This window comes from Klebsiella sp. CSG-1 (assembly GCF_056521145.1).
This window is the reverse complement of record NZ_JBWNLD010000002.1, coordinates 631905-689575: the sequence shown is the minus strand read 5'-3', so window position 1 is coordinate 689575 and position 57671 is coordinate 631905. Positions and strand designations below refer to the sequence as shown.

Sequence of the window (57671 nt, the reverse complement as noted above, 5' to 3'; positions counted from 1 at the left end):
CTCAGGGATAAACCGTTGAAAGTACTGGCATGTACGATCATCGCAGGATACAGCGGGCAAGCGTTCACTGCGGATAACGGGCAGGATAGCACAAAAGAACAGACGATAGTGGTTACCGCCGATGCCGGTGCACAGGGGCAGGATGACGAGAGCAACATCGTTGCGCACAGCGCGACGGCGGGCAGTAAATCCAGCCAGTTGATTAGCCGGACGTCGCAAAGTATTGCCGTCATCACCCAGGCGCAAATTGAGGCGCAGGCGGCAAAGACGATTCCGGAAGCACTACGCTACGTCTCCGGCGTCGCCTCGGAAAACGCCGGACCGGATACCCGTTTCGACACCATTATCGTGCGTGGATTCGAAGCCGACGAATATCTCGACGGCCTGCGTCTGCCGCGTGAAGCCTGGTGGAGCCGCCCGGCGTGGGATCCGTTCCTGCTCTCGCGTATAGAGGTAGTCAAAGGGCCGGCATCGGTGCTCTACGGGCAGGCCAATCCGGGTGGGATCGTCAATATGGTGAGCAAAACCCCGCAGGCTGACGCCGGCGGTCAGGTTTATGTCACCGCGGGCAATAACAACCTGTTTGGCACCGGTTTCGACATTACCGGCCCGCTGAACGCCGACAAAACGCTACTGGGCCGCGTCGCAGGGACCTTTTTCGATACGCAAACCCAGGTCGATCACACCCGCTACCAGCACTATGATATTGCCCCTTCGCTGACCTGGCAGCCGAACGAGCGAACCAGCCTGACCCTCCTTGCACAGCTGCGCAAAGACCCGGACAGCGGCTTCTATAACCAGATGCCGCTCTCAGGCACCCTGACCCATAACCCTAACGGGCAGATCTCCACCAGCTTCTACGGCGGACAGCCCGGTTTTGATAAGTACGAGCGTGAACAGGGCAGTATTGGCTATCAGTTCCGCCATGACTTTAACGATACGGTCATCTTCCGTCAGAACCTGCGCTATATCAGCAGTACAGGTAACTATCTGATGGTTTATCCGTGGGGCGAGCACGCCGACGCGCCGTTGATAGACCGCTATTCGATGAACCTGAAAGAGACCATGTCCAACTTTGCGGTGGACAACCAGGCGGAGTTTCACCTGCAAAGTGGCCCGATCGCTCACGTTCTGCTGGCGGGAATCGACCGGATGCACACTTCGGTACGCAGCCAGGCCGGCTACGGCGATGCCAGCCCGATCAACTATCTCGATCCGGACTACAGCACCCCGGTTGAAAAACCGGCCTTCACCAGCAATACCCACTCAACTCTGGATCAAACCGGGTTCTATTTACAGGATCAGCTGGAGTGGAATAACTGGATCGTCAATCTCGCCGGGCGGTACGATGCGGCGAAAACGAAAAGCACCGATCTGCTTACCGATAGCCGCAGCGAACGTAACGATTACGCCACCACCGGCCGCGCCGGGCTGCTCTACCACTTCGACAACGGACTGGCGCCGTACATCAGCTATTCGACGTCGTTCGTGCCGAGCAGCAATACCGATTTCTACGGCCACGCCTTTAAGCCCACCGAAGGTAAACAGTCGGAGATTGGTCTGAAGTACGATCCGGTTGGCCTCGATGCGCTGTTTACCCTTGCGCTGTTTAACCTGCGTGAAACCAACGTCGCCACTCCGGACCCGGATCATGCCAACTTCAGCGTGCAAACCGGTGAGATCCGTTCTCGCGGCGTCGAACTGGACGGCAAAATCAACCTCACCCCGGCCTGGTCGGTACTGGCATCCTGGGCCTTCACCGACCCGAAAGTCACCAGCGCTAACGACGGCACGGAAGGCAAACATCCGGTGGGGATTTCCCGTCACAGCGCCAAGCTGTGGACCCAGTATGCGCTGAGCGGCCCGCTCGACGGTTTCTCGCTGGGCGGCGGCGTGCGTTATATCGGCAGCAGCTATGCCACCAGCGATAACAGCCTGAAAGTCCCGGCGGCGACGGTGTACGACGCGCGAATTGGCTACCAGTGGCGTGAATGGGGCGTGGCGCTTAACGCCGCCAACCTGACGGATAAAACCTATCTCGCCTCGTGTCAGGATAACGGCTGCGAATATGCGATGAAACGCCAGCTGATTGCCACCGTGAACTACAAGTGGTAGCCATGCTGTCACGACGCAGGTTGCTCACTGCTGCCCTGCTGGCCCCCGCTCTGTCGTGGGCCAGCAGTTCGCCTGTGCCACAGCGGCTGGCGGTACTGGACTGGGGGCTGACCGAAATGATCCTCGCTCTCGGCATTACGCCAGCGGGGGTTTCGGCGCCGGACTGGTATCGCAAACTGATCTCCGTTCCGACTCTGCCGGCAACGGTGCAGGATTTAGGCCTGTTGTTTCAACCTAATCTGGAAACGCTCTATGCGTTGAAACCGGACACAATTGTGATCACTCCCCAACACGCCCTGTTAAAACCGGCTCTGGCGCAGGTGGCCCCCCTCGTGACGCTGCCCGCCCACGGCCTCAGCGCCTTTATTAGCGCCACGCAACAGCTGGGTATCGTACTTAAACGTGAACCCCAGGCGGCCGCGCTGATCGCCGGTCTGTCCCAGCGCATTATCCGTGCCCGCGGCTATGCGCAGAAACTGCTTCAGCCGGTCTTGTTCGCTTCCCCGGTGGATGCGTTACACCTGCGGTTGTATACCGCCGGTAGTCTGCCGGGCGATGTACTGGCGGCCTGCGGGATGCGCAACGCCTGGCGTGCAAGCGGCGGCGCCGAAGGCAACGTCCTGGTGGAGCTCACCCGTATCGCCACCCTCGATGCCCGACCGATCCTGCTGGTCGCGGCGGATCAGCGTGAGGCGGTAGCGCACTGGCAGCAAAGCCGGCTGTGGCGAAGCCTGCCGCTGACCTCACGCTATCCACTCGCGCTGATTGAGCAGCCCATCAGCAACGCCGGCGCACTGATCACCGCCGGGCGTTTTGCCGATATTTTCAGCCAGCTGATGGCGGGGTGGCGCGATGCATGAGCCCTTTTCCCGTCATCTCTCCTGGGGCGTTATCGGCATGCTGTGGCTGGCTTCTCTGCTGCTGGCGGTCGGCGATGTGCGGCATCAGGGCGGGTTTGCCGCGCTGTTCGATGCCCACAACGTACAGCCGACGGCGATTATCCTGCACAGCATGTGGCTTCCACGACAGGGGATGGCCATCGTAGGCGGCGCGACGCTCGGGCTGTGCGGCTGGCTGATGCAACGCGCGCTGCGCAACCCGCTGGCGGAGCCGATCACCCTCGGGATGACTTCCGGCGCAACCCTGGCGATGGGCCTGGCGTCGCTGTGGCTACCGGCGCTGACCGGCGGAATGCGGATGGGGATGATTATCGGCGGCGAGCTGGTCGCACTGCTGCTGGTTCTGCTTCTGAGCTGGCGCCAGCGCCTCTCTCCGCTGGTGATGATTCAGGCGGGAATGATGATTAACCTGTGGTGCGGTGCGCTGACCATGCTGATCGCCATTATCAACGACCGTTTCCTGCTGACCGTGCTGATGTGGGGCGGCGGTTCGCTGGCGCAGGAGGACAGCCATCTGCTGCTGGCGCTGCTGCCGTGGCTGGCGCTGTGCGTCGGGCTACTGATGCTGCTATTTCGCCCGCTGGAACTGCTGCAGCTCCCGGAAACAATGGTGAATAGTCTTGGCGCTTCACCGCTGCGGATTCGTGCCGCCGCGGTGCTGCTGGCGCTGGTGATGAGCGCGCTTATCATCAATGCCGTCGGCGTCATCGGCTTCATTGGTCTTGCCGCACCGCATCTCGCCCGTTTTGGCGGCGCGCGCACCTCGCGCCAACTGGTGTTGCATAGCGCCCTGACCGGCTCAGGCCTGCTGTGGTTTACCGACCTTTGCGTTTCACGTGTTTCCCTGTTTAACGGCCAGCTGCTGCCGGTGGGGATGTTAACCGCTCTGACCGGCGGACCGCTGCTGATCCTGCTGGCACGCTTCGCCCGTCAGCAGAGTCTGGATACCGCCCCGCCGCCGCAGATGTCGTCCCACACCAGCCGTTGGATTCCTTGGGCGGCAGTGCTCGCCCTCGCGGTATCCGTGGCTATCTCGCTGTTTTTCGGCCACGGTCTGACCCACTGGCACTGGGCGCATTCGGCTGAGCTGGCTCATCTGCTGCCTTTACGGCTGCCGCGTCTGCTGGCGGCCATTAGCGCCGGCGCGTTGCTGGCTGGCGCGGGGGTACTGATGCAGCGGGTTAGCGGCAATCCGCTCGCCAGTCCTGAAGTGCTGGGTATCGGCGGCGGCGCGGCGATGGGGGTGACCGTGTATATTTTGCTGTTTCCCACCCACGGCAGCACTTTTTTGCTGTTCAGCAGCCTCTGCGGCGCGCTTATCAGCCTGCTGCTGACGATGTGGAACAGCCGCCGCAGCGCCTTTAATCCGCAGCGGGTGTTACTCAATGGCGTCGCCCTCAATGCCCTGTGCCAGGCGGCGGTGAGCATGGTCATGCTCAATAACCTTGCTGCCAGCTCGGTGCTGCTGCCGCTGATGACCGGCAGTACCTATTACATCAGCGCCCCTCTGGCGCAGTGGCTGTTTATTGCCACCCTGATTTTGCTGACCCTGACGTCGCTGTTCCGCCGCTGGCTGGTGCTGCTGCCGCTCGGCGGGGTTGCCGGTTCTCTGGGGCTTTCCCTGCCCCGCGCCCGTTTCGGGGTACTGACGCTGGCGGCGCTGATGACCGGGCTCGCCACGCTGCTGGTTGGCCCGGTGTCGTTTATTGGCCTGCTCGGGCCGCATCTGGCGCGTAAAACCGGTGTCAAAGGCGCGCTGGCGCAGCTCTACACCGCCGCGCTGCTCTCCGCCTGCATTATGACCCTCGCCGACTGGCTGGGACGCAACGCGCTCTATCCGCGCCAGCTTCCGGTCGGACTGGTGGCCTCGCTTATTGGCGTCCCGCTGCTGGTCTGGCCGTTGATTCGCGCAAAGGGCCAGCGTGGGGCTGAATAACAGATAAAAAGCCATGAAAAAAAGGAATGCCGCATGTCGGTTTTGTTGATTTTATTTCGTATGGTCGGCGGCTGGCTGCTGCTGGCGGTTGTCGCCGGGTTAATCAGCGGGTTTAGCAATGCGTCGCTGCTGGCTATGATTAACCACAGTCTGACGCTGCCGCAGGAGAAAAGCGCTCTCGCTCCGGGAATACAGTTTGCGCTGCTGGCGTTGCTGATGCTGGCGACCCGGATTGTCTCGCAGACCACGTTTATGTTTCTCGGGCAGAAAGTAAAGGCGCACCTGCGCGGCGAGCTCACCCGCCACGTCAGCGAGACCCGCTGGCTGTCGCTGGAACGTGCCGGGATGGCGAAAACGGTGTCAGTGCTGACTCAGGATCTCGACACCCTGGTGGTATTTTTTGTCAGCCTGCCAAACCTGTTTATCTACGGCGCGGTCATTATCGGCTGCCTGATTTACCTCGCCACCCTCTCCGCCAGCGTTCTCGCACTGGCGCTGGTGGCGATAGCCCTCGGCACTCTGGGCTATCGCGCCGCCCACGGCCGGGCGATCGGCCTGCTGCGCCGGTCGCGACAGCGGGAAGACACCTTGATTCAACAGTGCAAAAAACTGTTCGACGGCGGACGCGAATACCGGCTTAATGCCGCTCGCCGCCAGCGATTTGTGTATGGCGAGCTGGCGGACAACATTGAAGCCGTCCGCCGGGAACGGACCCGCGGGTATGTCCTCTACGGGCTGGCCACCAGCTGGGGAAGTATTCTGTTTTTTGCCTTTATCGGCCTGGTGCTGTTCGGCCTGCGGGACTCCCTGACGCTGGATCCGGCAGCCATCACCGGCTACGTCATGATCTTTCTCTACATGATTGTGCCGGTCGAAGGCGTGCTGTCATCGCTGCCAACGATTGCCAGCGCCCGGGTGGCGCTCCAGCGGGTGCAGCACCTGCGTGACCATCTGCCCCCGGAACAGCCGCAGCGCCCGCTGCCTGCGGTGCCCTTCCGCTCCCTGACGCTGCAAGAGGTTCGCTATCAGTACCAGGGAGAAGATGGCGAACGCTTTACCCTCGGGCCGCTGAATCTGCAGTTTACGCCCGGGGAACTGGTGTTTGTGGTCGGCGGTAACGGCAGCGGCAAAACCACGCTCGCCAATCTGCTGGTCGGCCTTTATCCTCCGGATAGCGGGGCCATTTTACTGAACGGCAGCAAGATTGCCGCCGACCAGCAGGCAGGCTATCGCCAGCTGTTCTCTGTGGTTTTCAGCGATTTTTTTCTTTTTGACGACGTGGCGTTTATCCATGAGCGGACGCCCGCGCAGGTGGCGCATTTGCTGCATCTGCTAAAGCTCAGTCATAAAGTACGTTTCCAGAACGGCCGTTTTTCGACGACCGCCCTCTCGCAGGGACAGCGCAAGCGGCTGGCGCTACTGCAGGCCTGGCTGGAGGCGCGCCCGTTGTATCTGTTTGATGAGTGGGCCGCCGATCAGGACCCGGAGTTTAAGGCCGTGTTTTACCTGGAGCTGTTGCCAATGCTCAAAGCCGAAGGCCGGACCATCGTCGCGATCACCCACGACGACCGCTACTTTTACCTGGCGGATCGGATTATCAAGCTGGAGTTTGGGCAGGTTGTGTAGTCCGCGCGTGCTCCGCGCAGGGGCGCGATTTCGCGGAGATATCTTTACCCGTCGGTAAGGTTATCTCCGCCGGCACCTATTCGTGAATCTTCCATTTTTGTTTGAGGATATTTTTATCCTGACTGTCCAGCCAGTGGTTCACCTTCTCCAGCAGCGGCTGATTATCTTTGTTCATCATATAGACTTTAAAACTGGCGGTGCCCGGGAAGGGTTTATCCGTCGCGACGCAGAAGACACCGGGCTCTTTGTTTTCGTAATAGACGCCTTCAATCAGGTCGGTGACCATCATATCGGCGGTTTTCTGGCGTAACGCCTCGAGGTTATCGACGTTATTTTTGACTCTGATAATCTGCGCATGTTTGAGATGAGCATCGACGTAGCTCTGATTGGTGCCGCCCGGGTTAACAATCACTTTCACATTGGGGCGGTCAATTTTTTCCAGGCTACCGAGCGCCGGGGCGGCCATGCAGTTCGCCAGGGCGATTTTGCCGTTGGCCACCACCGGATGGCTGAGGGCGAAATCTTTTGCCCGTTCCGGGGTTTCAGTGACACCGCCCATCGCAATATCAAACTTATCGGCCTTCAGATCGCTGGAAAGCGTCGGCCAGCTGGTCAGCACAAAGGTGACCTTAAGCCCCAGCTTCTGCCCCAGATCCTTTGCCATATCCACGTCGTAACCGCGCAGTTCGCCCGCTTCGTTGTGGAACGCCAGCGGAGCATAGTCGCCCGGCACGCCCACTTTCAACTCGCCGCTTTGTTGAATCGCCTGCAGATCCCGCGCCTGGCTACCGCAGGCAATACTCGCGAGTACGAAGGTCAGACAGACCTTTAAGTTCATACCATCATCCTTATCAATACGTGGGTTTTGTGAAGGTTTTGCGCGATTCCGCCGCGCTTTATGCCCGGCCAGTTTGTTGCACAGATTACAGCATTGTTAATCGTATGTTTTATTTTTGTGATGCACAACCAGGAAACGTTGCACTTTCTTTGTGCATATTCTGGCGAAAATATACGCTCTTTGTTCGCCTGCCTCGCGCATTTTCCCAGTGATACCGCAAAAAACGGTTTTCCGGAACAGATGGCATGCATCGTGCTTTGTTAGTTGAGTAACACAATGCGGGTTCATGAGAGAGAAATCTCATTGAGAGGCGGGTATGAACGATAACTCCAGGCTGTTTCGTACGATCGAGTCGATATTTAGCCAGCTGACGCCAAGTGAAAAACGCATCGGCAGCTGGCTACTGAGCCATCGGGAACATATTCCCTATGAAACGGCCGATAGCATTGCGCTGGCGACCGGCACCAGCGGGATCACCGTCGGCCGCTGCCTGCGTAAGCTCGGCTATCGTAACCTCGACGACGTCAAAAACGGTCTGAAAGATCATACCCCGGCGCCCTATAAACACTGGGGCGTCATCGACCGCCTCGACTCCTGGGCGCAGCAGCAAACCCAGCCCGATCGCGCCAGCCTGTCGCTGCAGATGGAGCTGGATGCGATCCGCTATGTTTATCAGCTGGCGCAGGAAGAGACCTTCGCCCGAGTCAGCACGCGGATCGCCCAGGCCGATACGGTGATTGTGCTCGGGATCCAGTCCACGCGAGGCATCGCCAACAGCTTTTTTAGCCATCTCGAATACCTGCGCCCGCGCGTGACCTATGCCGACGGCAGCTCCGGTAGCTGGCTGGAGTCGTTGAACTCCGAATACGAACATCCTTACATCATCCTGACGGATACCCGCGCCTACTCCAGCACCGCCCGCCAGTTCTGTCGGGTTGCCGCCGAGCGGCGCATTGCCACCGCGCTGGTCACCGATATCTGGTGTCCGTGGGCCCGCGACTATCCGGTCGATCTGCTGCAGGTCAAAACCGATACCGGTCATTTTTGGGATTCCCTCGCCCCAATCAGCTGTCTTTTCAACCTGCTGCTCTCCGCGGTCGTCGAGCAACTCGGCCCGACGCTATCGCGCCGGCTGGCCGAAAACCGGGCGCTGCAGCAGGAATTTGGTCAATTTGAACGTGAATAAGCGCCTGCTCGTCAGGCTCCAGGACAGGAAACAACAGATGAATCAGCAAGTCACTCTGGTCGATATCCGCGCGCGCTTTCCGGCGCTGGCTATCGATCTCAAGTACGCCAGCGCCGATAACATTACCGGCCAGCCCATCTATGCCGAAGCCCGCTGCCTGCTGCACCCGGATGCGGCGGCGGCGTTGGAGAGATCCCTGCGCATCGCACAGCTGGCGGGCCTGAATCTGCAGGTTCTCGATGCCTATCGTCCGCAGCAGGCGCAGCAGTTGCTGTGGAACGCCTGTCCGAACCAGGACTACGTGGTGCCGATTGCGCTGGGTTCGAACCACAGCCGCGGTACCGCTATTGATGTGACGTTAATCGACGAAAACGGCCATCCGCTGGATATGGGCACCGCCTTCGATGAGATGGACGATCTCTCTCACCCTTATCACCCGGCAGTTCCCCAGGCCGCCCAACGTAACCGCCTGCTATTGAACGCCATTATGTTTGGCGGAGGCTTTAAGGGTATTTCCACGGAATGGTGGCACTTCGAATTACCGGATGCGGCCGGTTATCCGCTCCTTGACGATGTTTTCGCCTGCCTGTCCCCCGCTCACACTGACGGAGTCATTCCATGAATATGAGTCGCACCTCTTTTACCGGTTTTCGCCCGCTGCTGTTGGCCGTTGCGCTGGCAGCGGCTATCGCCCCGGCTTATGCTGCCGTGCCCAAAGATATGCTGGTGATCGGTAAAGCCGCCGATCCGCAGACGCTCGACCCGGCCGTCACTATTGATAATAACGACTGGACGGTCACCTACCCGGCCTACCAGCGGCTGGTCAAATACAAAACCCAGGACGGGAAAGGCTCAACGGACGTCGAGGGCGACCTCGCCGAAAGCTGGCAGGTCTCTGATGACGGTAAAACCTGGACCTTTTCACTGCACAAAAACATGCAGTTTGACGACGGCACGCCGGTCACCGCCGAAGCGGTAAAACTCTCTTTCGAACGCCTGATGCGCATTAAGCAAGGTCCTTCGGAAGCCTTCCCGAGCGGGCTGAAAATTGAGGCCGTGGATCCCGCCACGGTGCGCTTCATCCTGCCGGACTCGTTCGCTCCGTTCCTCCACACCCTGGCCAATGATGGCGCGTCGATCGTCAACCCGGCGGTCCTGAAGGCCAACGCCGCCGATGACGCCCGCGCCTGGCTGGCGGAACACACCGCCGGCTCGGGAGCCTATATGCTGCAGCGCTGGCAGAAAGGCCAGCAGCTGGTGCTGGTGCCCAACCCGCACTTCAGCGGCACGAAGCCGACCTTTAAACGGGTGACGGTGAAAATTATTGGTGAAAGCGCCGCCCGCCGTCTGCAGCTGACCAAGGGCGATCTGGATATTGCCGATGCGCTGCCGGTCGACCAGTTTGCGGCCCTGAAGAAGCAGGATAGCGTGGCGGTGTATGACTATCCGGCGCTGCGCGTGACCTACCTGTATCTCAACAACAGCAAAGCGCCGATGAATCAGGTCGATTTACGCCGCGCCGTCTCCTGGGCCACCGATTATCAAGGGATGGTCAGCGGCATTCTCGGCGGCAACGGCAAACAGATGCGCGGCCCAATCCCCGACGGTATGTGGGGCTTTGACCCGAGCGCGATGCAGTATTCCCTTGATATGGATAAAGCCAAAGCCGCGCTGGCCAACGTCGCCGATAAGCCAAAAACCCTGTCGTTCCTCTACTCCGATAACGACCCGAACTGGGAGCCCATCGCGCTCTCCACCCAGGCAAATCTGCAAACCCTCGGCATCCAGGTGAAGCTGGAAAAACTGGCTAACGCCACCATGCGCGAGCGCATTGGTAAAGGGGATTACGATATCGCTATCGGCAACTGGAGCCCGGATTTCGCCGACCCCTATATGTTCATGAACTACTGGTTCGAGTCAGATAAGAAAGGGCTGCCGGGCAACCGTTCGTTCTATGCCAACCCGCAGGTTGACGCGCTGCTCAAACAGGCCGTCGCCACTACCGACCAGACAGAACGCACCCGGGATTATCAGGCGGCGCAGAAAACCGTTATCGATGAGGCCGCCTACGTCTATCTGTTCCAGAAGAACTATCAGGTGGCGATGAACAAAGAGGTCAAGGGTTTCGTCTTTAACCCGATGCTCGAGCAGATTTTCAATATTGCCGATATGCACAAATAGCGCAGCTTAACCTTGTCATGCCGGGCCGTAGCGGGCCCGGCAGAGGGCGTCATCATGAGTTTCTGGGGTTTAATTCGACAACGCAGTTGGGGGCTGGTCCTCGTCGTCGCCGGCGTCTGCGTGATCACCTTTATTATTTCGCACCTCATTCCCGGCGATCCGGCGCGCCTGCTGGCAGGCGATCGCGCGAGCGACGAAATCGTCCGCCATATCCGCCAGCAGCTGGGGCTGGATTTACCGTTATGGCAGCAGTTTTTCCATTATGTTAACGCCCTGCTGCACGGCGATCTGGGGACCTCCATCCGCACCGGTCGCCCGGTGCTGGAAGATTTAAAGACCTTTTTCCCGGCCACGCTCGAACTGGCTTTCTGCGCCCTGTTTATCGCGCTGGTGGTCGGCATTCCGCTGGGGGTGCTTTCGGCGGTGTATCGCAACCGCTGGACCGATCACCTGGTTCGCCTGATGGCGCTGACCGGAATCTCTACCCCGGCGTTCTGGCTGGGGCTGGGAGTGATTGTCCTGTTTTACGGCAAACTGAACTGGCTGCCCGGCAGCGGGCGCCTTGACGACTGGTTTGACCCGCCAACCCGCGTGACCGGCTTTTATCTGATCGATTCGCTGCTGGAAGGCAACATCGATGTGTTCTTTAACGCGCTGCAGCATCTGATTCTGCCTGCAACCACGCTGGCCTTTGTCCACCTGGGGATTGTCGCCCGGCAAATTCGCTCCGCGATGCTGGAGCAGCTGAGTGAAGATTACATCCGCACTGCGCTGGCCAGCGGCCTGCCTAAATGGACCATCGTGATGCGCTATGCGCTGCCTAACGCGCTGATTCCCTCAGTTACGGTGCTGGGGCTGGCGCTGGGCGATCTGCTGTACGGCGCGGTGCTGACCGAAACCGTTTTTGCCTGGCCCGGGATGGGCGCCTACGTGGTCTCCTCTATTCAGGCGCTCGATTTCCCGGCGGTGATGGGTTTTGCCGTGGTGGTGTCCTTTGCTTACGTGCTGGTCAATCTGCTCGTCGACCTGCTCTATTTATGGATAGACCCGCGCATGGGTCGGGGAGAAAACTAAGTGATGATGACCCAGGAACGCCCCGGCGCTATCGAAAAAACCCGCCGCAACACCGCGTGGAAGCGCCGTCTGTGGCTGGTACGCAAAAGCCCGCTGACGCTGATCGGTGGCGCCATTATGTTGATCATGCTGTTTCTGATGATCTTCTCACCGTGGCTGGTACCGCACGATCCCAATGCTATCGATCTCACCGCCCGTCTGCAGGCGCCCTCGCTGTCCCACTGGTTCGGTACCGACGAGGTCGGTCGCGATCTGTTCAGCCGGGTGCTGATCGGCAGCCAGCAATCGATCGCCGCCGGTCTGGCGGTGGTGCTGATCGCCGGGATCAGCGGCTCGCTGCTGGGCTGCCTTTCCGGCGTGCTCGGCGGACGCAGCGATGCGCTGATCATGCGGCTGATGGATATCATGCTGTCGATCCCTTCGCTGGTGCTGACGATGGCGCTGGCCGCCGCGTTAGGCCCAAGCTTATTCAACGCCATGCTGGCGATCGCCATTGTGCGCATTCCGTTTTATGTCCGTCTGGCGCGCGGACAAACGCTGGTGGTGCGCCAGCACAGCTTCGTCGAAGCTTCGGTGACCTTCGGCGCCTCCCGCTGGCACCTGATCAGCTGGCATATTTTACGCAACGCCCTGCCGCCGCTGGTGGTGCAGGCATCGCTGGATATCGGCAGCGCCATTCTGATGGCGGCGACGCTAGGCTTTATCGGCCTCGGCGCGCAGCAGCCCACCGCCGAGTGGGGGGCGATGGTGGCAAACGGGCGCAACTACGTCCTCGATCAGTGGTGGTACTGCGCCTTCCCGGGGGCGGCGATCCTGATCACCGCCGTCGGGTTTAATCTGTTTGGGGATGGGATCCAGGATTTACTGGATCCGAAGTCCGGAGGACGCAACGCATGAGTAATCGGGTTCTGACAATCGACAACGTCCGTTTGAGCTTCCCTGTCTATCAGGGGGAAGTACATGTCCTGAACGCGGTCTCGATGCATATCGACCGCGGCGAAATAGTTGGCGTGGTGGGTGAATCGGGCTCCGGCAAATCCGTCACCGCCATGCTGGCGATGCGTCTGCTGCCGCCGGCAAGCTATCAGATTCACAGCGGCCAGGTGACTCTGCTGGGCAACGATATTCTGCAAGCATCGGAAAAAGAGATGCGCGATATCCGCGGCCGCCGGGTGGCGATGATTTTTCAGGAGCCGATGACCGCGCTGAATCCCACGCGGCGGATCGGCAAGCAGATGGTCGACGTTATTCGTCAGCATCGTCCCCTCTCTGCCCGCGAGGCGCGCGCCAGGGCGGTCGCGCTGCTGGCGGATATGCAGATCGCCGATCCGCAGCGGGTGATGGAACGTTACCCCTTCGAACTCTCCGGCGGGATGCGCCAGCGGGTAATGATCGCCATCGCCTTTTCCTGCGAGCCCGACCTGCTGATTGCCGATGAACCGACCACCGCGCTGGACGTGACCGTTCAACGCCAGGTGCTGCGCCTGCTAAAACAGAAAGCGCTGGCCACGGGCACCGCGGTGCTGTTTATCAGCCACGATATGGCGGTGGTTTCACAGGTCTGCGATCGGCTATACGTCATGTATGCCGGCGCGGTGATTGAAAGCGGTTTAACTCAGCAGGTGCTGCATCATCCTCTGCATCCCTACTCCGTTGGCCTGCTCGACAGCGCCCCGGATAACGGCGAGCCGCGTTCGCTGCTGCGCTCGATTCCTGGCACGGTGCCGAATCTGGCGCGATTACCGGGCGGCTGCGCCTTTCGCGAACGCTGCTTTGCCGCCGGCGAGGGCTGCGGCATCACGCCGATGCTCCGCCCGATAGAACAGACCGGGCAGCAGGCGGCCTGCTGGTACCCACAACGGGAGAAAACGCATGTCTGAGAGGCTGCTGCAACTGAACGATGTTCATCTTAACTTCCCGGCGCGCAAGAACTGGCGCGGCAAAGTCGTCGAACGGGTATATGCGCTAAACGGGCTGGATATCACGGCGTATCGCGGTGAAACCTTAGGTATCGTCGGCGAATCCGGCTGCGGAAAAAGTACCCTCGCCAGGCTGCTGATGGGCATGCTTAAGCCTTCTCACGGCCAGTTTGAGCGCGCGACGGCGTCCGGCAGCGGGCGTATGCAGATGGTGTTTCAGGACCCGCTCTCCTCACTGGATCCACGGCTGCCGGTCTGGCGCACCATCACCGAGCCGGTGTGGATCCAATCGCGCCCCAGTGAAAAGGCCCGACGTCTTCTGGCAGAGCAGCTGGCGTTGCAGGTAGGTATCCGCCCGGAGTATCTCGACCGCTTACCGCACGAGTTTTCCGGCGGCCAGCGTCAGCGCATTGCCATTGCCCGCGCGCTGTCGGCAAAGCCGGATATTATGGTGCTGGATGAGCCGACCTCGGCGCTGGATATTTCGGTACAGGCGCAGATCCTCAACCTGCTGGTCGAGCTGCAAAAACAGCAGAACCTGACCTATATCCTCATTTCGCATAACGTTTCCGTAGTGCGCCATATGAGCGATCGCGTCGCCGTGATGTATCTCGGGCAAATCGTCGAGATGGGCGAGGCGCGTCAGGTCCTCGATAACCCGGCCCATCCCTATACCCGGCTATTGATGGACTCGGTGCCGCGTATCGGCTCGGCGCTGGGCGACGCGCCGCGCAACACGGAATTACCCGGCAATCGCCATCTGCCCGAGGGCTGCTACTTCCGCGATCGCTGTCCGTTCGCCGGCGCGGGCTGCGAGAAACCGCAGCCGCTGCGCCCGTCTGGTAACGGGACCGCCACCCGCTGCTGGAAAGCGGAAACTATTGCCAGTCGCGGCGCAAACTAAGGGCGCTTAGTTATATTCGAGCGCAAAGGTCGCCAGGCTATTCGCCCGTCCGGGGGTTACCGCATCTCCCGTCTGCACATACTGGGCGGTAAAATTGATACTCTCGGCAGCGGCGGCGCTGCTGGCGGTAACATGTTTCAGCACCGGTAGATTACTGGAGACATTCATTTTCACACCGGTTCCCGCGGGCGGCGCCGGGGCCGGATTGTTATCATAGCTCAGTTTTATCCCCACCCCGCTGGCAGCGCCGTCAACCTGGGCCAGCGCTAAGGAATCGCTGATGCTGGGGTCGGCGGTGACGCCAAAAAAACCAATCCGGATATCGGTCGGCGTGCTGCAATATACCGGAATGCTAAAGGTCTGCGCCGCGCCGGCGGTGCTGGTTTTGCCTTTGAACTCCGCTTTATTCACCGTGCCCAGATTGACGCCGATAGACGCGCGGGTCACCTGACAACTGCCGCTGGCGCCAATATCAACGTTGAGGGCAGCGAGATCGATACTGACCGGCGCGCTAGCCACGTGGGAGGCGTTGCTGGCGTCCTGTTTTTCAATATATAAATTTCCCACCTGCGGCTGCCCCGGGACGCTGGCGTGATTGCCGCTGACCAGCGCAACATCGCCGGTTTTATAAAAGATGATATATGCTTTCACCACCACCTCCCGCTGGGCCAGCAGCGTCGACTGCTGCGAACTCTCGCAAACCGTTACGGATTCACTTCCGGCAGGCGCATCGCTGCCGTCAATATAGTGAATCGGGCCGCCGCCGCACTGAAAACCCAACGAATAGCCCATGCCGCTAAGCGCGGAGGCATACACATGCTGGCCGTTAATCACCCGTGGCGCACCGGTGGTGGCGCGCTGTTGATACACGATGCGTTTCCAGCCCGCGGTCGGCAGCTGTAGATCGCAGACGAAGTGAATACCGCCGCCGTTATCGGCCATCGCGTTGGTCATCTGCGTATCGGCGCGTAGCGTCGGCAGATAGCGAATATTCGGCACGTTAATCGTCATCTGCCCGACGCTGCCGCCGCAGCTCTCGGCCCAACCGTGTTGGCTATACATCCCCGCGATCAGCAGGAACACAAACTGTAATAAGCGAAAGCCACGATGCATCGCTCTTTCTCCTCGGTTTACGAACACAGGCCAGCGACGGTTTTCACCGTGTTCTGCTGTTGTTGATCGGCAATGTGGAAATGTAGCGAGCATTGCCGCGCGATATTGTTTTGCAGCCAGCTCACCTCAAGCACGCCCTCCTGAGGGATGCCGCTGAGATACGCCTGTCCGCCATCGGCCACCATTCCCTGCGGCGCGACGCCCATATCGTCCTCCTGCTGACGCAGCTGTACGCTGGCGCCGAACGGGACCGCCCCGTCGCGATTACGCAGCGTAAACAACACCCGGTTGCCGATATGGGTCTGGTAATTCGCCAGTACCACCGCGCCGCCGCCAGGGATGACGGTTTGACCTTGTAGATCCACGTCGGTGTCATTGCTCATTGATTCGGTATCCAGCGTGATGGTGTTTTTGCGGTATACCGTTAAGGTCGGTACCACGGCATAGCCGCGCCCGTCGGTATGCACGTTAGTACCGTCCTCAATCGCCACATCCGCCGCGCCTGGAGCACGGACGATGGCGAAACTGTCGCCGACGGGTTGCCCCAGCGTGACGCCATGCGGGTGCGCCACTACGGAGCCCGAAGCTCCCCAGGTCAGCTGGTTGCTGGCGCTATCATGGCGATAACCCAGCTGGGCGCTGCCATATCCGCCGTGATAATCCAGCGCAGCGCTGCTGTTACTCCCCTGCCCGGCGTTAGCATGGCCCTGCTGCAGCGAGTAATCGAGATCGCCGCGTCCAGGCACCGCGCCGTACAGCGAAACCTGCTGCGATGAGTGGCCGTTATTATCGGAGGTGGTGCTGTAGCCGACCGAGCTCTCGTCCAGCCAGCCGCCCAGCGGGATGTTGAGGTTAAATGACCACGAGCGATCGGCTTTTTCCCGGTCGGAGGATTGGGTGTAGTAATAGCCTACCCCCCACGACACGCCTTTCCAGGCGCTATAGAACCCGAGATGTACCGTTTCATCATTGCTGTTGCTGTGCCAGTACGTTTGTGAATAAGCGGAAATCGCCAGGCTACTGACGGCGCCAAAGGACTGCGCGACAGAGATCTCTTCGCGTTGACGCTTGTTGTCCAGTCGCTCGCTCTGGCTTTCCAGGGCGTTAGCCTCGCTGAAGCCATAATAGCTGCCGGAGGAGTAGCGATAGCTGGCGAGGCTGAACGAGGTCCCCGTCGAGGCAAAATCCTTTTGATACTGGACGCGCAATGAATGTCCGGCGTAGTGTCGATCAGAGGGGGTCGCAGTATTGGCCCAGGTCACATCGCTCCCCAACGACCCCAGCTCGCCAAAACCACGGCCAATTCCCAACGCCCAGGCCTGATAATCCTGCGCCAGCTGAGTACCGCCATACAGAGTGAACTCCGCAGGCAAACCATAAAATAGCGTCCCCTGAACAAACTGCGGCGATCTGACCTGATGCTGACTCGAATGATAACGCCCTGCGCTGAGGCTAAATTTGCTTCGCCCTTCGCGGAGCATAAAAGGGACCGTGGAGTATGGTTGGGTAAAAGAGCGTACCGACCCATCGCTCTCTTTAACCTGGACCTCAAGATCGCCGCTCTGCGCCGTAGGGTAGAGATCGTTGATCGCAAACGCCCCCGGAGAGACAAAGGTTTCGTAGATAACATAGCCGTGTTGCGAAACCGTCACTTTGGCGTTGCTGTGCGCCATGCCGCGAATCACCGGGGCAAAACCGCGCTGGCTGTCAGGCAGCATTTCATCATCGGACATCAGCTGCACGCCGCGAAACTGCACGCTATCGAAGACCTCGCCGCTGGTGAAGGTGTCACCAATCCGCAGCAGGCTTTTGACCGATTTCACATCGCGCTGTAGCCAGGTGCTTTGCGAATGCCAGCGGTAATGCTGGTCATACTGCATGGATGAAATATTACGCAAACGCCACGGCCCCAGGTTGGCCCCGTTGCGTAAATTCAGGTAGCTGGAGCGGCTTTGCGTTTCAGACTGGCGAGTCTGTGAGCCGGTCAGATTGTAGTTCACAAATGCCGCCGGGATCCCATCATCCCAGCGCGCCGGATCGACGTAGCCACGGCTTTGCACATTCATCGCCGCCTGCGGAATACTTAAGTTCAGGCGCTGTGTAGCAAAATCGAAACGGCTGCTGGCATCCGGAATAAACTGTTCAATCCGGGTAAACGTTTCGCCCTCATGCAGCCGGGTCAAGGTGGAAAAAGCGCTAACGTTGACCCCATATTCCGCCAGCTTCGCAGAGGTCAACTCCGGCTGCAGGACCCCACGATCGTCGACGAATACGATCGGCCCCTCGGCAACCTGCTGGTTGTTAACCCAGATAGTCACCGGATAGGTTCCCGGCTGCTGTCCGCCCGATTTGGCAAAATAATGCAAATCCGCCATCTTTTGCTGTGGGTTAGCAAACTCTAAGGCCGCAGGATCGAAGTAATCGTCTGCCCACGCCGTAGCGCTCTGGCAGAGAAAAAACAGCAGCGTCGGAAGCGCCGCCGCGCCTAAGGCGCCCCGGATGGGGACAGCCATGACGGAATAGTCATGAAGGAAAACGGGGGCCTTTTTGTTCACAATATCCTGACCGACGAGGGAAAAAATAGAAACAATTACTGCTGCGTATAATCTGTGATGCCGCCAAAATCATTGATGGCGCGCCATTTCACCGTCCCCGAGCCGTTAACCGGCCACTCTTTACGGGTCAAAGGTCCGATCATTCCCGGTTCATCAATATCGTGCCCACCCACCGAGAGGGTAAAAAAGGAGACAAAGTATGGCGTCGGGTTCTGCGCCACCAGCCGGTTGCCAACAATCTTAAACGTTAACATCTGCCAGGCTTTCTCCGGATCGCCCGCCAGACCATGTGGCCGATAGAAAATTTTAAATTTAGATTTAATATTGACCTGTAATTTATTCGCATCGCCTTTTTGCGTCGGGGAGATACTTTTCACATTCAGCCAAAAGACGGATTCACGGTCATGAGGCAAGTCGGCGCCGATGAAATTAATTCGCAATACGTTTTCTTGCTCTGGGTCGAGGCGAAATAGCGGCGGCGTTACAATAAAAGGCACCTTGCTTTTATCATTTTCCGCATAGTTCTCTATCCATGACTGCACTAAATAAGGCGAATGGACATCGGCATTGGTGACAGAAATTGAGGCCTCGCGCTTCCCTTCCTGATAAATAACACGGGTCCCTCCCATGACAATACCGGCCTGTACCGTTGTGGATAACAGTAAAAAGGCAGCAGCCGCCGCCGCGATAATATGTTTCATAATTGCAACCATCAGCTAAGGTCTGAAATACAACTAAAGGAGAATGAGTTCTCAATAATAATGAGCAGGTGCTCCTGCTCATTTATTTCTTAGTTGTAAACCATATTGAAGTTTGCCGTGCCGTTTGCCGAACCGGCGGATACCGCACTGGTAGAGATATAATCAGCAAAGAACTCCAGATCCGCCGTCCCACTGTTGCTGCCGCTGGTCCCGGCGATCACCGCCTGATCCTTTGACTCTGTGCCGAGGTTAATTGGCGTTGCTTTATCATCTTCATACAGTTTAATCGCCACCCCCTGCGCCCCGCCATTTACCGCCAGCAGATTACTGTTATTGCTATCGCGGGTGCCATCAAACAATACCGACACTTTAGTCACGGTGGCAGGGCAATCTTTCACTTTAATATGGAAAGCGGTTTTGGTGGTTTCAGAACCGGCGCCCGTAAAGTAGCTGCTCGCCCATTTCCCCAGATCGACAATCTGGTTGGCGCTGGTGCTATCGATATTACAGGAAGTATCGGTAATCGAACCGGAGAATTCGATCTGGCCACCGGTGCTTTGCGTACCGGCGCTGGCGCCCGGATTGACGGTTAATGTAGAATGGGCAGGTTGTGAAGGCATTGCTACGACAACGCCGGATACCAGAATACCGACTACAGTTGCCATAATACGAAGTTGGGTTTTCATTATTTATCTCATCTCAAACATATATTTATGACAGATTAATCACAGGGTCATAATGAGCCTGAAGCAATCTGCTGACGCTCCTCCTTGTTAATGATATTGGCGTTCCATCCGCAGGATATTAAACGCATAGCAGGAAATTCCGTCTGATTGCTTACGCGCATCGGCGACAAGGCTTCATCAGGCGGGAATTTATTCGCGGCATTTAATATTAAAACAAATACTATTCTTAGAATAAATCAAACGCAATGATTTATTTTGTTAATGAAATAATGTTTTACTTTACATGTCGAGTGGATTGCACAAATATTAAGAAAGTTATTAATTATAAAAACAAAGAAAAGCAACCCATCAATAACAACCTTCAACAAAACAACATGCCATTTGACAAAATTAACAAAAAAACATCATTTCATGCCGGATTATCCGCTGTGCTGGCGTCCACGGACTCAGCAAAAAACTAAGAATTTTCCTAATAAGTTTTATTTTCTTTTTGTCACCCCCGAAATAATAATAACACTAACCAATGAAGGATATCATGTTTCCGGCAAAATGATTTTCAAATGAAAGTTATTATTGAATAAATTTCATGTTCGTCGAAATAACAACTGTCCGGGTGCCTGAGGTTTCCTCTTTTTTTTTATTAAAAAAGTAAAGTTCAAAAATCAACCAATCGTCAATCAGCGATAAAAAAACCGCAACCTCAGCATAAGGTCGCGGTTTTTGTCAGACCGATAAAGTCAGATAATGAGACGCCCGGTTAAAACAGGCCGAGCGGCGCAGTTCCGTAACTTACCAGCAGGTTTTTCGTCTGTTGATAGGCATCAAGGGCCATTTTATGGGTTTCGCGGCCAACGCCCGACTGTTTATAGCCGCCAAACGCGGCATGGGCCGGGTAGACGTGATAACAGTTGGTCCAGACGCGACCGGCTTTAATCCCACGCCCCATTCGGTACGCCAGATTGCTGTCGCGGGTCCAGACGCCGGCGCCGAGCCCAAACTGAGTCTGGTTGGCTATTTCCAGTGCTTCTGCCTCATCTTTAAAGGTGGTGACGCCGATGACCGGGCCAAAAATCTCTTCCTGGAAGCTGCGCATATCATTGCGCCCCTTAATCAGGGTTGGCTGAATGTAGTAACCATTATCCAGTTCAGCCGCGATACTGGCGCGCTCTCCGCCGGTCAGGATCTGCCCCCCCTCTTCGCGGGCAATCTTAATATACGACAGGATCTTATCGAACTGCTGGCGTGACGCCTGCGCCCCGATCATGGTGTCGGTGTCAAAGGGATCGCCGCGCCGAATCTGGGCCACTTTCGCCATCACCCGCGCCATAAACGGCTCGTAGATCGATTCATGGATCAGAGCACGCGATGGACAGGTACACACTTCGCCCTGGTTGAAGAAGCCCAGCACCAGCCCCTCTACCGCCTTCTCGATAAACTCTTCTTCTCCGTCCATCACATCGGCAAAATAGATATTTGGCGACTTGCCGCCCAGCTCAACGGTTGCGGGAATAATATTCTCCGCCGCACAGGCCAGAATATGCCGTCCGACGGGCGTTGAGCCGGTAAAGGCGATTTTGGCAATACGTTTGCTGGTTGCCAGCGCTTCACCGGCCTCTTTACCGAAGCCCTGCACCACGTTGAGGACGCCTGCCGGGAAGAGGTCGCCAATAATTTCCAGCAGCAGCGTGATACTCAGCGGCGTCTGCTCTGCCGGCTTGAGCACCACGCAGTTCCCCGCCGCCAGCGCCGGCGCCAGCTTCCACGCCGCCATCAACAGCGGAAAGTTCCACGGAATAATTTGCCCGACCACGCCCAGCGGTTCATGGAAGTGATAGGCCACGGTGGTTTCATCAATTTCCGCCGTGCTTCCCTCCTGGGCGCGCAGACAGCCGGCAAAATAGCGGAAGTGATCGACCGCCAACGGCAGATCGGCATTCAGCGTTTCGCGCACCGGTTTACCATTGTCCCAGCTTTCAGCAATCGCCAGATATTCCAGGTTCTCCTGAATCCGGTCGGCGACCTGGAGCAGCAGGTTGGAACGATGCTGTACCGATGTTTTCCCCCACGCTTCCGCGGCACGGTGCGCGGCATCAAGAGCAAAGTCGATATCTTTGGCATCGGAGCGGGGAAATTGTGCAATGTCACTCCCGTCCACGGGGGAGGTATTCATAAAGTATTCGCCGCCGAGTGGTTCGACAAATTGACCGTCAATATAGTTACCGTAGGCGGACTTGAATGAAACTAAGGCGCCCGGGGTGCCAGGATGTGCATAACGCATTGCAATCTCCTTCTGTAGGGTTGAGGCGCAGCGGGGTATTGGTTTTTTGCTGTTGCCTGCTGCACAGAAGCTTATGCAGAGGTTATGCCAGATTTATTGACGGAATAAATATACAAATAATTCAATATCTTAATACGTAATCCTGTATCGCATGGGAACGTAATTTTGCTTATGTGTCGCAAATCGCAACACATGAGAAACCATAAAGCTACAATATTGCAACATTAGCTATCCGACCACGAGGTGCTCCGTGCAAGGCAATTCGTTTACCCTCGATCCCGAGGTAAAAACCAGCCCGTTGCTCAGCGATTCCTGGTTTCGTAGCCAGCAGTACGGCCTGGATCCCGCGACGGATGATTTCCCGCGCCTGGGTTCCGGCGAACTGGCGGATGCGCTGGCCAGCCATGCCCGGTTACAGCAGTTGACCCAGCCGGTGGTGAACACCCTGTCGCGTAAAGTGAGCGATCTCCAGTCGGTAGTGATCCTCTCTGACGCCAGCGGTCTGGTGCTGCAAACCTTCGGCAACCTGCACGCGATGCAGAAAGCGCAAAGCTTCGCGCTGGCTCCGGGAAATCTGTGGAGCGAGAGCGGGCGCGGTACCAACGCCATTGGTACCGCGCTGGCCATTGACGACAGCTGCGAAATCGACGGCCGCCAGCACTTCCTCACCCGCAATCAGGATCTCTATTGCGCCGCGATGCCGGTTCAGAGTCCGGATGGAAAAATTGCCGGGGTGCTGGATATTTCCGGCCCGGCCCACTTCCCCCACCCCCACACGCTGGCGTGGGTAAAAGAGGCCGCGAAGCAGATTGAATATCTGTGGGTAAAACAGAGTCTCCATCCGCAGCAGTGGCTGATGAGCCTGTACCCTCAACCCCACAAACTCGACAGCGTTGAAGAGCTGCTGCTGGTCTTTTCCGATAACGTGCTGACCGCCGGAAACCGCCTGGCGATGCGCGATCTGGGTCTGGATCCCGGACAACTCGGCCATATCACCTTTCAGCAGCTGTTTCCTCAGCTGACGCAAACGGCGGTAAATGTTCCGCTGCCGCTAACTCTGCAGCGACAAACCTATTACTACCGTTTGCGCGCGCCGACCCGCACCCACGTTGCGGTACCAGCGCCGGCCCCGGCGCCGACGCTGCCGGCCATTGAGCTGCCTTTCGCCAGTCAGCGTGAAGGAGAGAAGATGGTGCGTCTGCTGAATGCCGGCATTGCCCTGTGTATTGAGGGCGAAACAGGATGTGGCAAAGAGTTTGTCAGCCGCACGCTTCATCAGCACAGCCGCTGGCGTGACGGTAAATTCGTGGCGATCAACTGCGCGGCGATACCCGAATCGCTGATTGAATCGGAGCTGTTTGGCTATCAGCCTGGCGCCTTTACCGGCGCCAGTAAGAATGGCTATATCGGTAAAATTCGCGAGGCGGACGGCGGCGTGCTATTCCTCGATGAGATTGGCGATATGCCGATGCTGCTTCAAACCCGGCTGCTGCGGGTGCTACAGGAAAAAGAGGTTACGCCGCTCGGCGCCAGCCAGAGCGCCCCGGTCAGCTTTGCGCTTATTTGCGCCACCCACCGTAACCTGATGCAACATGTTGCCGACGGGACGTTTCGCGAGGACCTGCTCTATCGCCTGCGCGAATTCGCCCTCACTATTCCACCGCTGCGGGAGTGGCCCCAACTGCCGACGTTTCTTCAGCAGCTATGGCACACCCTCGGTGCCGAAGCGCGACACGTCCAGCTCTCGCCTGCGCTCCTGACACACCTCTCCACCCTTCCCTGGCCAGGCAACGTGCGCCAGCTACAAAGCCTGATGAAGGTGCTGTTGGCGCTGGCCGACGAAGGAGAACAACTGGAAGTGGAGGATTTACCGGCAGAGTACCAGTCGGCCCCGGCTCCGGCCCCGTCGCGCGGGTTGCAGCAGCACGATGCGCAGCTGATTGCCGACACGCTATCGACGTATAATGGTAATGTCAGTAAAGCGGCGCAGGCTCTGGGCGTCGCGCGCAGCACGCTCTACCGACGCGCCGCGCGGACAAGAAACTAAACGTGAGCTACGGCGTAAAACGGGCCGGCAGCCAGGAAAACATGCGCTGGCTGATGGCTTCGCAAATCCGCACCATTGCCGGCCCAAAGGCCTGCCAGACCCCTTTACTCACCCAGACGGCAACCACCGCTACCGCCGCTGCGCCCACCATATCCAGCGGGAAATGGACCCCGAGGAAAATGCGTGACCACGCCACCGGCAGCGATGCGAGCAGGACAAACAGCCCCAGGCTGCGTAGACGCAGAGAAAGCAACGCAAACGCCGCACTGAACATCACCAGACCGTGATCGCTCGGGAAGCCGTTATCCGCCGGATGACTGATCCAGGTATGGCCCAGCGGCATCATAAACGGCCGGGGGTGGAACCACAGCGAGCCGCACAGATAGCCCAACGCAAGCGCCATCAGAATACTCAGCGTGCAAAACAGCGCCTGCCGGTGCCCCTGGCGACCGCCTAAAAACCACAGACCGAGCAGAATAGCCGGAACGATAAAGATCATTCCGCTTGCGCAGAAGCGGGCCAACGCCAGAAGGGTATCCGACGTCCCCGGCTGAGCATTCAGCGCCAGAAAAGCGCTTTGGTTAACCGTTTCGAGTACGTTCATTGCAAGGGTCCATGCCAGTCATATTACTGTCATTATCGCAACTCTCTCTTAAGTTACGCTTAACCCCGCGGCGAAGAGGTGACTCGTTTTATTGCTGGCCTCCGGTCTGGCGGATCGCCTGCGGCAATCCGGCGAGCAGGTAGCCGATGGTCTGGTGTCCGGCCAGTTCAGGGAGAGTCGCGGGTGCCGGATGCGCCTGTAGTTTGATCTGGTCGCCAGGGCCCGCGAAACCTTCCGCTACACCGAGAGCTGGCCTCAGGGGTTGGTCGAGGGTGTACGCGCGGTGGTGATCAGCTTCCGCGGCGGCATACATTGCGGGCAGGATAGCGATGCCGTCACCCCCTATCTCCGTTCGGTACTGGGTCTGATGGGCATTAGCGAAGTGGCATTTATCTATGCCGAAGGTCTGGGTATCCAGCCTCACGGCCGCGATGCCGGCATTGCCCAGGCCAGAGAACAGCTTATCCGGCTGACACAAGCGGCCTGACCGCGACGGCATTTTCTGCGCTGGCGACGCGGCGTTTTTTATTTTAGACTTATCTAAATTTAGAAAAGACTAAAATAAATGAATACACCAGAACAGCTGCAGTCCAGCGCCGGAGAAGCCGCCGCCCTGTTAAAAGCCATGAGCAATCCGAACCGGCTGATGATTCTGTGCATGCTGTGCGAGACGCCGCGCGCCAGCGCCGGCGAACTGGCACGGGTCACCGGCATGAGCCCTTCGGCCACCTCTCAGCATCTGGCGCGCATGCGCGATGAAGGCCTGATCGGCAGTGAGCGCGAGGCGCAACGTATCCACTACTTCATAATCCACCCTGCGGTTCAGCAAATCATTACCACGCTGAAGACCATTTATTGCCCATAAGGAGCCGTCATGACTATCGTCACTCTTTCTCCTGAAGAGGCCCGGGCGCAAATCGCGCAAGGGGCCAGATTAATCGATATTCGCGATGCCGATGAATACGCTCGCGAGCACATCCCCGATGCCGAGCTGGTGCCGCTGGCGGCCCTGAATAACGGCGCAACGCTGCACACCGCCGCGGACGAAACGGTCATTTTTCATTGTCAGGCGGGATCGCGTACACAAAATAATGCCATTCGTCTGCTGGCTGCGGCGGCTCCGGCCCAGGTGAAACTGCTGGCTGGCGGCATTCAGGCCTGGAAAGCAGCGGGATTGCCCGTCAAAGAGGATAAAACCCAGCCGCTGCCGTTAATGCGCCAGGTGCAAATCGCCGCGGGCGTACTCATTCTGTTGGGCGTGGCGCTGGGCTATAGCGTCAGTAGCGGCTTTTTCCTGCTCAGCGCTTTTGTCGGCGCCGGCTTAACCTTCGCCGGTATCACCGGTTTTTGCGGGATGGCGCGCCTGTTGGCCGTCATGCCCTGGAACCGACGCTGACGCCTGCGCCATCAGGCCTGTTGTATGCGGATATCCAGCTACGCTAAAGTGAAGGCGAACAGCGGCATTTATCCATGCCAGAGGAGATAAACGATGTATTCAGTAGGTGATCTGGTTCAGCCTCGTATGGGCGGACCAAAACTCAAGATTGTGGCCGTCGGTGAAGATCATATTGTCGCCGTGCAGGCCAGTAATGAACAGGGTGAGAAATATACGCTGAAGCCCGCAGACGTCACACCTTATAAAGAAGAAGGTGATTTTGGCGTTTGCTAATACACACGGTGGGATTCCCCACCGTTATTTTTTCGCTATCCGACAACAGCCTTAACTCCTGCCGAATATCATTTTCGCTAACGCTTAAATCAGAAAACTTTCCAGCGTCGCACCGGCCGCAATCGCACGGGCGATCGGCTTCGGCATACGCCCCTGGCCGGTCCAGGTTTTTTGGGCTCCGGAAAAATCGGTAAACCGATATTTTGCCGGACGCGGCTGGCGTTTTTTCGCCTCCTTCGACGGGCCTGCATTCTGCGTGACCAGCTCATCAGGCGTTATGCCGTCGGCAATCATCAGTTCCAGCCAGGTATTAATTTTTTCCTGGTATTCTGCCTGCTGTTGCAGGGCAGACTGCTGCTCTGACCGTTTTTCTTCAGTGACGACCCTGAGTTTTTCCAGCATTTCTTCAAGTACGTCAATGGAGAATTCACGCGACATTGCCCGCAGTGAACGGATATTATTCAACTTCTGTAACATTAAAGACATAAATTATTAAACGTTCCTAAATTGCATATAAGACAATAGCACCGGGTACTTTAATATATGAAGCCATTTATTACCACCTTTAATGATGTTTGATAAATATATTCAGACCACAATCTTAAATTTTTATTTAAAATAACCACAGCGGCTATCCAGTCAATACCCGGAATTAATTCAGCGATAATTTGAATAGGGTAAAAAAGCCACAAAAATATCATCAGTCCGTATATTACCTGCATGGTCAGCAGGTTAGCGGGATATGTCCGATGGATAGAGGATGTCACAACGACCCGCAAGTGAATGAACATGCATGAAAAACGAATACGCACCAACGACATAAAACAGAATCTAATGCTATTTAAAGCGCCTTTGTGGCATAAATTATTCTAAAAGTGACGGAAATCACACTGAAACCTGACTTCAGGCGGTAGTCGGCACAATCGTGGCTTGGTGCGATCCTCATGCCCGCCCGCAAAAAAAACATAAGACATTAATAAATAAACAAAAAATAAAGCATCAGGACAAAAGTAGCGCAGAGAAGACAAAACTACCTTTCGCAGAGTATTTTATCGACAAAAAGCCATTAAATAAAAATTTACAGCTAGTTGTCTCTTTCGATGCAGAGAGATAATCTACGCACATCAAAACAGGCAACCCAAAACGCTGTAGAAGAGCGCATTTTGTGGCGTATCAGACTTCATTTTCGAGGAGCACACCGATGTTCTCTGCGCAGTCCCGCTTGCGTCATGCGGTAGCAGACACCTTTGCGATGGTGGTTTACTGCACCGTTGTGAACATGTTGATCGAAATTTTTCTCTCCGGAATGACCTTTGAGCAGTCGTTATCTTCACGCCTGGTGGCGATTCCGGTGAACATTATTATTGCCGTGCCGTACGGATTTTACCGCGACCGCGCCATGCGCCTGGCACGTCACCTCAGCCCTTCCGCCTGGATGAAGAGTATTGCCGATGTTGTGGCTTATGTGACATTTCAGTCGCCGGTGTATGTTGCTATTTTATTTTCCGTCGGTGCCGACTGGCATCAAATTGCCGCGGCGGTGAGTTCAAATATTGCGGTATCAATGATGATGGGGGCGGTTTACGGCTACTTCCTCGATTACTGCCGCCGACTGTTCCGCGTCAGCGCTTACCAGCAGGCTAAAGCCTGAGTTTCAACACAACCTGCGACTGACCGCTGTCAGTCGCCTGCTCGTCTGTTTCCCCGCTTCACATCCCGGCACAAGTCATCATACGGTTAGTTATGCGACAGGCTCGGCTGCGCTTCGCCATATAATCCCTGCAAAAAACGCTCAAGCGCCATGCGCGAACTGAAGCCGTGTGGAATACCATAATGCTGCTGCGCATCTCCGGCCAAATACAGCGGAAACTGTTCATAATGATCGCAGGTTTTGATATCCGAGGCGGGTTCCGCCAGCGAATTACTGCGCTCTTTTAGCGCCGGATGAATAATTAAAGCGGTCCGCCCCATGCGCGCTTCGCGGTTCACATAAACATAATTATCGCCACGGCGATAGCCGTACGCTTTTTGCGTCACAACATCCATGGTGAAGCCGGCTTTTTCAAGAACACGCGCCACCTCATCGGGTCTTAAATACATACTCATTCCTCTTTATCTTTTACCGCACATTTACCTTACCTTATTCATCTTTGATAGTGCTTTCGGAAAATTCCAGAAATGGCACTGCAAAAGCATAATTCAAAATCTTGTTCTACACTTAATGACTCAATGGAATTAAGGGAGAAATCGATGGCTAACCGTCTGAACCGCAACAATGTCGATGAAAGCGCTGAAGATATTCATAACGATGTCAGCCAATTAGCGGATACGCTGGAAGAAGTGCTGAAATCATGGGGCAGCGATGCGAAAGATGAGGCTGATGCCGCACGGAAAAAAGCCCAGGCGCTGCTGAAAGAGACGCGTGCCCGTCTGAACGGGAACAACCGTGTGCAGCAGGCCGCTCGCGATGCCGCAGGCTGTGCCGATAGCTATGTGCGGGATAAACCGTGGCAGAGCGTCGGGGCCGCTGCCGCAGTTGGACTATTTATTGGCGTATTATTGAATTTACGTCGATAATATAAACGATAAATGAAGATAACAAATACGCGTCTGCCCCTGTGTGCCTCTGGCCCAGGGGCTTTTTGTTGTCTTAGCGCATATTGACGTGAATCGCTACTTTAGGGATGACCTGAATCCTCAGTCAGCGGCTGTATCTATCAGCCGAAAACAGCGCTACTTTGAGTAGACGCACCGCCTCCGTTGCCATCGCCATCGATGTCAGATTGGTAAAGCTCACCAGCAGTCCCCCTTCGCCGCGGCTTTGCATACGCCAGTCGCTCAGCGCCTGTACCGACAGTCCGGCCTGTCGGGCTTTCACAGCCAGCGCCCGATCGTCACCGTTCACCGTAATAACCAGCTGAATTCCCCCCAGCTGAGGGACGACGCTAAACCCCTGCGCCAACAGCGCGGACTCCAGCCACTGACGGCGCTGCGCATAGCAGGTACGCATTTTCTTCAGATGACGCCAGAAATGGCCTTCGTGGATAAAGTCAGCCAGCGTCTGCTGCCACAGCGTCGGTACGCTACAGCTCATCAATTCGGCCTGCTGGCGAAAGGCAGCGACCTGCGGGAGCGGTACCACCAGCCAGGCGGCGCGTAATGCCGGAAACAGCGATTTACTGAAGCTGCTGGCGTAAATCACCCGCTGCGGGGCATCAAGACTTTTCAGCGGCGGCAGCGGCTTCCCGCGATAGCGAAATTCGCTATCGTAATCATCTTCAATAATCCAGGCGTCGTGTCGGGCAGCCCATGCCAGCAGCTGCCTGCGTCGGGACAGCGACAGCGCAACGCCCAGCGGACTCTGGTGCGCGGGAGTCAGAAGCGCGAAATGCGCATCGGGGTAATGGCGTTGCGCCCACGCCACATCCATCCCCTCTTCATCAACGGGAACCGGATCGATAACCCCTCCTTCCCCGGTTATCACCGGTCGAATCAGCGGGAAACCAGGATCCTCCATCCACATATGCTGACCTGGCTGCGCCAGAGTGCGGAGCAGCAGCCGCATGGAAGCAGCATAGTTGCCGGTCACCAGCACCTGTTCGGGCAGGCATTCAATACTGCGGGAAAGACGCAGATAATCGACAATGGCCCGACGCAGGATCATCTCGCCGCACGGATCGCCTGGCGCCAGGTCAAAACGCGTTTGCGTTCGCAGTCGCCGCCCCATCACCCGCGCCCACAGGCCGCGGGGAAAAAGATCCAGCGCCGGCAGCCCCAGCTGAAACGGCTGCGGCGCCGTCGGCGCAATGTCCGTCGGGCGACGCGCCGGTTCCCCCCGCAGCGGACTCAGACGCTCGCTGACAAAGGTGCCCGCCTGCCCTCGTCGCTCCAGCCAGCCCTGGGCCACCAGCTCACCCCAGGCATTCTCCACGGTTGCGCGGGAGACGCCCAGCTCCTGGGCATAAACCCGGCTGGCGGGCAGGCGGCTACCGGGCGCGAGTTCGCCGTGTTCAATCGCAGACTTGAGCTGTCTGGCAATGCGCTGATAGTGGGGGACTTTTTTGATTTCCATTATGGTCTGCTTTTTTCATTAAAATATGGCTATCTTTTGCAGTCCATTATAGTGCTATTTTGCTGCGGTCTTAGAACCCATTCCCCGCGGTTCATCATTGAGGAAAACATCATGAGCACACTCCGTCAGCCCTATAACGAACTGAGTCCGGAAGTCTATAACGCGCTGGTGCAGGCCAAGATTGCGCTGGAAAAAAGTGAGCTGGACGGCGCCCTGCTGGAACTGGTTTACCTGCGGGTATCACAGATTAATGGCTGCGCTTTCTGTCTGGAAATGCACAGTAAAGCGCTGCGTAAATCCGGCGTGGCGCAGACTAAACTGGATGCGCTGGCCGGCTGGCGGGTAAGCGGGCATTTCAGCGCCGCGGAACAGGCGGCGCTGGCCTGGGCGGAATCGGTGACGCATATTGCCAGCACCCATGCAGAAGATGACGTTTACCTGCCGCTGCTGGAACATTTCAGCGCCCGTCAGATCAGCGATTTGACCTTCGCCATCAGCCTGATGAACGCCTTTAACCGCCTTGCCGTCAGCATGCGTCAGTAATTTCAGACCACGCGCCCTCCCCCTCGCCGGATTGGCCGGTGAGGGCATCACTTATCTAAAAACGCTATATATTGCGTGGTTGAACTTTTAGATAACTACATCTAGTATTTCCTGAACAGTTAACCGATAGCGACCGTCGCACTTTTTTGCGCCGTCCTGTTATCTTAAATGGAAATACGAATCATGCGCATTACTATTTACACTAAAAATGACTGCGTCCAGTGCCATGCCACTAAGCGGGCAATGGAAAGCCGCGGATTTGCCTTCGAGATGGTGAATGTCGAGCATCATCCGGACGCCGCTGACATGCTGCGCGAACAGGGCTTTCGTCAGCTGCCGGTCGTGATAGCCGGTGAAACCCGCTGGTCCGGTTTTCGCCCGGATATGATTAACCGTCTGCGCCCCGAACCGGTGGCCAACGCATGAGCCTGATCGTCTACTTCTCCAGCAGTTCCGAAAATACGCATCGGTTCGTCCAGCGTCTGGGGCTGCCCGCGGTGCGCATTCCGCTTAACGAGCGGGAGCGCATCCAGGTAGACGCCCCCTACATTCTCATTGTCCCCAGCTACGGCGGCGGCGGCACCGCTGGCGCGGTGCCCCGGCAGGCGATCCGCTTTTTAAACGACCCGCATAACCGCCAGCGGATACGCGGCGTGATTGCCGCCGGTAACCGTAACTTCGGCGACGCCTACGGCCGGGCCGGCGACGTCATCGCACAAAAGTGCGGCGTACCGTATCTGTATCGCTTTGAGCTGATGGGCACCCCAACCGATGTCGATAACGTGCGTAAAGGAGTAAGCGAATTTTGGCAACGACAACCGCAGAACGTCTAACCACCGGAGCGGCGGATTTCCACGCCCTCAACGCGATGCTGAATTTGTACGACAGCAATGGCCGTATTCCGTTTGAAAAAGACCACCAGGCGGTAGACGCCTTTATGGCGACGCACGTGCTGCCCCATACCGTCTCTTTCACCACGCAGAATGAAAAACTGGAATGGCTGATCGCCGAAGGCTATTACGATGCCAGCGTGCTGGCACGCTACGATCGTCGTTTTGTGCTGGCGCTGTTTGACCACGCGCACGGCGACCCGTTCCGCTTCCGAACCTTTCTCGGCGCCTGGAAATTCTATACCAGCTATACGCTGAAGACCTTTGACGGCAAACGCTACCTTGAGCATTTTGCCGATCGCACCTGTATGGTCGCCCTCACCCTCGCGCAGGGGGATGAAACCCTGGCCCGGCAGTTGACCGATGAGATCCTCAGCGGGCGCTTCCAGCCGGCGACCCCCACCTTCCTCAATGCCGGGAAGCAGCAGCGCGGCGAGCTGGTCTCCTGCTTCCTGTTGCGTATCGAAGACAATATGGAATCGATCGGTCGGGCGGTAAACTCGGCATTACAGCTGTCAAAACGCGGCGGCGGCGTGGCGTTTTTGCTCTCTAATCTGCGTGAAGCCGGCGCCCCGATTAAGCGCATTGAAAATCAATCTTCCGGCGTAGTGCCGGTGATGAAGATGCTCGAGGATGCTTTCTCCTACGCCAATCAGCTTGGTGCGCGCCAGGGGGCCGGGGCGGTCTACCTGCACGCCCATCACCCGGATATTCTGCGTTTTCTGGACACCAAACGGGAAAACGCCGACGAGAAAATTCGCATCAAAACCCTGTCGCTTGGGGTCGTCATCGCGGACATTACCTTCCAGCTGGCAAAAGACGACGCCCAGATGGCGCTGTTCTCACCCTATGACGTCGAGCGCCTGTACGGTAAGCCGTTTGGCGATATCGCCATCAGCGAGATGTATGCGCAACTGGTCGCCGACGAGCGGGTCCGCAAACGCTGGATCCGCGCCCGCGATCTGTTCCAGCGGCTGGCGGAAATTCAGTTCGAATCCGGCTATCCCTACATCATGTTTGAAGATACCGTCAACCGCGCCAACCCGATTGCCGGGCGCATTAACATGAGTAACCTGTGCTCGGAAATTTTGCAGGTCAACACCCCGTCGACCTTTGATGAAAATCTGGATTATGCCAGCGTAGGCCAGGATATCTCCTGCAACCTGGGGTCGCTGAACATTGCTCATACCATGGATTCGCCAGATTTTGCCCGCACGGTCGAGGTGGCGGTGCGCGGCCTGACGGCAGTCTCTGACATGAGCGACATTCGCTCGGTGCCATCGGTGGCGGCGGGCAATGCCGCCTCCCATGCCATCGGTCTTGGCCAGATGAACCTGCACGGCTATCTGGCCCGGGAAGGCATCACCTACGGCAGTCCGGAAGGGCTGGACTTTACCAACTTCTATTTTTATACCGTCACCTGGCACGCGCTGCACACCTCGATGCAGATAGCCCGCGAGCGCGGTGAGCATTTTGCCGGATTTGAACAATCGCGCTATGCCAGCGGCGAATACTTCGAACGCTATTTGCAGGGTGACTGGCAGCCGAAAACGGCAAAAGTCCGCGCGCTCTTCGCCCACGCCGGCATCCGCCTGCCCGACCGCGACATGTGGCTGAAGCTCCGCGCTGACGTCATGCGCTACGGTATCTATAACCGTAATTTGCAGGCCATCCCGCCTACCGGATCTATCTCCTATATCAACCATGCGACCTCGAGCATCCACCCGATTGTCTCAAAGATAGAGATCCGTAAAGAGGGAAAAACCGGGCGGGTTTACTACCCCGCGCCATTTATGACCAATGACAATCTGGCGCTCTATCAGGATGCCTGGGAAATCGGCCCGCAAAAGATTATCGACACCTATGCCGAAGCCACGCGGCACGTCGATCAGGGGCTATCGCTGACGCTCTTTTTCCCCGATACCGCCACCACCCGCGATATCAATAAGGCGCAAATCTACGCGTGGAAGAAGGGCATCAAGACACTGTATTACATCCGTCTGCGCCAGCTGGCGCTGGAAGGTACCGAAATCGAAGGCTGCGTGTCCTGCGCGCTGTAAGGAGAACAGGATGACCCATTTAACGCGTATTCGCGCTATTAACTGGAACAACATTGAGGACGATAAGGATCTGGAGGTCTGGAACCGTCTGACCAGCAACTTCTGGCTGCCGGAGAAAGTACCGCTGTCCAACGACATTCCCGCCTGGCAGACGCTGACGGCAGTGGAACAGCAGCTCACCATTCGCGTGTTCACCGGACTGACGCTGCTCGATACGATTCAGAATACCATCGGCGCGCCGGCGCTGATGGCGGATGCGCTGACCGCGCACGAAGAGGCGGTGCTCTCCAACATCAGCTTTATGGAGGCGGTGCATGCCCGCTCCTACAGCTCAATTTTCTCCACCTTGTGCCAGAGCAAAGATGTCGATGCCGCCTATGCATGGAGCGAAGAGAACGCACCGCTCCAGCACAAAGCCCGGCTGATGCTGGAGTATTATCAGGCGGATAATCCGCTGAAGAAGAAAATCGCCAGCGTGTTTCTCGAATCCTTCCTCTTCTATTCCGGATTCTGGTTGCCGATGTATTTTTCAAGCCGCGGTAAAATGACCAATACCGCCGACCTGATTCGCTTGATTATCCGCGATGAAGCGGTGCACGGGTATTACATCGGCTACAAGTACCAAAAGGGGCTGGAAAACATCGCGGCCGACGAGCGGGAACAGCTGAAGAATTTCGCCCTCGATCTGCTGATGGATTTATACGATAACGAACTGGCCTACACCCGGGATCTGTACGCCGACAGCGGCTGGATTGAGGAGGTGAACGCCTTCCTGTGTTACAACGCCAACAAAGCGCTGATGAACCTGGGCTACGAGGCGCTGTTTCCGGCAGAGATGGCGGCGGTCAACCCGGCGATTCTGGCGGCGCTTTCGCCAAACGCCGATGAAAATCATGACTTTTTCTCCGGCTCCGGTTCCTCGTATGTAATGGGCAAAACGGAAGAAACCGCCGACGACGATTGGGATTTTTAACCTTACTTTCACCAGGAAAATATTGCCCGGTTTCCTGGTGATCTATTTCACATTATTAACTTTTATCACACAAAAAAAACCACATGATATTTCACTGACATTCTGCCGGAATATTAAGCAAGAATCGCGTGGTTCACCAATTATTCTCCTGTCATCTGTAAAAAATATTACCTGCTGATCATCAACGCTCAGCCCTTCTATCATGGGGAATACGCCGCAGTGCCCTCCTCTCATTTCGATGCCAATGGGACATTGAGGGTTGTCACAGAATCTGAGTATGTTAGGGTGTAAAAAGGTAATTATCTCCACCAGGTACTATATTGACATAATACAAATAACAGGAAACTCTCTATTGCATGGCAATTAAATTAGAAATTAAGAATCTCTATAAGATATTTGGCGAGCATCCACAGCGAGCGTTCAAATATATTGAAAAAGGATTTACCAAAGAACAACTACTGGAAAAAACGGGACTTTCGCTTGGCGTAAAAGACGCCAGTCTGACCATTGAAGAAGGCGAGATATTCGTCATCATGGGGCTTTCCGGCTCAGGAAAATCCACCATGGTTCGCCTTCTCAATCGCCTGATTGAACCCACCCGCGGGCAGGTGCTGATAGATGGCGTCGATATCGCCAAAATCTCAGAAGCCGAGCTGCGTGAGGTGCGCAGAAAAAAGATCGCTATGGTATTTCAGTCATTTGCGCTGATGCCGCATATGACCGTGCTCGACAATGCCGCCTTTGGTATGGAGCTGGCGGGTATGTCGACCCAGGAGCGCCAGCAGAAAGCGCTGGAGGCGCTGCGTCAGGTCGGCCTGGAGAATTACGCGCATGCTTACCCGGATGAGCTCTCCGGCGGAATGCGCCAGCGCGTCGGCCTCGCCCGCGCGCTGGCCATCAACCCTGATATCCTATTAATGGACGAAGCCTTCTCCGCCCTTGACCCATTAATTCGTACCGAAATGCAGGATGAGCTGACAAAATTACAGGCGAAACATCAGCGTACCGTGGTCTTTATTTCCCACGATCTTGATGAAGCCATGCGCATTGGCGATCGGATTGCCATCATGCAAAATGGCGAAGTGATTCAGGTTGGTACCCCGGATGAAATACTGAATAATCCCGCCAATGATTATGTCAAAACCTTCTTCCGCGGTGTCGATATTAGCCAGGTGTTCAGCGCTAAAGATATTGCCCGTCGAAGCCCGGTGGGCTTAATTCGTAAAACGCCAGGTTTCGGCCCGCGTTCGGCATTGAAATTATTGCAGGACGAAGACCGCGAATATGGTTATGTGATTGAACGTGGTAATAAGTTTGTCGGTATTGTCTCTATTGATTCACTGAAATCCGCCTTGAGCGAAGGTCAGGGAATTGATGCGGCGTTACTCGCATCCCCGCAGGCGGTAGATGCGCAAACGTCGCTCAGCGACCTGCTCTCCCACGTCGGCCAGGCACCGTGCGCGGTTCCGGTTGTGGATGAAGGGCACCAGTACATCGGCATTATTTCTAAAGGAATGCTGCTGAAGGCTTTAGATCGCGAGGGGGCAAACAATGGCTGATCAATCTAACCCGTGGGATACCGCGCCGGCGGCGGATAGCGCTGCACAATCTGCCGATGCCTGGGGCACTCCGGCATCCGCACCGACCGATGGCGGCGGTGCGGACTGGCTAAACAGCGCGCCGGCGCCGCAGGCGGAACATTTCAACATCATGGATCCGTTTCATAAAACGCTGATCCCGCTCGACAGCTGGGTAACGCACGGTATCGACTGGATCGTGGTGCACTTCCGCCCGCTGTTCCAGGGCATCCGTGTGCCGGTGGACTATATCCTCAGCGCTTTCCAGCAGCTGTTATTAGGCATGCCGGCACCGGTTGCCATTGTGCTGTTTGCCCTTATCGCCTGGCAAATTTCCAGCGTGGGGATGGGCGTGGCAACGCTGATCTCGCTGGTTGCGATCGGCGCCATCGGCGCCTGGTCGCAGGCGATGGTGACCCTGGCACTGGTCCTGACCGCACTGCTGTTCTGTATGCTGATCGGCCTGCCGCTGGGGATCTGGCTGGCGCGTAGCCCACGGGCGGCGAAAATTATCCGTCCGCTGCTGGATGCCATGCAGACAACGCCGGCGTTCGTCTACCTGGTGCCGATTGTCATGCTGTTCGGGATTGGTAACGTTCCAGGCGTGGTGGTGACCATTATCTTCGCCCTGCCGCCTATCGTCCGTTTGACCATCCTCGGGATTAACCAGGTACCCGCGGATCTGATTGAGGCTTCGCGCTCATTCGGCGCCAGCCCGCGTCAGCTGCTCTTTAAAGTGCAGCTCCCGCTGGCGATGCCGACCATCATGGCCGGGGTTAACCAGACGCTGATGCTGGCGCTGTCAATGGTGGTGATCGCCTCGATGATCGCCGTGGGCGGCCTTGGTCAGATGGTCCTGCGCGGGATCGGCCGCCTCGATATGGGGCTGGCGAGCGTCGGCGGCGTCGGGATCGTCATTCTGGCGATTATTCTCGACCGTCTGACCCAGGCCGTTGGCCGCGATTCCCGCAGCCGCGGCAACCGTCGCTGGTACGCAACCGGTCCTCTGGGGCTCATTACCCGCCCTTTCTGTAAATAGACTTCTCATCGCCCGGCGGCACTGCACCTGCCGGGCCCGCAGCTCTCCCTTCTCATTGATAAGGAATAACGATGCGACATAACACGATTATTGCCACAACGTTTGCCACTCTGCTCGCCACCAGCGCTGCCTGGGCAGCCGACCTGCCGGGAAAAGGCATCACCGTCAAACCGATTCAAAGCACCATTACGGAAGAGACCTTCCAGACCCTGCTGGTAAGCCGCGCGCTGGAAAAACTGGGCTACACCGTCGATAAGCCCAGCGAAGTGGACTACAACGTTGGCTATACCTCGCTTGCCTCCGGCGACGCGACCTTCACCGCCGTCAACTGGCAGCCGCTGCACGACGATATGTACGCTGCCGCCGGTGGTGATAAAAGCTTCTATCGCGAAGGCGTTTTTGTTAACGGCGCGGCGCAGGGCTACCTGATCGACAAAAAAACCGCCGAACAGTACCACATCAAATCCATCGATCAGCTGAAAGATCCGAAAATCGCCAAACTGTTTGATACCAACGGCGACGGTAAAGCCGATCTCACTGGCTGTACGCCGGGCTGGGGCTGTGAAGCGGTAATTAATCATCAGATTGATGCTTATGGCCTGAGCAAAACGGTGGTGCACAACCAGGGGAATTATGCGGCGATGATGGCCGATACCATTGCCCGCTTTAAAGAAGGTAAGCCGGTTATCTACTACACCTGGACGCCGTACTGGGTCAGTGACGTGCTGAAGCCGGGCAAAGATGTGGTCTGGCTGCAGGTTCCGTTCTCCTCTCTGCCGGGCGTGCAGAAAAATATCGATACCAAACTGGCGAACGGCGCGAACTATGGCTTCCCGGTCAGCACGATGCACATCGTAGCGAACAAAGCCTGGGCTGAGAAAAACCCGGCGGCGGCAAAACTGTTTAGCATCATGAAGCTGCCGATTGCCGACATTAACGCCGAAAACGCCATGATGCATGAAGGTCACGCCTCAGAAGCGGATATTCAGGGTCACGTTGATGGCTGGATCAAAGCCCACCAGCAGCAGTTTGACGGCTGGGTGAAAGAAGCGCTGGCCGCGCAGAAGTAACCTTCCCTCAGCCCCGGATAGCGACGTGCAGTCCGGGTGCCTGATTGGCCACTCTGTTGCCCCGGCGCCGGCCGGGGCAACTTTCAGCCAGTCCCGTTCTCCCGGCGAGCACCGCTTAACAAGGTGTCAAAGCGCCCCGCTCTCTGCTAAGGTAACCTCACCTGTTCAATCATGTGATATTCACGTGAATTATCAATAAATAACGCGCTATGGAAAAACCTGCCCCTGCCAGTGAGGCCACGCTGTCTGAAGGGATTAAAGACAGTCTGCCGATTGTGATTAGCTACCTTCCCGTAGCCTTCGCCTTTGGCCTGAACGCCACCCGACTCGGCTTCACGCCGCTGGAAGGCCTGTTCTTTTCCTGCATCATCTACGCCGGCGCCAGCCAGTTCGTCATCACCGCGATGCTCGCCGCAGGCAGCTCGCTGTGGGTGGCGGCCCTCACCGTGATGGCGATGGATGTGCGTCACGTTCTGTACGGCCCTTCGCTCCGTAGCCGCATTCATCGCGCGCTGGATAAACGAAAAACCGCGCTCTGGGCTTTTGGTCTGACCGACGAAGTTTTCGCGGCGGCCACCGCCAGGCTGGTTCGCGACAACCGCCGCTGGAGCGAAAACTGGATGCTCGGCATCGCTTTCACCTCCTGGATATCATGGGTGTTCGGCACGCTGATCGGCGCCTACTCCGGTAGCGGCCTGCTGGTCGGTTTTCCGGCGGTGGAGGCCGCGCTGAGCTTTATGCTACCCGCGCTGTTTATGAGCTTCTTACTGGCCTCGTTCCAGCGTAAACAGTCTCTTAGCGTGACGGCCGCCCTGGCGGGTGCGCTGGGCGGCATTATTCTGTTCTCTATTCCAGCGGCCATCCTCGCCGGGATTGTCTGCGGCTGTCTGGCCGCGCTGATTCAGGCCAGCATTCAGGGGATGCCCGATGAACAATAACGTGCTGATTATCGGGATAGTGGTCGGCTGCGTGAACTATCTGTTTCGCTATCTGCCGCTGCGCCTGCGCGCAGGAAACGCGCGCCCGACGCGTCGCGGTCCGCTCAGCGTGCTGCTCGATACCATCGGCATCGCTTCTATCTGCGCCCTGCTGATCGTCTCCAGCGTGCCGGAAATCCTCAGCGATTCCAGACGGCTGCTGCCTACGTTGGTTGGATTCACGGCGCTGGGACTGGCGTTCTGGAAGACGCGCAGCATTATTATGCCCACGCTGCTGAGCGCGTTGGCCTATGGAATAGCATGGAAAATCACCACTTTTTTATACTTTTAAAGTATCAATTTTAGTCAATAATTGATTTGATTTATTTGTCACAATAGTTATTATATCGGCTGTAATTAATGAGGTCATACCCAAATGGATAGTTCGTTTACTCCCATTGAGCAAATGCTCAAGTTCCGCGCCAGCCGTCACGAAGATTTCCCTTTCCAGGAGATTCTGCTCACCCGCCTCTGTATGCACATGCAAGGTAAGCTACTGGAAAACCGCAATAAGATGCTGAAAGCGCAGGGGATTAACGAGACATTGTTTATGGCGCTGATCACCCTGGAGTCTCAGGAAAACCACAGCATTCAGCCCTCCGAGCTGAGCTGCGCGCTGGGATCGTCACGCACCAACGCAACCCGTATTGCCGATGAACTGGAAAAACGCGGCTGGATTGAGCGTCGCGAAAGCGACAACGATCGTCGCTGCCTGCATCTGCAACTCACCGACAAAGGTCATCAGTTTTTACGCGAAGTTTTACCGCCGCAGCACAACTGCCTGCATCAGCTCTGGTCTTCCCTGAGTACCAGCGAGAAAGACCAACTCGAGCACATCACCCGCAAACTGCTTAGCCGCCTTGACCAGATGGAAGAGGATGGCGTACTGGCGGAGTCGCTGCGCTAAGCGCGGGAACTGCTCAAAACTTTTTCTGGATTGACAAGGAAAAACAGACAGGCCAGCAGATCATCTGCTGGCCTGTCTGATAAACAGGTCGGCTCAGCCGATGTGAAATAATAAGATCGTGGAGAATAACATGAGCGCAAATGCGGAGAGCCAAACCCCGCAGCAACCGGACAGCAAGAAGGGCAAACGCAAAGGCGCCCTTCTGCTACTGACATTGCTCTTTATTATTATTGCCGTGGCATACGGAATTTATTGGTTTTTGGTACTGCGTCATTATGAAGAAACCGATGACGCTTACGTGGCAGGGAACCAGGTGCAAATCATGGCGCAGGTGTCCGGCAGCGTGACGAAAGTCTGGGCCGACAACACCGATTTCGTGCAGCAAGGCGATCCGCTGGTCACTCTTGACCAGACCGATGCCCAGCAGGCATTTGAAAAAGCGAAAACCCAACTGGCCGCCAGCGTTCGCCAGACGCGTCAGCAGATGATCAACAGCAAACAGCTGCAGGCGAATATCGACGTCAAGAAAACCGCGCTCTCTCAGGCACAGACCGACCTCAACCGTCGTATCCCGCTGGGCGCCGCCAACCTGATTGGCCGCGAAGAGCTGCAGCACGCTCGCGATACCGTCGCCAGCGCCCAGGCCGAGCTGGATGTCGCTATTCAGCAATTCAACGCCAACCAGGCTATCGTGCTGAATACCCGCCTGGAGCAGCAGCCGGCGGTTCTGCAGGCGGCGACGGATGTCCGTAACGCCTGGCTTGCGCTGCAGCGTACGCAAATCGTCAGCCCGATTAGCGGCTACGTTTCCCGTCGTGCCGTGCAGCCAGGCGCCCAGATTAGCCCGACCACGCCGCTGATGGCGGTGGTGCCGGCCACCAATCTGTGGATCGACGCCAACTTTAAAGAGACCCAGCTGGCGCATATGCGCATCGGCCAGGAAGCGACCGTCATCAGTGATATTTACGGCGATGATGTGAAGTACACCGGCAAGGTCGTCGGGCTGGATATGGGGACCGGCAGCGCGTTCTCACTGCTGCCGGCACAAAATGCCACCGGTAACTGGATCAAAGTGGTCCAGCGTCTGCCGGTACGTATTGAGCTCGATGCCAAACAGCTGGCTGAACATCCGCTGCGTATTGGGCTTTCAACGCTGGTTGAGGTGAACACCACCAACCGCGACGGCGAAATGCTGGCTAACCAGACGCGCAAATCTCCGGTTTATGAAAGCAATGCCCGTGAAATCGCCCTTGAGCCGGTGAACAAACTGATCGACGGTATCATCCAGGCTAACGCGGGATAATTCGGAGTGAGCGTAATGCAACAGCAAAAACCGCTGGAAGGCGCGCAGCTGGTCATCATGACCATTGCGCTGTCGCTTGCGACCTTCATGCAGGTGCTGGACTCCACTATCGCCAACGTGGCCATTCCGACCATTGCCGGGAACCTTGGCTCATCGTTGAGCCAGGGGACCTGGGTTATCACCTCCTTCGGGGTGGCGAATGCCATCTCAATTCCGATCACCGGCTGGCTGGCAAAACGCGTCGGGGAAGTGAAGCTGTTCCTGTGGTCGACGGTGGCGTTCGCCATCGCCTCCTGGGCCTGCGGGATGTCCAACAGCCTGACGATGCTGATTTTCTTCCGCGTGATTCAGGGGATCGTCGCCGGTCCGCTGATCCCGCTGTCGCAAAGTCTGCTGCTCAGCAACTATCCGCCGGCCAAACGCTCTATCGCGCTGGCGCTGTGGTCGATGACGGTGATCGTCGCGCCGATTTGTGGCCCTATTCTCGGCGGCTATATCAGCGACAACTACCACTGGGGCTGGATCTTCTTCATCAACGTGCCGATCGGCATTGCGGTCGTGGTGATGACGCTGCAAACCCTGCGCAGCCGCGAAACCCGTACCGAACAGCGGCGGATTGACGGCGTTGGCCTGGCGCTGTTGGTGATCGGTATCGGCAGCCTGCAGGTGATGCTTGACCGCGGTAAAGAGCTGGACTGGTTCGCCTCCAACGAGATTATCGTGCTGACAATCGTGGCGGTGATCGCCATCAGTTTCCTGATCGTCTGGGAGCTGACCGACGACAACCCCATCGTCGACCTCTCGCTCTTTAAGTCGCGAAACTTCACCATTGGCTGCCTGTGTATCAGCCTCGCCTATATGCTCTACTTCGGCGCTATCGTGCTGCTGCCGCAGCTGCTGCAGGAGGTCTACGGCTATACCGCCACCTGGGCCGGTCTGGCTTCCGCGCCGGTGGGGGTTATTCCGGTGATCCTGTCGCCGATTATCGGTCGCTTTGCCCATAAGCTCGATATGCGCCGGCTGGTGACCTTCAGCTTCATCATGTACGCAGTGTGCTTCTACTGGCGCGCCTGGACCTTCGAGCCTGGCATGGACTTCGGCGCCTCGGCGTGGCCGCAGTTTATCCAGGGCTTTGCGGTGGCCTGCTTCTTTATGCCGCTGACCACCATCACCCTGTCCGGCCTGCCGCCGGAACGGCTGGCGGCGGCATCAAGCCTGTCGAACTTCACCCGTACGCTGGCAGGGTCAATAGGCACCTCGATTACCACCACCATGTGGACTAACCGCGAGGCGCTGCACCATGCGCAGCTCACCGAGTCGGTGACGCCCTATAATCCCAACGCCCAGCAGATGTATGACCAGCTGCAGGGATTAGGGATGACTCAACAGCAGGCGTCCGGCTGGATAGCGCAGCAGATAACTAACCAGGGGCTGATTATCTCCGCCAACGAAATTTTCTGGTTCTCGGCGGCGATATTTATCCTTCTGCTGGGGCTGGTGTGGTTTGCCAGACCGCCGTTTAGCGCCGGGGGCGGCGGCGGCGGCGCGCACTAAGGTTTGACCTGAAGGGATCTGCGGATCCCTTTTTTATTGCCGGTTCTACGCCAACCTTGTCCAGTTCTCGCTAGTTTCTGTCCAGTTTGCTAAAGCAGCCCGCTCTGCGCTTCGGCAGGATAAAGATCCGACACAAGGAGAGAACTATGCTGACAAATCCCGGTGAAAAATATCGCCCCTGGCCGCCCATTTCCCTGCCCGACCGCCGCTGGCCGGACAACCCGATAACCCACGCACCGCGCTGGCTCTCTACCGACCTGCGCGACGGCAATCAGGCGCTAGCCGAACCGATGGACAGCGCACGTAAGCTGCAGTTTTGGGAGCTGCTGCTGGAGTGCGGATTTAAAGAGATTGAAGTCGCCTTCCCCTCGGCATCGCAGACCGACTTCAACTTCGTCCGTCAGCTGATTGAGGAACGGCGCATTCCAGAAGATGTCACCATCCAGGTGCTGACCCAGGCGCGAGAAGATCTTATCCTGCGGACCTTTGAATCGCTGCGCGGCGCCCATTGCGCCACTGTCCATCTGTACAACGCCACCGCTCCGCTGTTCCGCAAGCTGGTTTTCGGGATGGATAAATCACAGGTCATTGAGCTGGCCACCCGCGCCACTCGCTTGATTCGCCAGCAGTGCGAAGAGCAGCCGCAGACCCGCTGGCAGTATGAATACTCCCCGGAAACCTTCTGCTTTACCGAACCGGAATTTGCCCTGGCTATCTGCGAGGCGGTAGCGGATGTCTGGCAGCCCTGCGCACAACGACCGATGATTATCAACCTGCCCGCCACCGTCGAGGTCAGTACCCCGAACGTTTACGCTGACCAGATTGAGTTTTTCTGCCGCCATTTCTCCCGCCGGGCCGATGTCTGCATTAGCGTTCATCCGCATAATGACCGGGGGACCGGCGTTGCCAGCGCGGAGCTGGCGGTGATGGCCGGCGCCGACCGCGTAGAAGGCTGTCTGTTCGGTAACGGCGAGCGTACCGGCAACGTCTGTCTGGTCACCCTGGCCATGAATCTCTACAGCCAGGGGATTACGCCGCGGCTCAGCTTCCCGGAGATGAAACGGGTAGTCGAAGTGGTGGAGAATTGCAATCAGCTGCCGGTTCACCCGCGCCATCCGTGGGCCGGCAGCCTCGCCTACACCGCCTTTTCCGGTTCTCATCAGGATGCCATTAAGAAGGGATTCGATGCCCGTCAGCCCGGCGATCGCTGGGAGATGCCCTACCTGCCCGTCGACCCGCAGGACATCGGCTGTAGCTATGAAGCGGTTATCCGCGTCAACAGCCAGTCCGGTAAGAGCGGCAGCGCCTGGTTAATCGAACAGAATCACGGACTGAAGCTGCCCCGCGCGCTGCAGCAAGATTTCAGCCTGCACGTTCAGCGAGAGACCGATACACATGGCAAAGAGATGACGCAGAATGCCCTCTGGCAGCTGTTCCGTTCCCGTTACGGGCTGGTTGCGCAACCGCCGCTGGCGCTGCTGGAGTATAAAACCGACAGCCGACAGGACGGCCAGCTTGCGTTGCAGGGGACGCTACGGGTCAACGGTGAGACGCGTCGTCTTCAGGCTCACGGTAATGGCCTGCTCTCCGCGGCCGCCAGCGGCCTCAGCGCGCTGCTGAAGCAAGCGTTCGTCATTAAGGACTATCACGAGCATACGCTCGGTGAACGCAGCGACAGCCGCTCAGTGGCCTATATTCGCTGTATTTTCCCCAATGGCGACAGCCGCTGGGGCGTTGGAATCGATAATGATGTGGCGCGCGCCTCATTGCAGGCGCTGTGTCATGCGGTCGGCGCAGATGCTCAAGCCGGCGGACGGAAGTAATCGCTGGGGGCGACGCCCATCACCCGACGAAACATCGCGCTGAAAGCGCTATGGCTGCCATAGCCCAAATCCAGCGCCACCCGCAGCACCGATTGTCCCTGCGCCAGGCGAACCAGCGCTTCCATCAGCTTCGCCCGGCGCACCCATTCACTCCAGGTGAGCGTGGTCTGCTGCTGGAAATGGCGGTTGAGCGTGCGTTCGCTCATATTGCTCTCTTTCGCCGCCTGCTGGCTGCTCCAGACTTCCCCTGGCATTTCCCGCACCTTGTGACATAAACGGCGCAGCGCCTCGCTCCGGGGCTCCAGCAGGCCAAACGGCAGCACCGTCATACCGCGAATCTCATCGAGAATGAGTTCATAAATGCGCTCGTCGCGACTGCCGGGTTCATAGCGCTCCGCCAGAGCCAGCGAGGAGACGATCAGCTCACGCAGCAGCGGCGTGATCTGCACGATCTGGCACGAGGACGGTAGATCGGCCCGGGCGAACGGATCGATAAACAGCGTACGGGCCGCGACCTGCCCGGTGATACGCAGCGCATGGGGCGTACCTGCCGGCAGCCAGACGCCGCGTCCGGGCGGGACGACCCAGTAGCCCACCGGCGTGTCAACCCGCACCACGCCGCTGAGGATATGCAGCAGCTGAGCGCAGTCATGCTGATGCCACGGTTCGCTATCACCGTGAGCGTAATCATGGGCAAACGGCACCAGGGCGCGGTATTGAAACGAGAAGGTTAAGGTCGTCGACATAGCGGCGCAGGAAGAGCGGCCCGGCGGAAATCGCCGGACCGACAAGCAGAACTAAATGTGCAGTTCTTGCAGGGTTTCTTTCGGCAGGGCCAGCTCATCGTTGCTGTTGATGCGCACATCGCGCTCGATGATATGGCGTGCGATCTCCTGAGCTTCTTCCAGCGAGTGCATGGTATAGGTACCGCACTGGTAGACGTTCAGTTCCGGGATCTGCTTCTGATCTTTCACTTTCAGCACATCGGCCATCGCCGCTTTCCAGGCGTCGGCTACGCGCTGCTCATCCGGCGTACCAATCAGGCTCATATAGAAGCCCGTACGGCAGCCCATCGGAGAGATGTCGATAATTTCCACACCATTGCCGTTCAGGTGGTCGCGCATAAAGCCCGCGAACAGGTGCTCAAGAGTATGGATCCCTCTTTCCGGCATCACTTCCTGGTTTGGTACGCAAAAACGCAGATCGAAAACGGTAATTTCATCGCCGTGCGGCGTGTTCATTTTCTTCGCAACGCGCACCGCCGGTGCTTCCATGCGGGTATGGTCGACTGTGAAACTATCTAACAACGGCATTCTTCACCTCCGATAGTGATTTTTTTTAAAATAAAATGAACTCTTCTTACACCCGCGAGTCTGAGTATATGAAAGACGCGCATTTATTATCATCATCATCCCTGAATCAGAGATGAAAGTTTGGCCACATTGATGTGGCCTTTTTCTTTTGTACCGCTTTTTGCTACGCGTGTCTTGCTAACAGGGCTTCAAACGGCTCGCTATCTTCCGCTTCCACCTTCTGCTGGCGCTTCACTGAAGCTTCACGTTCAGCGATAAAATCGTCTTCACGCAAAATTTCCAGCGGCTCTTCCCGCAGCATCGTACGATATTGATCGGCCAGCTCCCTACCGGTGCCGCCAATCCCTTCTTCAAGCATAGAACGCAGAATGCGGGCTGAGAAAGTTAATTCCGGATCGTCGAAGCTGGCAACCAGCTCGTCACACACCTGCTGGTAGGCTTCGCCACCGTGGATGCTATCTAAAGTCTGCGCCACGCGACGCAAATCACGGAACAGATCTTTACCCACTTTAGCCAGCGGGAACTGCGCGCTTTCGCAGCCGATACCCAGCGTCAGGCCCGGCTTACGGCCTTCCAGAATCACGCGATTCCAGTTGGTGCGCGTGCACAGCAGCTCATCGCTGCTCATTTCCGGCGCATCGGCCAGCACGCACCAGACCATAAACAGGTCGAGGAAACGCACCTGCTGCTCGTCAACGCCAATCGGCGAGAACGGGTTGATATCCAGCGAGCGGACTTCGATATATTCAATACCGCCGCGCAGCAGCGCATCGGAAGGGGTCTCACCGCTGCGGGTCACACGCTTCGGCCGAATTGGCGCGTAGAGTTCGTTCTCAATCTGCAGAATATTGCTGTTGATTTGCAGATGCTTGCCGTCTTTCTCGAGGCCAATCCGGGCATACTCTTCCGACGGCGTTTTAATCGCCCGCTTCAATCCTGCCACATACTCGTGGAGATCGTTAAACGTAATCCCGAGATTGCTTTGCGACTTATTGGTATAACCCAGATCGCTCAGGCGCAGCGAGGTCGCATAAGGCAGGTAGTACATGCCATTTTCCGCTTTCTCAAACGGCAGCGTCGTCGGTTTGCCCTGCAGGAACGAAGAACAGATGGCCGGGGAGGCGCCGAACAGGTATGGGATCACCCAGCCAAAGCGGTAATAGTTACGAATTGAACGGAAATAGCCGGCGGAAATCGCCTCTTTGCCGCTCTCCGCATCGTCAACGCCGCACTTCGCCTGCCAGAAAGCCATCGGCAGCGAGAAGTTATAGTGCACGCCGGAGATAGTTTGCATCAGCGCGCCATAGCGGTTCTTCAACCCCTCGCGGTACAGCGTTTTCAGACGGCCAATATTCGAGGTGCCATACTGCGCCAGTTCGATGTCCTGACCAGGAGCAATGTAGCAAGGCATGCTCAGTGGCCACATCCGCTCATCGCCCAGCTGGCGAGCGGTATAGCGATGAACATCGCGCATAATGGTGAGCATATGCTGAATGTCGCCATCAACCGGCGTAATAAACTCCAGCAGCGCTTCAGCAAAGTCGGTAGTAATCCATTTATGGGTCAGCGCCGAGCCAAGGGCCTGAGGGTGACCGGTCGTCGCCAGTGAACCATCGGCATTGACGCGCAGCGTTTCACGCTCAAGACCACGTTGGATACCCTGAAGAGCCTGTGGATTTTTTTCCAGCCAGGCCAGCGCCTGTGATACATCCGGGATCAATTTGACCTCCCGCCTGTCGAAATCGTTTGAATAAGCATAATTGTAATGGTGACCATACAGGTTATCCCAGAAGACGTTACTGTTGCCGGTTCCGCGCACGAAAACCGGAGCGCACTGGCAGTACGTGCGGATTTCGGGCACAAACCGCTAACACGGCCTGCCGGGATAGTCTTAGTTCCACAATTAGTGCCACCACGTCATGCCCTGAAGCGTTACCACCGCAATGACGATATAGCGTAACGCTTTGCCAAGGCATAAGAAAAAAAGTACCGGCCCCCAGGAGATGCGCATCCATCCCGCCAGCAGACACAGTAAATCGCCGATAACCGGCGCCCAGCTTAATAATAATGTGACCGCGCCGTAGCGCTTTAACCAGCCGGTTGCTTTTTCCTGCCAGCGCGATGTTTTGCGCAGCGGAAACAGGCGCCCCAGAATAACGTTAGTTACCCCTCCAAGGCTATTGCCGATTGTTGCTATTAATACCAGGGCCCACGGTTGGCTTGCCCCCGTAAGTAGCATAGCAACCAGCACAACTTCCGAATTGCCGGGAAGTAAGGTGGCGCTCAAAAAACTACTGGCAAACAGCGAGATCAGCGACAGTGCGTCGCTCACAACAAGCGCACGTCCACGGCATCCATCCCCGCACGCTTCGCCGCCTGCAGACCAAAATCAGCATCTTCAAAAACGACGCATGTTTCCGGCGCGACACCCATGCGCTCCGCGCAAAGCAGAAAGGTATCGGGCGCGGGTTTATGATTCTGGACATGATCGGCGGCAATCACCGCCGCAAAGTAATGACGCAGGCCGAGGTGCGCCAACAGCGCCTCAGCTACGGCGCTTTCGCTGCCGGTACCGACCGACATCGGACGGCGCCCGTGCCATGCCTTCACCACCTCTATCAGCGGTAAGGGGCGCACGCTATCCAGCAGCATGGCCTTCACGGCCACGGTTTTTTCCTCCGCCAGGCGGTGGGGATCTAAATCAGCGTGATTCAGTTCGATAATCGCCTGGGCTATACGCCAGGTCGGAGAACCATTGAGCGCGACCATCGCCTGCTCGTCGAAACGCATTCCGTATCGGCCCAGGACCTCGTGCCACGCCTTACGATGCGTCGGTTCGGTATCAAGGATGGTGCCATCCATATCAAAGATCAGTCCTGCGTAACGTTCGTACATCGTGTTCTCACAAACCGGGTAAGAAAACGTTACTTTATCGCAAAAGGCGCATGTTGTCGCGGCCAGCGCCTCAGGCAATAAAGGCGCCTTCGGGGCGCCTTTATATGATTCACATCTTGATTTATTTGATTTTTAAATCATTCTCAACCAAACGAACGCCCTGCACTCTGCGGGTGACTTCTACCGCGCGGCTGGCATCCTTCGCTGATGAGACAAAACCACTCAGCTGAACACGTCCTTTAAAGGTCTGTACGCTAATTTCAGAAGACTTAATGTCTTTTTCGTTAAACAGCGCCGTTTTAACCTTCGTGGTGACGACGGTATCATCAATATAGCCACCGGTACTTTCCTTTGTGGGCGATCCCGCACAGCCAGCTAACGATACGGCTACCAGAAGCGTCGCACAAAACGCAGGTATTGCTTTGAACCATTTCATGGATTTCTCTCCTTGCACTCATCTCACCCAAATCAGATCGATACATACGGGTAAATTATAGTGGAAAGAGTCACTTGCCAATAAAAAAAGTTCACTAAGCGGCGTTGAAAGAGATCCGCCGCCGGAATGATCTAAGCAGCTTTTGCCAGAAAAGGCAGACAAGGAACGGATAAATGGTTTGGGGTTTGGGGTTTTACGAAAAAGGAGGATCTGAAGAAGATGGTGCATCCGGGAGGATGACTCGTTTTACTCGCCCTACGGGCCGTTGCTTACGCAACGTTATCCTCCCTGGTGCTGGCGATAATTTCGCAGACCATGAAGCGACAAAGTTGATGTGAATCTGGAGAAGATGGTGCATCCGGGAGGATTCGAACCTCCGACCGCTCGGTTCGTAGCCGAGTACTCTATCCAGCTGAGCTACGGATGCATCAGGGAGAACTGCTTTACTACATTATCTTCGCTGGTACTGGCGATTATCTCGCAGACCGTGAAACAACAGTTCGACTGTCATTTCGGAGAAGATGGTGCATCCGGGAGGATTCGAACCTCCGACCGCTCGGTTCGTAGCCGAGTACTCTATCCAGCTGAGCTACGGATGCATCAGGGAGAACTGCTTTACTAATTATCTTCGCTGGTACTGACGATTATCTCGCAGACCGTGAAACAACAGTTCGGCTGTCATTTCGGAGAAGATGGTGCATCCGGGAGGATTCGAACCTCCGACCGCTCGGTTCGTAGCCGAGTACTCTATCCAGCTGAGCTACGGATGCATCAGGGAGAACTGCTTTACTACGCGTCAGTGTCACATCTAACACTTGCCACACTGAGTAAGATGGTGCATCCGGGAGGATGACTCGGCTGTCGCCTCGCCCTACGGGCCGTTGCTAATGCAACGTTATCCTTCCTGGTGCTTGCGGTTATTACCGCTACCTCAACCACCCCTTCATCGCTGAAGAAATGGAAAAATATGGTGCATCCGGGAGGATTCGAACCTCCGACCGCTCGGTTCGTAGCCGAGTACTCTATCCAGCTGAGCTACGGATGCAAAATGGCGGTGAGGCGGGGATTCGAACCCCGGATGCAGCTTTTGACCGCATACTCCCTTAGCAGGGGAGCGCCTTCAGCCTCTCGGCCACCTCACCACACGCCTCTTACGAGTGCTTCGAAGAACTTGTTTCTGCTCTTCGTCGCTGCGATGGCGCACATATTACTTTCTGGTACTTATAAGTCAAACAATTTTTCGAGACCTTTTTCCGTTTGCACACTTACCGCGCAATTAGCCTGCAAAAACGGCAAAAAGAGTGTTTTATCAACAGGAATTCAGGGGTTTCGGCCAACGGCAGGCAAAAGATAAATGTTGCGAACGATGGGCTATAAACAAAAAACAAGGTAGCAGAAGAAGAAAAGTCAGAAAGAAAAACGGGAGCTGGGGGGGTGCGCCTCACGGAATCGCGAGGCGCGAAAACCTTAGTAACTGGACTGCTGGGATTTTTCAGCCTGGATACGCTGGTAGATCTCTTCACGATGCACGGAGACTTCTTTAGGGGCATTAACGCCAATACGTACCTGGTTACCCTTAACCCCTAAAACTGTCACAGTGACCTCATCTCCAATCATGAGGGTCTCACCAACTCGACGAGTCAGAATCAGCATTCTTTGCTCCTTGAAAGATTAAAAGAGTCGGGTCTCTCGTATCCCGGCATTATCCATCATATAACGCCAAAAAGTAAGCGATGACAAACACCTTACGGTGTAAGCAGTCACGGCATCACATTCTGTTAAACCTAAGTTTAGCCGATATACACAACTTCAACCCGACTTTATCGTTATCAGTGCTTCTCTCGCAAGCTACCGTTATCCGAGGATAACGGTAGCTATGCATTTATAGTTATTACAGTTTTGCGCTGACCCAGCCTTTCACACTGGCTAACGCTGCAGGGAGAGCAGACGCATCGGTACCGCCGGCCTGAGCCATATCCGGACGACCGCCCCCTTTGCCACCCACCTGCTGGGCGACCATACCAACCAGCTCCCCTGCTTTCACGCGATCTGTCACATCCTTAGACACACCGGCAATCAGAGAAACCTTACCATCCGCCACCGTGGCTAACACAACGACCGTAGAACCCAGTTGGTTTTTCAGGTCATCAACCATGGTACGCAGCATTTTCGGTTCAACGCCGGCCAGCTCGCTGACCAGCAATTTGACGCCGTTAATCTCTTCTGCTTTGCTGGAGAGGTTTGCGCTCTCCTGCGCCGCAGCCTGCTCTTTCAGCTGCTGCAGCTCTTTTTCCAGTAGGCGAGTACGTTCCAGCGCGGCACGCACTTTATCGCCAAGGTTATGGCTGTCGCCCTTCAGCAACTGTGCAATATCGCCCAGCAGATCGCTCTGCGCGTGCAGATACGCAATTGCGCCTTCGCCAGTCACCGCCTCAATACGGCGAACGCCGGCAGCGGTACCGGATTCAGAGGTAATACGGAACAGGCCAATATCACCGGTACGCGAGGCGTGAGTACCGCCGCACAGCTCGGTGGAGAAATCGCCCATGCTCAGTACGCGAACGCGATCGTCATATTTCTCGCCGAACAGCGCCATCGCGCCGGACTCTCGTGCCGCATCGATATCCATAATGTTGGTTTCAACCGGCAGGTTGCGACGGATCTGCGCGTTGACCAGATCTTCCACCGCGCGAATCTCTTCCGGCTTCATGGCTTCGAAGTGAGAAAAGTCAAAGCGCAGCGCTTTGTCATTCACCAGCGAGCCCTTCTGCGCCACATGCGTACCCAGAACCTGACGTAATGCCGCATGCATCAGGTGAGTCGCCGAGTGGTTCAGACGAATACGCTGACGGCGAGCCCGATCGACATCAGCCTCCAGCGCATCGCCCACTTTCAGCGCGCCATGGGTCAGTTTACCGATATGACCAATGGCCTGGCCGTATTTCTGCGTATCGTTGACCGCGAAGGAGAAGCCAGCGCCTTTCAGTTCGCCTTTATCGCCCACCTGGCCACCGGATTCTGCGTAGAACGGCGTTTGATCCAGAATGACAACCGCTTCCTGGCCCGCCGTTACGCTATCAACGGCTTTGCCGTCGATGAACAGGGCGGTCACTTTCGCGTTCAGTTCCAGGTGGTCATAGCCTTTAAATTCAGAAGCGCCGTCAACGCGAATCATCGCATTGTAGTCTGCGCCAAAGCCGCTGGACTCGCGCGCACGACGACGCTGCTCTTCCATTGCGGCTTCAAAGCCGGCTTCGTCGACTTTAATATTGCGCTCGCGGCAAACGTCAGCGGTCAGGTCAACCGGGAAACCATAGGTATCGTACAGGCGGAAAGCGGTTTCGCCATCCAGCGTGTCGCCCTTCAGCTTGCTCAGCTCTTCATCCAGCAGCGCCAGACCGCGCTCCAGCGTACGCGCGAACTGCTCTTCTTCGGTTTTCAGCACATGCTCAACCTGAGCCTGCTGCTGCTTCAGCTCTTCACCGGCGGCGCCCATCACCTCAATCAGCGGAGCAACCAGTTTCCAGAAGAAGGTCTCTTTCGCGCCCAGCATGTTGCCATGACGCACGGCACGACGAATGATACGACGCAGCACGTAGCCACGGTTTTCATTCGACGGGATGACGCCATCGGCAATCAGGAATGCGCAGGAACGAATATGGTCAGCGATAACGCGCAGCGATTTGTTCGTCAGGTCGGTTGCGCCGGTGACTTTCGCGACGTTCTCAATCAGAGTGCGGAACAGGTCGATATCATAGTTGGAGTTGACGTGCTGCAGAACGGCAGCAATACGCTCCAGGCCCATACCGGTGTCGACGGATGGCTTCGGCAGCGGCTCCATGGTGCCGTCGGCCTGACGGTTAAACTGCATGAAGACGATGTTCCAGATCTCAATGTAGCGATCGCCATCTTCTTCCGGGCTTCCCGGAGGACCGCCCCAGATGTGGTCACCGTGGTCGAAGAAGATTTCGGTACACGGACCGCACGGACCGGTATCGCCCATCTGCCAGAAGTTGTCAGAAGCGAACGCCGCGCCTTTATTATCGCCAATGCGGATAATACGCTCACGTGGAACGCCGACCTCATTCGCCCAGATATCGAAGGCTTCGTCATCGGTTTCGTAGACGGTAACCCACAGTTTATCTTTCGGCAGCGCGAACCAGTTTTCCCCGGTCAGCAGTTCCCATGCGTATTTGATGGCATCCTGCTTGAAGTAATCGCCGAAGCTGAAGTTACCCAGCATTTCAAAGAAGGTATGGTGACGCGCGGTGTAACCGACGTTTTCCAGATCGTTGTGTTTACCACCCGCACGAACGCAACGCTGCGCGGTCGTCGCGCGAGAATAATGGCGTTTGTCGAGACCCAGGAAAACATCCTTGAACTGGTTCATCCCGGCGTTGGTAAACAGCAGGGTCGGGTCGTTGTGCGGCACCAGGGAGCTGCTCGCAACGACCTGGTGTCCCTTGCTATGGAAAAAATCGAGAAACGCCTGACGGATCTCAGCAGTGCTCTTGCTCATAATTATCCTGAAATCAAGCTATACACTTCACCTTTCACGCTGCCTCTACGCGGGCTGCGCTCGTTCACCTCGGCCACGTACCTCTGTACGATCCAGGTGACTCACTCCCCTGCTGCCTTGACGCAGCGCGAATGATTTTGTGTATAAGGAATAATCGTCGTGGGCGCTGATTGCCTGTTAACAGCCAGCGACCGGACGGAATAAAGTGGGAATAAGATAAGTTTTCTTTACTGGGAAGTAAAATACCCGATGGGTCAATCTGCAAAATTTCGCCAGATTTCCTGAATATCTTCCATCAGGTAGCCACGGTACAGCAAAAACCGCTGGATTTTGACTTTATCAGCAAATGCCGTCGGGAGCGGTTCGCCATATTTGCGCTGCGCCTGCTCTTTCGCCAGCGCGGCCCAGTCAATATCACACTCGCGCATCGCGCTTTCGCTGACGTCGCGGGGAATACCTTTCTGATTGAGCTCCTGGCGGATACGCGCCGGGCCATATCCTTTGCGGCTACGGCTGCCAATAAACTGGCGAACAAAGCGACCGTCGTCCAGGTAACGGTTCTCAATGCACCAGGCGACAACGGTGTCTACCTCTTCCGGCGTGACGTCCAGCGTCTCCGGGCCATTTTTGCCCAGTACCGGAGCAGCGAGTTTACGCCGCAGCTCCTGTTCGCTATGGTCGCGCATCGCCAGGATGCGGATTGCGCGGTCCAGCAGGCGGGCATAGCCGGAACGGCGGGATGAAGGTTCAGTCACGGGCACCTCGACAATCAAAAAGCAAAAGGGCTGCATCCGCAGCCCTTCGTTATCTTTTAATGAGATTATCAGAAATCTTCGTGGGTTTCTTCTGCACCCGCGCCGTTACCGTCAACCACGAAGTCCGGTGTGGAGTCCTGGTTACTCAGCAGCAGCTCACGCACTTTTTTCTCAATCTCTTTTGCCGCCGCCGGGTTATCTTTCAGCCACGAGATAGCATTTGCTTTACCCTGGCCGATCTTATCGCCGTTGTAGCTGTACCATGCGCCCGCTTTCTCGATCAGCTTCTCTTTCACGCCCAGGTCAACCAGCTCGCCATAGAAGTTGATACCTTCGCCGTAAAGAATCTGGAACTCAGCCTGTTTGAACGGCGCGGCGATTTTGTTTTTCACGACTTTGACGCGAGTTTCGCTGCCGATGACGTTATCGCCATCTTTTACCGCACCGATACGACGGATATCGAGACGCACAGAGGCGTAGAATTTCAGCGCGTTACCACCGGTGGTGGTTTCCGGGTTACCGAACATCACGCCAATTTTCATACGAATCTGGTTGATGAAGATCAGCAGCGTATTGGACTGCTTCAGGTTACCGGCCAGCTTACGCATCGCCTGACTCATCATACGCGCCGCGAGGCCCATGTGAGAGTCGCCGATTTCGCCTTCGATTTCCGCTTTCGGCGTCAGCGCCGCCACGGAGTCGACAACGATAACGTCTACGGCGCCAGAACGCGCCAGCGCGTCACAGATTTCCAGCGCCTGTTCGCCGGTGTCCGGCTGAGAGCACAGCAGGTTGTCGATGTCGACGCCCAGCTTACGCGCATAAACAGGATCCAGCGCGTGCTCCGCATCGATAAATGCACAGGTTTTACCTTCACGCTGCGCGGCGGCGATAACCTGCAGGGTCAGTGTCGTTTTACCGGACGATTCAGGCCCGTAGATTTCGACGATACGGCCCATCGGCAAACCGCCGGCACCCAGGGCGATATCCAGTGAAAGCGAACCGGTGGAGATAGTTTCCACATCCATGGAACGGTCTTCACCCAGGCGCATGATGGAGCCTTTGCCGAACTGTTTTTCAATCTGGCCCAGTGCTGCCGCCAACGCTTTCTGTTTGTTTTCGTCGATAGCCATTTTTACTCCTGTCATGCCGGGTGAAACCGGGTGGTGAATTCTGTTCTGTTGAGGCAATTATACTGTATAGTCATACAGTATCAAGTATTTTGTAGAAATTGTTGCCAGAGGAGATTTAGCGCATAAGCCGTTGCCTGACGACGCACCGCCTCCCGGTCTCCGGCAAAACATTCACGCCGGGTAACGCCCTGCCCGTTCGCGCAGGCCACGCCAAACCACACCGTTCCGACAGGTTTTTCCGCACTGCCACCATCCGGCCCGGCGATGCCGCTTACCGAAATAGCATAGGTGGCACGCGCCGCACGCAGCGCGCCAACGGCCATCTCAACTACCACCGGCTCGCTTACCGCGCCATGGCCGAGGAGCGTGACCTCGCTGACGCCGATCATCTGCGATTTGGCTTCATTGCTGTAGGTCACGAACCCTCGTTCAAACCACGCTGAACTGCCGGCGATGTCGGTGAGCACTTTCGCGACCCAACCGCCGGTACAGGACTCCGCCGTGGTCACCGTCGCACCGCGAGCTTTTAATGCCAGCCCGACCTGCTCACTCAGTTGCTTTAATTCAGAATCTGTCATTATCGCCCCGTTTAAGCCAGATAAAGAGGCCATCAAAGATAGCACTTTCAGCACAGATATGGGGATGAGGTCATGAATTTACGAGAGGGCTTCCGAAAATGAGCGGCCCCGACGACGTCGGGACCGTCAACGCGCGGGTTACTTCATACTGGCGGCGATCAGTTCGACGTTATGGCGTAACATTTTCACGTAGCTATCCGCCACGCCGCCGGGTTTCGAGAGCGCTTCCGGATAGAGCTCTCCCCCCGGCTGCGCGCCAGTAGCGGCCGCAATTTGTTTCACCAGACGCGGATCGAGCTGGTTTTCCATAAACCAGGTATGGACGCCGTCGGCCTTAATTTGTTGAATCAGCGCCGCCACCTGCGCCGCGCTGGCTTCGCTTTCTGACGACAGCCCCTGTGGTGCCAGGAAGGTCACGCCATAGGCGCGGCCAAAGTAGCCAAACGCATCATGGCTGGTGAGCACTTTGCGTTTTGCCAGCGGAATTGCCGTAAACTGTTTTTTTGCCCAACCGTCGATTTCAGTCAGTTGGCCGATATAGCGTTGCCCGGATGTCTCCAGCGCAGCCTTATCTTGCGGATCGGCTTTGATCAGGCCGTTGAGAATATTTTGCGCGTAAAGCGCGCCGTTAGCGGCGCTGTTCCACGCATGAGGATCGGTAACCGTTTTCCCCTCCTCATTGAGCGTGTGCGTTTTTACGCCGGTAGACGCCACCACCAGTTCGCCTTTAAAACCCGAAGCTTTGATTAATCTGTCGACCCAGCCTTCCAGTCCCAGACCATTAACCACCACCACATCGGCTTTGCTCAGCAAGGCGCTATCCTGCGGTGAAGGTTCAAAGGTATGCGGATCGCCGTCCGGTCCCACCAGCGTATCAACATGGACATGTTCGCCCCCCACCTGCTGCACCATATCGCCCAGCA

The 57671-nt window shown here is 56.7% G+C and carries 53 protein-coding genes, 5 tRNA genes and 1 pseudogene (2 of these 59 cut by a window edge); 32 read left to right on the top strand and 27 right to left on the bottom strand.

The features are described from left to right. The 4 genes in view from AC007G_RS07845 to AC007G_RS07830 are tightly spaced (at most 33 nt apart) and all read left to right on the top strand, a layout consistent with a single transcriptional unit that may run on beyond the window. On the top strand, window positions 1–2115 hold the 3' portion of the coding sequence (locus AC007G_RS07845; protein ID WP_032691054.1) for a TonB-dependent siderophore receptor. Its footprint begins 21 nt before the window's first position; the window shows 2115 of its 2136 coding nt (coding positions 22–2136); its start codon lies off the left edge, out of view; the stop codon is at window positions 2113–2115. Between the two features lie 2 nt (window positions 2116–2117). Then, window positions 2118–2975 carry an iron-siderophore ABC transporter substrate-binding protein gene (locus AC007G_RS07840; RefSeq protein ID WP_032698984.1) on the top strand — a complete coding sequence of 286 codons (858 nt, stop codon included), beginning with the start codon at window positions 2118–2120 and terminating at the stop codon, window positions 2973–2975. Beyond that, window positions 2968–4950, top strand: coding sequence for a Fe(3+)-hydroxamate ABC transporter permease FhuB (fhuB, locus tag AC007G_RS07835; RefSeq protein WP_032691052.1), 1983 nt, complete (start codon window positions 2968–2970; stop codon window positions 4948–4950). Before AC007G_RS07840 ends, fhuB begins: the two co-directional genes overlap by 8 nt. Window positions 4951–4983: 33 nt before the next feature. Next, window positions 4984–6576 carry a cyclic peptide export ABC transporter gene (locus tag AC007G_RS07830; RefSeq protein ID WP_032696803.1) on the top strand — a complete coding sequence of 531 codons (1593 nt, stop codon included), beginning with the start codon at window positions 4984–4986 and terminating at the stop codon, window positions 6574–6576. A gap of 76 nt (window positions 6577–6652) precedes the next feature. Here AC007G_RS07830 and AC007G_RS07825 read toward each other — a convergent pair whose 3' ends face one another. Then, window positions 6653–7414: a transporter substrate-binding domain-containing protein gene (locus AC007G_RS07825; RefSeq protein WP_032718121.1), complete on the bottom strand. Its 762-nt coding sequence runs from the start codon at window positions 7412–7414 to the stop codon at window positions 6653–6655. A gap of 316 nt (window positions 7415–7730) precedes the next feature. Between AC007G_RS07825 and AC007G_RS07820 the strand changes: the two genes are divergently transcribed. The 7 genes from AC007G_RS07820 to AC007G_RS07790 are packed head-to-tail and all read left to right on the top strand — an operon-like array spanning window position 7731 to window position 14678. Further along, window positions 7731–8600, top strand: coding sequence for a MurR/RpiR family transcriptional regulator (locus AC007G_RS07820; protein ID WP_064384386.1), 870 nt, complete (start codon window positions 7731–7733; stop codon window positions 8598–8600). Between the two features lie 37 nt (window positions 8601–8637). Beyond that, window positions 8638–9222, top strand: a complete 585-nt coding sequence (ddpX, locus tag AC007G_RS07815; protein WP_032696802.1) for a D-alanyl-D-alanine dipeptidase — start codon at window positions 8638–8640, stop codon at window positions 9220–9222. A gap of 2 nt (window positions 9223–9224) precedes the next feature. Then, on the top strand, window positions 9225–10781 hold the full coding sequence (locus AC007G_RS07810; protein WP_369974013.1) for an ABC transporter substrate-binding protein: 1557 nt from the start codon (window positions 9225–9227) through the stop codon (window positions 10779–10781). A 54-nt stretch (window positions 10782–10835) separates the two neighbouring features. Next, window positions 10836–11855, top strand: coding sequence for an ABC transporter permease (locus tag AC007G_RS07805; protein ID WP_112150311.1), 1020 nt, complete (start codon window positions 10836–10838; stop codon window positions 11853–11855). Further along, a complete protein-coding gene (gene ddpC, locus AC007G_RS07800; RefSeq protein WP_032698976.1) occupies window positions 11856–12752 on the top strand; it encodes a D,D-dipeptide ABC transporter permease in 897 nt (298 codons plus the stop codon). It abuts the gene before it with no gap. Then, window positions 12749–13735, top strand: coding sequence for an ABC transporter ATP-binding protein (locus AC007G_RS07795; protein WP_032691047.1), 987 nt, complete (start codon window positions 12749–12751; stop codon window positions 13733–13735). Before ddpC ends, AC007G_RS07795 begins: the two co-directional genes overlap by 4 nt. Beyond that, complete coding sequence (locus AC007G_RS07790) at window positions 13728–14678, top strand: ABC transporter ATP-binding protein (RefSeq protein WP_032691046.1); 951 nt, start codon at window positions 13728–13730, stop codon at window positions 14676–14678. Before AC007G_RS07795 ends, AC007G_RS07790 begins: the two co-directional genes overlap by 8 nt. Window positions 14679–14684: 6 nt before the next feature. On the opposite strand, the gene AC007G_RS07785 is transcribed toward AC007G_RS07790, so the two are convergent. The 5 genes from AC007G_RS07785 to exaC all read right to left on the bottom strand — a co-directional run bounded on the left by AC007G_RS07785 (window position 14685) and on the right by exaC (window position 22011). Continuing rightward, window positions 14685–15791 (bottom strand): fimbrial protein, encoded by a 1107-nt coding sequence (locus AC007G_RS07785; RefSeq protein ID WP_142631018.1) that lies wholly within the window; start codon window positions 15789–15791, stop codon window positions 14685–14687. 17 nt (window positions 15792–15808) lie between these two features. After that, complete coding sequence (locus AC007G_RS07780; RefSeq protein ID WP_136894159.1) at window positions 15809–18304, bottom strand: fimbria/pilus outer membrane usher protein; 2496 nt, start codon at window positions 18302–18304, stop codon at window positions 15809–15811. 77 nt (window positions 18305–18381) lie between these two features. After that, a complete protein-coding gene (locus tag AC007G_RS07775; protein ID WP_032691043.1) occupies window positions 18382–19047 on the bottom strand; it encodes a fimbrial biogenesis chaperone in 666 nt (221 codons plus the stop codon). An 89-nt stretch (window positions 19048–19136) separates the two neighbouring features. After that, window positions 19137–19733 (bottom strand): fimbrial protein, encoded by a 597-nt coding sequence (locus AC007G_RS07770; protein WP_032691042.1) that lies wholly within the window; start codon window positions 19731–19733, stop codon window positions 19137–19139. Window positions 19734–20490: 757 nt separating this feature from the next. Next, entirely contained in the window at window positions 20491–22011 is a 1521-nt protein-coding gene (exaC, locus tag AC007G_RS07765; protein ID WP_032691040.1) for an acetaldehyde dehydrogenase ExaC, read from the bottom strand. Window positions 22012–22261: 250 nt separating this feature from the next. Here exaC and AC007G_RS07760 point away from each other — a divergent pair, with 250 nt between their 5' ends. Next, complete coding sequence (locus AC007G_RS07760) at window positions 22262–24058, top strand: sigma-54-dependent Fis family transcriptional regulator (RefSeq protein ID WP_479466578.1); 1797 nt, start codon at window positions 22262–22264, stop codon at window positions 24056–24058. Between the two features lie 7 nt (window positions 24059–24065). On the opposite strand, the gene AC007G_RS07755 is transcribed toward AC007G_RS07760, so the two are convergent. After that, on the bottom strand, window positions 24066–24662 hold the full coding sequence (locus AC007G_RS07755) for an undecaprenyl-diphosphatase (RefSeq protein ID WP_032698969.1): 597 nt from the start codon (window positions 24660–24662) through the stop codon (window positions 24066–24068). A gap of 202 nt (window positions 24663–24864) precedes the next feature. Between AC007G_RS07755 and AC007G_RS07750 the strand changes: the two are divergent. The 4 genes and pseudogenes from AC007G_RS07750 to AC007G_RS07735 form a co-directional block, all read left to right on the top strand. Then, a pseudogene (locus AC007G_RS07750) lies at window positions 24865–25149 on the top strand (NAD(P)H-dependent oxidoreductase); the annotation flags it as partial. 78 nt (window positions 25150–25227) lie between these two features. Next, window positions 25228–25527 (top strand): ArsR/SmtB family transcription factor, encoded by a 300-nt coding sequence (locus AC007G_RS07745; RefSeq protein WP_064793901.1) that lies wholly within the window; start codon window positions 25228–25230, stop codon window positions 25525–25527. 9 nt (window positions 25528–25536) lie between these two features. Further along, window positions 25537–26058: a rhodanese family protein gene (locus tag AC007G_RS07740; protein ID WP_032691035.1), complete on the top strand. Its 522-nt coding sequence runs from the start codon at window positions 25537–25539 to the stop codon at window positions 26056–26058. A gap of 93 nt (window positions 26059–26151) precedes the next feature. Further along, window positions 26152–26331, top strand: coding sequence for a hypothetical protein (locus AC007G_RS07735; RefSeq protein ID WP_015585895.1), 180 nt, complete (start codon window positions 26152–26154; stop codon window positions 26329–26331). 84 nt (window positions 26332–26415) lie between these two features. Here AC007G_RS07735 and stpA read toward each other — a convergent pair whose 3' ends face one another. Then, on the bottom strand, window positions 26416–26817 hold the full coding sequence (gene stpA / locus AC007G_RS07730) for a DNA-binding protein StpA (protein WP_032696790.1): 402 nt from the start codon (window positions 26815–26817) through the stop codon (window positions 26416–26418). Window positions 26818–27532: 715 nt separating this feature from the next. Between stpA and alaE the strand changes: the two genes are divergently transcribed. Then, complete coding sequence (gene alaE / locus AC007G_RS07725; RefSeq protein ID WP_032691030.1) at window positions 27533–27982, top strand: L-alanine exporter AlaE; 450 nt, start codon at window positions 27533–27535, stop codon at window positions 27980–27982. An 86-nt stretch (window positions 27983–28068) separates the two neighbouring features. Here the strand turns inward: alaE and AC007G_RS07720 are convergent, their stop codons facing one another. Continuing rightward, complete coding sequence (locus tag AC007G_RS07720) at window positions 28069–28431, bottom strand: DUF2002 family protein (RefSeq protein ID WP_032691029.1); 363 nt, start codon at window positions 28429–28431, stop codon at window positions 28069–28071. 150 nt (window positions 28432–28581) lie between these two features. Here AC007G_RS07720 and AC007G_RS07715 point away from each other — a divergent pair, with 150 nt between their 5' ends. Continuing rightward, window positions 28582–28908 (top strand): DUF883 family protein, encoded by a 327-nt coding sequence (locus tag AC007G_RS07715; RefSeq protein WP_004866763.1) that lies wholly within the window; start codon window positions 28582–28584, stop codon window positions 28906–28908. Window positions 28909–29032: 124 nt separating this feature from the next. On the opposite strand, the gene pdxR is transcribed toward AC007G_RS07715, so the two are convergent. Then, the gene (pdxR, locus tag AC007G_RS07710) at window positions 29033–30403 is read right to left on the bottom strand and encodes a MocR-like pyridoxine biosynthesis transcription factor PdxR (protein ID WP_180888904.1); all 1371 of its coding nucleotides are present in this window, start codon (window positions 30401–30403) and stop codon (window positions 29033–29035) included. A gap of 111 nt (window positions 30404–30514) precedes the next feature. Here pdxR and AC007G_RS07705 point away from each other — a divergent pair, with 111 nt between their 5' ends. The 14 genes from AC007G_RS07705 (at window position 30515) to leuA (ending at window position 45119) form a co-directional block, all read left to right on the top strand. Continuing rightward, on the top strand, window positions 30515–30946 hold the full coding sequence (locus AC007G_RS07705; RefSeq protein WP_032691027.1) for a carboxymuconolactone decarboxylase family protein: 432 nt from the start codon (window positions 30515–30517) through the stop codon (window positions 30944–30946). Window positions 30947–31129: 183 nt separating this feature from the next. Then, on the top strand, window positions 31130–31372 hold the full coding sequence (gene nrdH / locus AC007G_RS07700) for a glutaredoxin-like protein NrdH (RefSeq protein WP_004866773.1): 243 nt from the start codon (window positions 31130–31132) through the stop codon (window positions 31370–31372). Next, on the top strand, window positions 31369–31779 hold the full coding sequence (gene nrdI / locus AC007G_RS07695; protein WP_032691026.1) for a class Ib ribonucleoside-diphosphate reductase assembly flavoprotein NrdI: 411 nt from the start codon (window positions 31369–31371) through the stop codon (window positions 31777–31779). Before nrdH ends, nrdI begins: the two co-directional genes overlap by 4 nt. Beyond that, window positions 31752–33896: a class 1b ribonucleoside-diphosphate reductase subunit alpha gene (gene nrdE / locus AC007G_RS07690; protein ID WP_180888903.1), complete on the top strand. Its 2145-nt coding sequence runs from the start codon at window positions 31752–31754 to the stop codon at window positions 33894–33896. The genes nrdI and nrdE overlap by 28 nt, the downstream gene beginning before the upstream one ends. Window positions 33897–33906: 10 nt before the next feature. Then, complete coding sequence (gene nrdF, locus AC007G_RS07685; RefSeq protein WP_032691024.1) at window positions 33907–34869, top strand: class 1b ribonucleoside-diphosphate reductase subunit beta; 963 nt, start codon at window positions 33907–33909, stop codon at window positions 34867–34869. A gap of 356 nt (window positions 34870–35225) precedes the next feature. Then, window positions 35226–36428, top strand: a complete 1203-nt coding sequence (proV, locus tag AC007G_RS07680; RefSeq protein WP_004866784.1) for a glycine betaine/L-proline ABC transporter ATP-binding protein ProV — start codon at window positions 35226–35228, stop codon at window positions 36426–36428. Beyond that, on the top strand, window positions 36421–37485 hold the full coding sequence (proW, locus tag AC007G_RS07675) for a glycine betaine/L-proline ABC transporter permease ProW (protein ID WP_032691023.1): 1065 nt from the start codon (window positions 36421–36423) through the stop codon (window positions 37483–37485). Before proV ends, proW begins: the two co-directional genes overlap by 8 nt. Window positions 37486–37556: 71 nt before the next feature. Continuing rightward, window positions 37557–38555 (top strand): glycine betaine/L-proline ABC transporter substrate-binding protein ProX, encoded by a 999-nt coding sequence (gene proX, locus AC007G_RS07670; protein WP_004866790.1) that lies wholly within the window; start codon window positions 37557–37559, stop codon window positions 38553–38555. A 209-nt stretch (window positions 38556–38764) separates the two neighbouring features. Continuing rightward, entirely contained in the window at window positions 38765–39493 is a 729-nt protein-coding gene (locus AC007G_RS07665; protein WP_032691022.1) for an AzlC family ABC transporter permease, read from the top strand. Further along, window positions 39483–39824 carry an L-valine transporter subunit YgaH gene (gene ygaH / locus AC007G_RS07660; protein WP_032696787.1) on the top strand — a complete coding sequence of 114 codons (342 nt, stop codon included), beginning with the start codon at window positions 39483–39485 and terminating at the stop codon, window positions 39822–39824. The genes AC007G_RS07665 and ygaH overlap by 11 nt, the downstream gene beginning before the upstream one ends. An 84-nt stretch (window positions 39825–39908) precedes the next feature. Beyond that, window positions 39909–40439, top strand: coding sequence for a transcriptional repressor MprA (gene mprA, locus AC007G_RS07655; RefSeq protein ID WP_004866799.1), 531 nt, complete (start codon window positions 39909–39911; stop codon window positions 40437–40439). Window positions 40440–40569: 130 nt separating this feature from the next. Continuing rightward, window positions 40570–41742 carry a multidrug efflux MFS transporter periplasmic adaptor subunit EmrA gene (emrA, locus tag AC007G_RS07650; protein ID WP_032691020.1) on the top strand — a complete coding sequence of 391 codons (1173 nt, stop codon included), beginning with the start codon at window positions 40570–40572 and terminating at the stop codon, window positions 41740–41742. A gap of 15 nt (window positions 41743–41757) precedes the next feature. Next, window positions 41758–43296 carry a multidrug efflux MFS transporter permease subunit EmrB gene (gene emrB / locus AC007G_RS07645; protein WP_032691019.1) on the top strand — a complete coding sequence of 513 codons (1539 nt, stop codon included), beginning with the start codon at window positions 41758–41760 and terminating at the stop codon, window positions 43294–43296. A 146-nt stretch (window positions 43297–43442) separates the two neighbouring features. After that, a complete protein-coding gene (gene leuA, locus AC007G_RS07640) occupies window positions 43443–45119 on the top strand; it encodes a 2-isopropylmalate synthase (protein WP_133960184.1) in 1677 nt (558 codons plus the stop codon). Here leuA and AC007G_RS07635 read toward each other — a convergent pair. The 17 genes from AC007G_RS07635 to AC007G_RS07555 form a co-directional block, all read right to left on the bottom strand. After that, window positions 45098–45865 (bottom strand): AraC family transcriptional regulator, encoded by a 768-nt coding sequence (locus AC007G_RS07635; RefSeq protein ID WP_032691017.1) that lies wholly within the window; start codon window positions 45863–45865, stop codon window positions 45098–45100. The genes leuA and AC007G_RS07635 overlap by 22 nt on opposite strands. A 51-nt stretch (window positions 45866–45916) precedes the next feature. Next, the gene (gene luxS, locus AC007G_RS07630) at window positions 45917–46432 is read right to left on the bottom strand and encodes an S-ribosylhomocysteine lyase (RefSeq protein ID WP_004866815.1); all 516 of its coding nucleotides are present in this window, start codon (window positions 46430–46432) and stop codon (window positions 45917–45919) included. A 163-nt stretch (window positions 46433–46595) separates the two neighbouring features. Next, entirely contained in the window at window positions 46596–48152 is a 1557-nt protein-coding gene (gene gshA / locus AC007G_RS07625; RefSeq protein ID WP_032691083.1) for a glutamate--cysteine ligase, read from the bottom strand. Window positions 48153–48335: 183 nt separating this feature from the next. Beyond that, a complete protein-coding gene (locus AC007G_RS07620; RefSeq protein WP_004866820.1) occupies window positions 48336–48764 on the bottom strand; it encodes a YqaA family protein in 429 nt (142 codons plus the stop codon). Further along, the gene (gene yqaB, locus AC007G_RS07615) at window positions 48761–49327 is read right to left on the bottom strand and encodes a fructose-1-phosphate/6-phosphogluconate phosphatase (RefSeq protein ID WP_032691016.1); all 567 of its coding nucleotides are present in this window, start codon (window positions 49325–49327) and stop codon (window positions 48761–48763) included. The genes AC007G_RS07620 and yqaB overlap by 4 nt, the downstream gene beginning before the upstream one ends. A gap of 121 nt (window positions 49328–49448) precedes the next feature. Further along, window positions 49449–49763: a BON domain-containing protein gene (locus AC007G_RS07610; protein ID WP_004866826.1), complete on the bottom strand. Its 315-nt coding sequence runs from the start codon at window positions 49761–49763 to the stop codon at window positions 49449–49451. Window positions 49764–50113: 350 nt separating this feature from the next. Next, window positions 50114–50190: transfer RNA gene (locus AC007G_RS07605), tRNA-Arg, on the bottom strand. A 95-nt stretch (window positions 50191–50285) separates the two neighbouring features. Continuing rightward, window positions 50286–50362 (bottom strand) — tRNA-Arg (locus AC007G_RS07600). Between the two features lie 94 nt (window positions 50363–50456). Beyond that, window positions 50457–50533, bottom strand: a tRNA-Arg gene (locus AC007G_RS07595). A gap of 198 nt (window positions 50534–50731) precedes the next feature. After that, a tRNA-Arg gene (locus tag AC007G_RS07590) sits at window positions 50732–50808 on the bottom strand. Window positions 50809–50812: 4 nt separating this feature from the next. Continuing rightward, a tRNA-Ser gene (locus tag AC007G_RS07585) sits at window positions 50813–50905 on the bottom strand. A gap of 325 nt (window positions 50906–51230) precedes the next feature. Further along, a complete protein-coding gene (csrA, locus tag AC007G_RS07580; RefSeq protein ID WP_000906486.1) occupies window positions 51231–51416 on the bottom strand; it encodes a carbon storage regulator CsrA in 186 nt (61 codons plus the stop codon). Between the two features lie 238 nt (window positions 51417–51654). Further along, window positions 51655–54282, bottom strand: coding sequence for an alanine--tRNA ligase (gene alaS / locus AC007G_RS07575; protein WP_032691014.1), 2628 nt, complete (start codon window positions 54280–54282; stop codon window positions 51655–51657). Between the two features lie 254 nt (window positions 54283–54536). After that, window positions 54537–55037, bottom strand: coding sequence for a recombination regulator RecX (gene recX, locus AC007G_RS07570; protein WP_032691082.1), 501 nt, complete (start codon window positions 55035–55037; stop codon window positions 54537–54539). A 68-nt stretch (window positions 55038–55105) separates the two neighbouring features. Further along, a complete protein-coding gene (gene recA, locus AC007G_RS07565) occupies window positions 55106–56170 on the bottom strand; it encodes a recombinase RecA (RefSeq protein ID WP_032691013.1) in 1065 nt (354 codons plus the stop codon). An 80-nt stretch (window positions 56171–56250) separates the two neighbouring features. Then, window positions 56251–56748, bottom strand: a complete 498-nt coding sequence (pncC, locus tag AC007G_RS07560; RefSeq protein ID WP_032691012.1) for a nicotinamide-nucleotide amidase — start codon at window positions 56746–56748, stop codon at window positions 56251–56253. Between the two features lie 138 nt (window positions 56749–56886). Next, on the bottom strand, window positions 56887–57671 hold the 3' portion of the coding sequence (locus AC007G_RS07555) for a metal ABC transporter substrate-binding protein (RefSeq protein WP_032691011.1). Its footprint extends 94 nt past the window's final position; the window shows 785 of its 879 coding nt (coding positions 95–879); the start codon falls outside the window, past its right edge; the stop codon is at window positions 56887–56889.

What these genes read in the sequence shown, in the direction of transcription:
- AC007G_RS07840 (WP_032698984.1), top strand. Translation starts at nt 2,118, where the DNA reads ATGCTGTCACGACGCAGGTTGCTCACTGCTGCCCTGCTGGCCCCCGCT.
- fhuB (WP_032691052.1), top strand. Translation starts at nt 2,968, where the DNA reads ATGCATGAGCCCTTTTCCCGTCATCTCTCCTGGGGCGTTATCGGCATG.
- AC007G_RS07830 (WP_032696803.1), top strand. Translation starts at nt 4,984, where the DNA reads ATGTCGGTTTTGTTGATTTTATTTCGTATGGTCGGCGGCTGGCTGCTG.
- AC007G_RS07825 (WP_032718121.1), bottom strand. Translation starts at nt 7,414, where the DNA reads ATGAACTTAAAGGTCTGTCTGACCTTCGTACTCGCGAGTATTGCCTGC.
- AC007G_RS07820 (WP_064384386.1), top strand. Translation starts at nt 7,731, where the DNA reads ATGAACGATAACTCCAGGCTGTTTCGTACGATCGAGTCGATATTTAGC.
- ddpX (WP_032696802.1), top strand. Translation starts at nt 8,638, where the DNA reads ATGAATCAGCAAGTCACTCTGGTCGATATCCGCGCGCGCTTTCCGGCG.
- AC007G_RS07810 (WP_369974013.1), top strand. Translation starts at nt 9,225, where the DNA reads ATGAGTCGCACCTCTTTTACCGGTTTTCGCCCGCTGCTGTTGGCCGTT.
- AC007G_RS07805 (WP_112150311.1), top strand. Translation starts at nt 10,836, where the DNA reads ATGAGTTTCTGGGGTTTAATTCGACAACGCAGTTGGGGGCTGGTCCTC.
- AC007G_RS07795 (WP_032691047.1), top strand. Translation starts at nt 12,749, where the DNA reads ATGAGTAATCGGGTTCTGACAATCGACAACGTCCGTTTGAGCTTCCCT.
- AC007G_RS07790 (WP_032691046.1), top strand. Translation starts at nt 13,728, where the DNA reads ATGTCTGAGAGGCTGCTGCAACTGAACGATGTTCATCTTAACTTCCCG.
- AC007G_RS07785 (WP_142631018.1), bottom strand. Translation starts at nt 15,791, where the DNA reads ATGCATCGTGGCTTTCGCTTATTACAGTTTGTGTTCCTGCTGATCGCG.
- AC007G_RS07780 (WP_136894159.1), bottom strand. Translation starts at nt 18,304, where the DNA reads ATGGCTGTCCCCATCCGGGGCGCCTTAGGCGCGGCGGCGCTTCCGACG.
- AC007G_RS07775 (WP_032691043.1), bottom strand. Translation starts at nt 19,047, where the DNA reads ATGAAACATATTATCGCGGCGGCGGCTGCTGCCTTTTTACTGTTATCC.
- AC007G_RS07770 (WP_032691042.1), bottom strand. Translation starts at nt 19,733, where the DNA reads ATGAAAACCCAACTTCGTATTATGGCAACTGTAGTCGGTATTCTGGTA.
- exaC (WP_032691040.1), bottom strand. Translation starts at nt 22,011, where the DNA reads ATGCGTTATGCACATCCTGGCACCCCGGGCGCCTTAGTTTCATTCAAG.
- AC007G_RS07755 (WP_032698969.1), bottom strand. Translation starts at nt 24,662, where the DNA reads ATGAACGTACTCGAAACGGTTAACCAAAGCGCTTTTCTGGCGCTGAAT.
- AC007G_RS07745 (WP_064793901.1), top strand. Translation starts at nt 25,228, where the DNA reads ATGAATACACCAGAACAGCTGCAGTCCAGCGCCGGAGAAGCCGCCGCC.
- AC007G_RS07740 (WP_032691035.1), top strand. Translation starts at nt 25,537, where the DNA reads ATGACTATCGTCACTCTTTCTCCTGAAGAGGCCCGGGCGCAAATCGCG.
- AC007G_RS07735 (WP_015585895.1), top strand. Translation starts at nt 26,152, where the DNA reads ATGTATTCAGTAGGTGATCTGGTTCAGCCTCGTATGGGCGGACCAAAA.
- stpA (WP_032696790.1), bottom strand. Translation starts at nt 26,817, where the DNA reads ATGTCTTTAATGTTACAGAAGTTGAATAATATCCGTTCACTGCGGGCA.
- alaE (WP_032691030.1), top strand. Translation starts at nt 27,533, where the DNA reads ATGTTCTCTGCGCAGTCCCGCTTGCGTCATGCGGTAGCAGACACCTTT.
- AC007G_RS07720 (WP_032691029.1), bottom strand. Translation starts at nt 28,431, where the DNA reads ATGTATTTAAGACCCGATGAGGTGGCGCGTGTTCTTGAAAAAGCCGGC.
- AC007G_RS07715 (WP_004866763.1), top strand. Translation starts at nt 28,582, where the DNA reads ATGGCTAACCGTCTGAACCGCAACAATGTCGATGAAAGCGCTGAAGAT.
- pdxR (WP_180888904.1), bottom strand. Translation starts at nt 30,403, where the DNA reads ATGGAAATCAAAAAAGTCCCCCACTATCAGCGCATTGCCAGACAGCTC.
- AC007G_RS07705 (WP_032691027.1), top strand. Translation starts at nt 30,515, where the DNA reads ATGAGCACACTCCGTCAGCCCTATAACGAACTGAGTCCGGAAGTCTAT.
- nrdH (WP_004866773.1), top strand. Translation starts at nt 31,130, where the DNA reads ATGCGCATTACTATTTACACTAAAAATGACTGCGTCCAGTGCCATGCC.
- nrdI (WP_032691026.1), top strand. Translation starts at nt 31,369, where the DNA reads ATGAGCCTGATCGTCTACTTCTCCAGCAGTTCCGAAAATACGCATCGG.
- nrdF (WP_032691024.1), top strand. Translation starts at nt 33,907, where the DNA reads ATGACCCATTTAACGCGTATTCGCGCTATTAACTGGAACAACATTGAG.
- proV (WP_004866784.1), top strand. Translation starts at nt 35,226, where the DNA reads ATGGCAATTAAATTAGAAATTAAGAATCTCTATAAGATATTTGGCGAG.
- proW (WP_032691023.1), top strand. Translation starts at nt 36,421, where the DNA reads ATGGCTGATCAATCTAACCCGTGGGATACCGCGCCGGCGGCGGATAGC.
- proX (WP_004866790.1), top strand. Translation starts at nt 37,557, where the DNA reads ATGCGACATAACACGATTATTGCCACAACGTTTGCCACTCTGCTCGCC.
- AC007G_RS07665 (WP_032691022.1), top strand. Translation starts at nt 38,765, where the DNA reads ATGGAAAAACCTGCCCCTGCCAGTGAGGCCACGCTGTCTGAAGGGATT.
- ygaH (WP_032696787.1), top strand. Translation starts at nt 39,483, where the DNA reads ATGAACAATAACGTGCTGATTATCGGGATAGTGGTCGGCTGCGTGAAC.
- mprA (WP_004866799.1), top strand. Translation starts at nt 39,909, where the DNA reads ATGGATAGTTCGTTTACTCCCATTGAGCAAATGCTCAAGTTCCGCGCC.
- emrA (WP_032691020.1), top strand. Translation starts at nt 40,570, where the DNA reads ATGAGCGCAAATGCGGAGAGCCAAACCCCGCAGCAACCGGACAGCAAG.
- emrB (WP_032691019.1), top strand. Translation starts at nt 41,758, where the DNA reads ATGCAACAGCAAAAACCGCTGGAAGGCGCGCAGCTGGTCATCATGACC.
- leuA (WP_133960184.1), top strand. Translation starts at nt 43,443, where the DNA reads ATGCTGACAAATCCCGGTGAAAAATATCGCCCCTGGCCGCCCATTTCC.
- AC007G_RS07635 (WP_032691017.1), bottom strand. Translation starts at nt 45,865, where the DNA reads ATGTCGACGACCTTAACCTTCTCGTTTCAATACCGCGCCCTGGTGCCG.
- luxS (WP_004866815.1), bottom strand. Translation starts at nt 46,432, where the DNA reads ATGCCGTTGTTAGATAGTTTCACAGTCGACCATACCCGCATGGAAGCA.
- yqaB (WP_032691016.1), bottom strand. Translation starts at nt 49,327, where the DNA reads ATGTACGAACGTTACGCAGGACTGATCTTTGATATGGATGGCACCATC.
- AC007G_RS07610 (WP_004866826.1), bottom strand. Translation starts at nt 49,763, where the DNA reads ATGAAATGGTTCAAAGCAATACCTGCGTTTTGTGCGACGCTTCTGGTA.
- csrA (WP_000906486.1), bottom strand. Translation starts at nt 51,416, where the DNA reads ATGCTGATTCTGACTCGTCGAGTTGGTGAGACCCTCATGATTGGAGAT.
- alaS (WP_032691014.1), bottom strand. Translation starts at nt 54,282, where the DNA reads ATGAGCAAGAGCACTGCTGAGATCCGTCAGGCGTTTCTCGATTTTTTC.
- recA (WP_032691013.1), bottom strand. Translation starts at nt 56,170, where the DNA reads ATGGCTATCGACGAAAACAAACAGAAAGCGTTGGCGGCAGCACTGGGC.
- pncC (WP_032691012.1), bottom strand. Translation starts at nt 56,748, where the DNA reads ATGACAGATTCTGAATTAAAGCAACTGAGTGAGCAGGTCGGGCTGGCA.